Source organism: Streptomyces sp. NPDC028635 (assembly GCF_040637635.1).
GTDB lineage: Bacteria > Actinomycetota > Actinomycetes > Streptomycetales > Streptomycetaceae > Streptomyces.
The window spans coordinates 1-56,478 of the sequence record NZ_JBEZWX010000004.1 but is presented as its reverse complement, the minus strand read 5'-3'; the positions used below and the strand labels follow the sequence as shown (position 1 = coordinate 56,478).

Sequence of the window (56,478 nt, the reverse complement as noted above, 5' to 3'; positions counted from 1 at the left end):
TGATGTCCTTGTTCTACGAGGACTTGGCCGCCCGGCCCGGCTGGAACGCCGGGGTCGTCGCGGACGCACTGGCCCGTGCCCAGCGGCGGATGGCGGCCATGACGGCAGCCGACCTCGTCGACTGGGCCTGCTCCCGGCTGGAGACACCACGGCGCCCCGCCGCGGCCGACGAGCTGAGCGGTGAGATGCTGCGGCTGGCCCACCGGCTGGCGGGCACGCCCGACGCGGACGTCCCTCCGACCGACGCGGACGCCCCTCCGACCGACGCGGACGCCCCGCCCACCGCCGTGGACGCCGGGCCGCCCGACGCGGACGTCCCGCCCGTAGACGCGGACCTGATGCCCACCGCCGCATACCTCCCGCCCGCCCACGGGTCCGCCGTCCAGGCCGGGGCCCCGCCCCTCGACACCGACCGGCACCGCCGCCTCGCCGCCGCCGGAGGTGGCTACCGCTTTCCGGTGTTCGCCGACGCGGCCGGGTGGGGCGCGTTCGTGTTCTACGGCGCCTGATCCGCCGGCGTCGCGCGCCCCCGGCCGCTCAGAACGGGAACCACCGCACCGTCGCGTCGCCCTCCCGCAGTGACGCCACCCGGCGCCGGAACTCGGCGAGAGCCTTGGGGTTGCCCGGCGCGTGCTGGGCGACCCAGGCGCAGCTGGCCGTCTCCCGCGCGCCGCGCAGCACCGCGCAGCCCTCCCACTCCCGTACGTCCCAGCCGTACGCGGCGGTGAAGGCGTCGTAGGCGTCGGCGGGCAGGCCGTAGCGGTCGCGGGAGAGGGACATGACCACGAGGTCGTGCTCGCGCAGGTCGGCCGAGAAGGTCTCCAGGTCGACCAGGACCGGGCCGTCGGGGCCGATGTGGACGTTGCGGGGCAGGGCGTCGCCGTGGATCGGGCCGGGCGGCAGGTGCGGGGTGAGCGCGGCCGCCGCCGCGGCGAAGCCGTCGCGCCGCTCGCGCAGATAGGCCGCGTCGGCCGGGTCGATGGCGTCGCCCGCGAGCCGCAGCCAGCGCTCCACCCCGCCCAGCAGCTCCCGGCGCGGCAGCGCGAAGGGGGGCGCGGGCAGGGTGTGCACGATCCGCAGCAGTGCGGCCAGGTCGCGGGGTCCGGCGGGCCGTACCGCGTCCGGCAGCCGGTGCCACACGGTGACCGGGTGCCCCTCCACCAGCAGCGGCTCCCTCCCGGCCGCGCGCACGGCCGGGACGTCCGCGTCCGCCAGCCACAGCGCGACGTCCAGTTCGCGGCGCGCGCGGTCCAGCAGTTCGGCGTCGCGGCCCACCTTCACGACCAGGTCACCGGCGGCGAACACCGCGTTCTCGCCCAGGGCGAGCAGCCGCGCGTCGTCGGCCCCGGGCAGCACCTTCGCCGCGGCCAGTACCTCGCGCGCCCGCGCCTCGTCCATCGTCCGCCTCCATGTCCCGTTCCCGAACCGTGTGTCCGTCAGTCTCGCATTCGCGCAGATCGGGCCCGGTGCACGGTCCCTTGACGGCGGCCATCCGGTTTACGACCATGGTCATGCCAACCCAAGGGTGTCCAAAGGGGCTGATTCCGTGACGGCGGTGGCGGACGTGACGCGACCGGCCCCGCGCGCGCCGCGCTCCCGCCGCCCCGGCCGGCCCCTCGACCGCGGCGGCTGGTTCCTCGTCCTGCCCGCCCTGCTGCCCATCCTCGTGCTCAGCGTCGGCCCGCTGCTCCACGGCATCCTGCTGGCGTTCACCGACGCGCAGTCCGGCCGCGCCGCGCCCACCCGCTGGATCGGCGCCCTCAACTTCCGGGACCTGCTGCACGACACCCTCTTCTGGGAGTCCTTCCGGATCGGTCTGGTGTGGGCCGTCGGCGTGACCGTCCCGCAGTTCCTGCTCGCGCTCGGCCTCGCCCTGCTGCTGAACCAGGACGTGGCGCTGCGCCGGCTCGCCCGGGCGCTGGCGATCGTGCCGTGGGCCATGCCGGAGGTCGTGGTCGGCATCATGTGGCGGCTCGTCTACCACACCGACGCGGGCGTGCTCAACGAGACCCTGCGCGACCTCGGTCTCGGCGGCGGCCGCGACTGGCTCGGCTCCCTGTCCACCGCCCTGCCCGCCGTGATCGTCGTCGGCGTCTGGGCGGGCCTGCCGCAGACCACGGTCGCCCTGCTCGCGGGCCTGCAGAACACCCCGCGCGACCTGCACGAGGCCGCCGCCCTGGACGGCGCCGGCGCCTGGCGCCGCTTCCACGCGGTGACCTGGCCCGCACTGCGCCCGGTCGCCCTCGCCATCACCGCGCTCAACCTCATCTGGAACGTCAACGCCTTCGCCCTCGTCTACGTCCTCACCAACGGCGGCCCCGGCGGCCGCACCCGGCTGCCGATGCTCTTCGCCTACGAAGAGGCCTTCCGCTACGGGCAGTTCGGCTACGCCGCCGCCATGGGCTGTGTGCTGGTCGCCGTGGTCGCCGTCTGTCTCGCCGCGTTCCTGGCGGGCCGGCTCAGGGGAGGCGAGGAACGGTGAGAGCCCGCAAGGGCGTCCGCGCCGGGCAGTACGCCGCCCTGCTGGCGTATCTGGCCTTCCTCGCGTTCCCCTTCCTGTGGCTGCTGTCCACCGCCTTCAAGCCGCCGCGCGAGCTGGCGAGCCTGCACCCCACCTGGATCCCGAAGGACCCCACCCTCGCCAACTTCCGCCAGGCCTTCGACGAACAGCCCCTGCTGCGGTCCGCGGTGAACTCGCTGCTCATCGCTCTCGCCGCCGCGCTGATCGCCGTGTGCCTGGCCACGCCGATGGCGTACGTCCTGGCCCGGCACCGCACCCGGCTCGCCCGGGCGGCGAGCGCCTGGGTGGTCGTCAGCCAGGCGTTCCCGTTCGTCCTGCTGATCATCCCGCTGTTCCTGCTGCTGCGCGCCCTGCGGCTCGTCGACTCCCCGGCCGGGCTGGTGATGGTGTACGTCGTGTGGGCGCTGCCGTTCGCGCTGTGGCTGCTCACCGGGTACGTCCGGGCCGTCCCCGCGGAGCTGGAGGAGGCGGCGGCCGTCGACGGGGCCGGGCGGCTGCGGATCCTCGTGTCGGTGACGGCGCCGCTGCTCGCGCCGGGCATCGCGGCGACGGCACTCTTCGCGTTCGTCACCGCCTGGAACGAGTTCTTCTTCGCGCTGGTGCTGCTCAAGAGCCCCGGGAAACAGACCCTGCCGGTGGTGCTCACCCACTTCATCGGGGCCGAGGGCGTCGCCGACCTCGGGCCGCTGGCCGCCGCGTCGGTGCTCGCCACGCTGCCGTCGCTGGCCTTCTTCGCCCTGGTCCAGCGGTGGATCGCGGGCGGGCTGCTCGCCGGGGCGGTGAGGGGCTGATGCGCGCACGCCTGGTCGCCGTCGTCCTGCTCCTGCTGCTCGCCGGTTGCGCCGGCCCCGGCGGCGACGGGCGCGTCACCCTGCGCTTCCAGTCCCTGGCCTGGCAGGACGAGTCCGTGCGGGCCACGAAGGAGTTGGTGCGCGAGTGGAACGCCGCGCACCCCGGCGTGCGGGTGGAGTACGTCCAGGGCAGCTGGGACAGCGTCCACGACCAGCTGCTCACCTCCTTCGAGGGCGGCGAGGCCCCCGACGTCATCCACGACGCCGCCGACGACCTCGCCGACTTCGCGCACGGCGGCTACCTCGCCGACCTCTCCCGTCTGCTCCCGCGCGGGCTCAAGGACGACATCCCGCGCCACAGCTGGGCGACCACGACCTTCGGCGGCGGCCTGTACGGGGTGCCGTTCCTCCAGGAACCGCGCGTGCTCATCGCCAACGCGGCCTGGCTGCGGCGCTCCGGCGTCCGCGTCCCGACCCCCGGACACCCGTGGAGCTGGGCCGAGTTCCGGCAGGTGACCAGGCGACTGAGCGGCGGCGGCCGGTACGGGGTGGCCTGGCCGCTGAAGGAGCCGGTGTCCGCGACGCTGAACCTGTCCCTGTCGGCGGGCGGCAGCCTCTTCCACCGCGGCACCGACGGGAAGGTCACCGTCCGGTTCGAGGCCGCCGACGCCGAGGTGCCGCGCACCATTCACGACCAGGTGTCCGTCGACCACAGCGCCCCGCGCTCCACCCTCGGCAGCGGCGGCTCCGACACCCTGCCGGGCTTCTTCGGCGGCCGGTACGCGATGGTGCCGCTCGGGTTCTCCTACCGCCAGCAGATCGCGCGGCAGGCGCCGAAGGGCTTCGCCTGGCAGGTGCTGCCCGCTCCGGCCGGTGCCGACGGGCTCACCCAGGGCGTCAGCCCGCAGACCCTCTCGATCGCCGCGGACAGCCCGCACAAGAAGGAGGCCGCCGCCTTCCTCGACTTCCTGCTGCGGCCGAAGAACATGGTCCGTCTGGCGCTCGGCGACTGGATGCTGCCCACGGGTACGCGCGCGTTGCGGGATCCGGCCCTGCACACCGCCCAGGACGGCTGGGCGACCGGCACCGCCCTGGCCGGCCGGCTCGTCCCGGCGCCCGCGCAGTCGGTGCGCGGCTACCCCGAGTGGAAGGACAAGGTGGCCACGCCGGCCTTCCAGGAGTACTACAGCGGCGCGATCGGCCTCTCCGTACTGCGGCGCCGCCTGGAAGCCGACGGCAACCTCGTCCTGGCCCGCTACCAGCGCTGACCGCCGCGCGGACGGTCCCCGGTCCGGTCGAACGGATCACCCTCGCCAAAAAGCTTGGACGAGACGTCTCGTCTCGTATTAGGGTGCCGGTCATGACCAGTCGCGCCCACATCGCCATGTTCTCCATCGCCGCCCACGGCCATGTGAACCCCAGCCTCGAGGTGATCCGGGAGCTCGTCGCACGCGGGCACCGGGTCACGTACGCCATCCCGCCGGTCTTCGCGGACAAGGTCGCCGAGACCGGCGCCGAACCAAAACCGTGGACCTCCACCCTGCCCTCGCCCGACGACGACCCGTCGGCGTGGGGCGAGACCCTGCTGGACAACGTCGAACCGTTCCTGAACGACGCGATCCAGGCCCTGCCGCAGCTGATCGAGGCCTACCGGGGCGACGAACCGGACCTCGTGCTGCACGACATCGCCTCCTACCCGGGCCGCGTCCTCGCCCACCGCTGGGGCGTCCCCGCCGTCTCCCTGTCGCCGAGCCTCGTCGCCTGGGAGGGCTATGAGCAGGAGGTGGCCGAGCCGATGTGGGCGGAGCCGAAGAAGACGCCGCGCGGCCGGGCGTACTACGCCCGCTTCCACGCCTGGCTGGAGGAGAACGGCATCACACAGCACCCCGACGACTTCGCCGGCCGGCCCGCCCGCTCCCTGGTGCTCATCCCGAAGGCGCTGCAGCCGCACGCCGACCGGGTCGACGAGCGCGTGTACACCTTCGTCGGCGCGTGCCAGGGCGAACGCGCCGCACAGGGCACATGGCGGCGGCCCGCCGGCGCCGAGAAGGTGGCGCTGGTGTCGCTGGGCTCCGCCTTCACCAGGCAGCCCGCGTTCTACCGGGAGTGCGTGCGCGCCTTCGGCGACCTGCCCGGCTGGCACACGGTGCTGCAGATCGGCAAGCACGTCGACCCGGCCGAGCTGGGCGACGTACCCGGGAGCGTGGAAGTCCGGGACTGGGTGCCGCAGTTGGCGATCCTGAAGGAGGCCGACCTGTTCGTCACCCACGCCGGGGCGGGCGGCAGCCAGGAGGGGCTGGCCACGGGTACGCCGATGATCGCCGTACCGCAGGCGGCGGACCAGTTCGGCAACGCCGACATGCTTCAGCAGCTCGGCGTGGCACGGCGGCTGGCGACCGAGGAGGCGACCGCCGAGGCGCTGCGCGAGGCCGCGCTCGCGCTGGTCGGCGACGCGGAGGCGGCCCGGCGGCTGAAGGAGATCCAGGCCGGCATGGCCCGGGAGGGCGGCACCCGGCGGGCGGCCGACCTGATCGAGGCCGAGCTCGCCGCGCGCGGCCACTGAGCACGACGTGAAGGGTCACCGCCCGTGACGCCGGAGGCGGGTGAGGCCGGCCGGTGACGCCGTACGCGGATGAGAGCGCGCCCGTGCCGCCGTACGCGTGCGCGGGCCCGCGGGTCACGCCGTACGTGTACGCGGGCCCGCGGGTCACGCCGTACGCGTGCGCGGGCCCGCGGGTCACGCCGTACGCGCGCGAGGGCCCGCCGGTCACCCCCTGGTGGCCGGCGGGCCCGCGTGCTGCCGTGGCAGGCGGGTGTCACACCCGCAGCGGCTCGCCCTCACCCCGCGCCGGCTCGGCCGCGATGGCCTCCGGTGCCTCGTCGTGGGTCAGGTCCGGCAGCCGGTGCAGCCACTTCGGCAGGTACCAGTTGCGCTCGCCCAGCAGCGCCATCACCGCCGGCAGGAGCACGCCCCGGATGACGGTCGCGTCGATGAGGACCGCGGCCGCCAGGCCCACGCCCATCTGCTTCATCGACTGCATCGACAGCGTGCCGAAGATCGCGAAGACGGCGACCATGATGACCGCGGCGCTGGTGACCACGCCCGCCGTGGTGACCACGCCGTGGGCGATCGCGTCCTTCGTCGACCGGCCGCGCAGCCGCGCCTCGCGGATGCGGGAGACCACGAACACGTGGTAGTCCATCGACAGCCCGAAGAGGATCACGAACAGGAACAGCGGCAGCCAGGTGACGATCGCGCCGACGCCCTCCGCGCCGACCAGGGACGCGCCCCAGCCGTGCTGGAAGACCGCGACGAGGATGCCGTACGCGGCGCCCACCGACAGCAGGTTCAGCAGGATCGACGTGATCGCGACGGTCAGCGAGCGGAACGACAGCAGCATCAGCGCGAAGGCGAACACCACCACGAAGGCGAAGACCGGTACGACCGAACCGACGAGCTGGTCGTTGAAGTCGTGCGAGCCCGCGACCTGGCCGGTGATCGGCGCCTCGACGCCCGCCACCTTGCCCAGCGTCGCCGGGCGCACGTCGTCGCGCAGCTTCTCCAGGCTGGCGCCCGCCTTGTCCTGGTCGGAGCCGCCGACCAGCGGGACGAAGACGAAGGCGACGTTCTGCTTCTCGTGGACCCGGATGTCGACCGGGCCGCGCGAGGCGCCCGAGGAGATGGCCCGGTCACGGAAGTCGGCGAGTGCCGCCTTCACCTCGGGGGCGTCGATGTCCTCGGCCTTCACGACCACCTGGGCCGGCTCCGAGCCGCCCGGGAAGGCGTCGTTGACCCGGTTGTAGGTCTGCACGATGGGCAGCGAGTCGCCGAACTCCTGGTCCAGGGTGAGCTGTTGCGTCTTCATGCCGAGCGCGGGCGCCGCCACCGCGAGCAGCGCGCCGAGCGCGACCACCACGGACACCGCGGGCCGGGCCAGGACGCCCTTGAGGACGGCCGACCAGAACCGGCTCTCGCCGTTGCCCGTGCGCCGGCGACGGCCCAGGAACGGCAGCCGGCCCCTGTCGACGCGCTCACCCAGCAGCGACAGCAGCGCGGGCAGCACGGTCACCGAGCCGACCATGGCGACGGCCACCACCATCAGCGAGGCCAGGCCCATCCCCTCGAAGGTGGCGAGCCCGGTGAACAGCATGCCCGCCATCGCCACGCACACCGTGACGCCGGAGACCACGATCGCCCGGCCACTGGTCGCCGCGGCGATCCTGAGGGCCGTGCGCGCGTCCCGTCCGGCCGCCCGCTCCTCACGCTCGCGGCGCAGATAGAACAGGCAGTAGTCCACGCCGACGGCCATGCCGACCAGCAGCATCACGGAGTTGGCGGTGTCGCTCATCGGCTGCAGATGGCTGACGATGCCCATCAGGCCCATCGTCGCCATGATCGCGGTGATCGCCAGCGCCACCGGCAGCAGCGCCGCCACCAGCGCGCCGAAGGCGATGAGCAGGATGCCGAGCGCCACCGGCACCGCCGAGTACTCGGCCTTCTTGAAGTCGTCCCCGAACGCGTCGCTGAACGTCTTGCGCATGCTCGCGCCGCCGATCTCCTCGATCCGCAGCGTCCGGGCGTGCTCCTTCTGCACCCCCTCGACCGCCTTCAGCACCGGCTCCACCCGGTCGCCCGCACTCTCCGCGTCCCCGCGCATGTCGAACTGCACCAGCGCGCTGTGCCGGTCCTTGGAGATCGTGTGCGTGGGGTAGGGCGACGTCACGCCCGTGACCTGGCCGGTGCCGTCGACGGCCTTGACGACGGCGTCGACGGCGGACCTGAACTCCGCGTCGGTCGCCCGCAGCCGCCCGTCCTTCGCCTGGACGAGGACGGTCTCGCTCGCGGGCTCCTTGATGCCGGCGTCCTTGATGATCTGCGCCGCGTTGTGCGTCTCGCCCTTCAGCTGGTCGCTGTCGTCGACGTCGACCCGGCCCGCCGCGGACCCCACCCCCATCGCCAGGACGACGAACAGCACCCAGATGCCGACCGCCGCCCACCGGTGCCGGGCGCTCCAGCCGCCCGCCCGGGCGGCGAACCCCCGCACCCGCGATTCTCCTCTGTCCATGACGGACCTGCCCCCTTGTGCGTGGTGGCGGCCCCCTGCCGCCACCGTTCACTCCGACGGTAGGGGCCGGATAAAGCCGTCTCGTCGTGCTGCCCGGTGAACCGCGGCCGCCCCCCGCTCCTCCCATCGGACACCGCACCCTCCCCTCAGAGGCGGAGGGTGCCCCCTACACGCGTCGCCCGGGCTGAGGGCCGCGGATCAGGGTGGCGGCCGGAGGGGAAGCGGACGGTCGGACACCGGCGTGTCCGATCCGCCGACAGAACCCCGCTTTGTGATGACGAAAGGTTGTTGATCAAGTCACAGCTGCGTGGAGATGTTGATCTGCACCCGTCTCATCGGCCAGAGTTTCGCGCGATCCCTCCGGGGACCACGGCCGTCGTGCCCGCCCCCACGGGGCACGACGGCCGTTCTAAGGTGGCCGGATGACGACGTATGCGGCGCTGCTGCGCGGGATCAACGTGGGCGGCAGCAGGAAACTGCCGATGGCCGACCTGCGCACCCTGATGACCGGCCTCGGCCTGGACGACGTCCGCACCTATCTGCAGAGCGGGCAGGCCGTCTTCTCCTCGGCGCACGGCGACGAGGACTCCCTGGCCGCCGATCTCACCGCCGCGATCGAGCGGCAGAGCGGCTTCCGGGTCGACGTGATCGTGCGCGACCACGCCTATCTGAGCGCGGTCGCCGACGCCTGCCCGTTCCCGGCGGATCGGCTGGAGGCCAAGCAACTGCACGTCACGTACTTCTCCGAGCAGGTCGGCCTGGGGCGGTTCGCGGAGATCGACCCGGCCGCCTACGCCCCGGAGGAGTTCCGCCTCGGCGACCGCGCCCTGTATCTGTACGCCCCGGAGGGCCTCGGCCGCTCCAAGCTCGCCGAGGCCCTGTCCCGGCCGCGCGTCAACAAGGGCCTGATCGCCACGTCCCGCAACTGGAACACCGTCGTCAAGCTCGTGGAGATGACGGCGGGCTGAGCGCGTCCAGCCGGGCCATGTCCGCGTCCGTCAGCCGTACGGCCGCGGCGCCCAGGTTCTCCTCCAAATGTGCGGCGCTGCCCGTGCCGGGCGTCGGGCACAGCACGGGGGAGTGGTGCAGCAGCCAGGCCAGCGCGACCTGGCCCGGGGTGACGCCGTGCGCCGCCGCCACCGAGGCGCACACCGGGTCCCGGGTGAGCGTGCCGTTGCCGAGCGGGAACCAGGGCAGGAACGCGATGGTGTGCTCCTCGCACAGCGCCAGCACCGGAGCCGACGCGCGGTCGAAAAGGTTGAAGCGGTTCTGCACGGACGCGACCGGCGTCGAGGTGAGGGCCTCGGCGAGCTGGTCGGCGGTGACGGTGTCCAGGCCGATGTGCCGGATCTTTCCCTCGGCCCGCAACTCGCCGAGCGTGCCCAGCTGTTCGGCTGCCGGAACATCCGGGTCGAGGCGGTGCAGCTGGTACAGGTCGACGGTGTCCCGGCGCAGCCGCTTCAGGCTCGCCTCGCAGGCCGCGCGCAGATGCTCCGGGCGGCCGTCGATGTGCCAGGCGCCGGCACCGGTGCGGACGACGCCGCCCTTGGTGGCGATCACCAGGTGCTCGGGGTACGGGTGCAGCGCCTCGGCGACAAGCTCCTCGGCCAGGGACGGGCCGTAGTTGTCCGCGGTGTCGATCAGCGTCACGCCGCGTTCCACCGCCCGGCGCAGCACCGCCACCGCGTCCGCGCGGTCGCCGCGAGGTCCCCAGTAGCCGGGGCCGGTGAGCTGGGCGGTGCCGTAGCCCAGCCGCCGGACCGGCAGATCACCACCGAGGGTGAATATATGATCGATCATTTGCCCACCGTACTCCGGCGCCGCTCCGGAGGTGCCGCGTTCGTGCGAGAAGGCGGCGCGGCGCGGACTCTCGCGCACTGAATGGCCCATGGAATCGGCCGGGTGGCCATGGAGTCGGCCGGGTGGCCAAGGGATCGGCCAGGTGGCCCATGGAATCGGCCCGTGAATGGCCCGTTCCTCCGGGCCGCCCGGCCGGTAGCGTCGCCGTCATGACGAGCACCTCGCCCACCGGCACCTCCCCCACCCGCGTCGACTTCTACTTCGACCCCGCCTGCCCCTTCGCCTGGATCACCTCCCGCTGGCTGCTGGAGGTGGAACGGCAGCGCCCGCTCGACCTCCGCTTCCATGTGATGAGCCTGTACCTGCACAACATGGGCAACGAACTGCCCGACTGGTACCGGGCGTTGGTCGACAAGTCGATCCGCCCGGTCCGGGTGGCGGTGGCCGCCGCCGAGCAGCACGGTGACAAGGTCCTGCGCGACCTGTACACCGCCTTCGGCACCCGCATCCACGAGCAGAAACAGGAGGACTTCGACGCGGTGATCGCCGAGTCCCTCGCCGAACTCGGGCTGCCCGCCGACCTCGCCGCCGCCGCGCACGAGGAGTCCTGGGACGACGCGGTGCGCCGCAGCCACGAGGCCGGCACCGAACCCGATTCGGGGGCCTACGTGGGGACCCCGACGATCCACGTCGACGGAACCGTGTGGTTCGGCCCCGTACTGCGGGCGATCCCGCGCGGGCAGCGCGCGGCCGAACTCTTCGACAGCTTCCGGGTCCTGGCCGGCGACCCCGACGTCTTCGAACTCAAGCGGACCCGCACGGGCAAACTGTCCTTCACCTGACCCCGAGCACATCGAGCATCGCCCGGGTCGCCGGGCTGGGGTTGAAGCGGCTCCATGCCAGATACTCCACCCGGCGCGGTCCGTCCACCACGGGCACCAGCACCAGCGCGGGATCGCCCGCGGCCAGCGGCCCGATGTACGCCGACGGCAGCAGCGCCGGACCCAGGCCGCGCGCGATCAGAGCGGTGATCATCTCCACCACGCCGACCTCGTACGCCACGTCACGGACCAGCCCGGCGGCGGCGAACGCCCGGTCCGACTGCGCCCGGGCGGGCGTTCCCTCGACGAAGTCCACGAACGTCTCCTCGGCGATCTCCGCGAGGGTGACCCGCTTCGCGCCCGCGAGCCGGTGGCCGGCCGGCACCACCAGCACATGCTCGTCCCGGTCGAGGACGACCGTCTCCACACCGGTGGGCCGCTCGTCCTCCGGCATGCCGAGGAAGGCGATGTCCAGGTCACCGTCACGGATCGCCGCGGCCAGCTCGTCGCTGCGGCCGGAGCGCAGGCCGACCCGGACGTCCGGGTGCAGGGCCCGGTAGCGCTGGAGCAGCTCGGGCACGTCGACGGCCGCCGTGGTGACGATCACGCCCACGGCGAGCCGGCCCCGTACCACCCCGGTCGCGGCAGAGGCGTCGGCGACCGCGCGGTCCGCCGCGGCCAGGCACTCACGCGCGGACGCGACGAACGCGGCACCGGCACTGGTGAGTTCGACGCGGCGGCTGGAACGGGCGAAGAGCCTCACGCCCAACTCCCTTTCCAGGGCGGCCACGCGATGACTGAGCGAGGACTGCGCCACGAAGCAGCGCTCGGCGGCCCGGGTGAAGTGACGGGTGTCGGCCACGGCGACGACGTAACGCATCTGCTGGAGATCCACCGATCCATGGTCCTGGCGCATGGCTGCCATGACAACCATGTGTTGGACGCATGGCCGGTGGCCCACCAGACTTCCGGACATGCATTCCTCGCCCACGCGGCGGGCGGCGACCGTCGCCCTGACCGCGCTCGCCCCCGCGTCCTGGGGCACGACCTACGCGGTCACCACACAGCTGCTGCCGCCCGGGCACCCGCTGTTCGCCGGGCTGATGCGCGCCCTGCCCGCCGGGCTGGCCGGGCTGGCGCTCACCCGGACGCTGCCGCGCGGCCGGTGGTGGTGGAAGGCCGCCGTCCTCGGCGTGCTCAACATCGGCGCGCTGTTCCCGCTGCTGTTCGTGGCGGCCGAGCGGCTGCCCGGCGGGGTCGCCGCCACCCTCGGCGCCGCCCAGCCGCTCCTGGTCGCCGGGCTCGCCATCGCCGTGCTGCACGACAGGCCGACGGCCTGGCGCTGGACCTGGGGCGTCGTCGGTGTGCTCGGCGTCGCTCTCGTCGTCCTCGGCCCGCAGGCCCGGCTGGACGCCGTCGGGGTGCTGGCCGGCCTGGCCGGTACGGCCGGGATGGCCGGCGGTGTCGTCCTCACCAAGCGCTGGGGCCGCCCCGCCGGGATCGGCCCGCTCACCCTCGCCGGCTGGCAGCTCACGGCCGGCGGTCTGCTGCTGCTCCCGATCGCCTTCGCCGTGGAAGGGGTGCCGGAGCGGATCGACGCCGGTGCCGCCGGCGGCTATCTGTGGCTGGGCAGCATGGGCGGCCTGATCGCCTACACGCTGTGGTTCCGCGGGATCGAACGGCTGCCGGTCGGCGCGTCCGCCCCGCTGGTGCTGCTGTCGCCCCTGGTCGCGACCGTCGTGGGCATCGCGCTCGGCGAGTCGCTGACCTGGACGCAGAGCGCCGGCTTCGTCCTCGCCCTGGCCGCCATGCTCGCGGCCCAACTCGACGTCAGGAGAAGAGTTCCGATGAAGACCCCCATGACGATCGCCGTGCTCGGCGCCACCGGGATGGTCGGCAGCCGGGTGATCGAGGAGGCCCGCTCACGCGGACACCGGGTGCGCGCCCTGTCCCGCAGGCCCAAGAGCGACGACCCCGGCGTCACCCCGGTCCCGGTGGACGCGAGCGACCCGGCCGCCCTGCGCGAGGCGCTGGCCGGCTCCGACGCCGTCGTCCTGGCCGTACGGACCTTCCCGGCCGACGCCGCGTTCCTCACCGGCACGACCCGCACGGTGCTGGCCGCCGCCGCGGAGCGCGGGACACGCGTCCTGGTGGTCGGCGGCGCGGGCGCCCTGCGCAGCCCCGGGAACGCCGGCCGCCTGGTCGCCGACGACCCCGCCTACGTCCCCGCCGAGTACCGGGCCGTGGCGGCCGCCGGAATCGCCCAGCTGGAAACCTGCCGGGAGCACGGCAGTGGCGACTGGGTCTACCTGAGCCCGCCGGCGGAGCTGGCCCCCGGCCCCCGCACCGGCCGCTACCGCCGAGGCACCGACACCCTCCTCACCGCACCCGACGGCAGCTCGGGAATCAGCGCGGAGGACCTGGCCGTAGCCATACTCGACGAACTGGAAGCCCCGGGAGCAGACCGCCACATCACGGTGCAGGCCCACTGAAACGCGCCCCGAGGGGGGCGCGGGGAACTGCGCGGACCACCACAACGGCGCCGCAGCCGAAAGACATCCGGACCCGGCAGACGCGGCGGAGCGTCACGCCCCCAGCGCCGCGGGCACCCGCACAAGAGCGCCCTCGTACCGCTCGACCAGCACCCGCGCCACCTCCGGCGCGGGACCGAGCACGTCCGCGAGGACATCCGCACCCGCGGCGTCCGCGCCCCGCGCGATGCGGTCCGGCAGGAACCCGGGCGCCAGCACGTACGGCGCGACGGCCACCGTCTCGCAGCCGAGAGCCCGCAGCGAGCGGACCGCGTCCTCGGTCCGGGGAAGGGATGCGGAGGCGAACGCAGGCCGCACGGCGCACCAACCGGTGTGCCGCCACTCCCGCGCGATTGCTGCGATCACTGCGATCGCCTCCGGGTCGGTGGACCCCGCCGAGGCCAGCACGACCCCGGTCGAGGACTTGTCGGCGGGGGTCAGCCCCGCCTCGAACAGCCGCCGTTCCAGTGCCGACAGCAGCAGCGGCGACGGGCCGAGGACGTCCGCCTGCCGGATCCGCAGGCCGCGCGGGGCGTCCCGCAGCACCGCCGGGATGTCCGCCTTGGCGTGGAAGGCCCGCGTCAGCAGCAGCGGCAGGGCGACGACGTCGCGCACCCCCTCCGCCGCCAGGGACTCCAGCACCCCCTGCACCGAGGGGATGTTGAAGTCCAGGAACCCGGTCTCCACGCGCAGGCCCGGCCGCAGCGACCGGACGCGCTCCACGAGGGCGTGCACGGTCGCCGCGTGCCGCGGATCGCGGCTGCCGTGGGCGATGACGAGGAGGACGGGGGCGTGGGACATGGGACTCAGCTCTTCACCAGCAGGCCGCGGCTGCGCAGCACCCACCGCTCCAGCGGACTGAAGATCAGCAGGTCGATCGCGATGCCGACGAACAGGATCAGGATGATGGACTCGAACACCATGGACATGGAGCTGGCGTTGCGGCCGTTCTCCAGCAGCGCGCCCAGGCCGATGCCGAGGTCGGGGGAGGAGGCGATGATCTCCGCGGCCATCAGCGACCGCCAGGAGAACGCCCAGCCCTGCTTCAGACCGGCGAGATAGCCCGGCAGCGCGGCCGGCATCACGATGTGCCAGGCGCCCCTCAGACCGGTCGCGCCCATGGTGCGGCCCGCCCGCAGGAACAGCGGCGGCACCTGGTCGATGCCGGACACCAGGCCGTTGGCGATGGACGGGACCGCGCCGAGCAGGATGACGGCGTACATCATCGAATTGTTCAGGCCCAGCCAGATCACCGCCGGCGGCACCCACGCCACGCTCGGCAGGGACTGCAGACCGGACAGGATCGGGCCGATCGCCGCCCGCACGAACTTCACCCGGGCCACGATCAGCCCCAGCGGGGTGCCGATGGCGAGCGCGAAGAGGAAGCCGAGCAGACCGCGCGAGATGGACGTCCAGATGTAGCCGAGCAGCTCGCCCTTGAGCCAGGCGTCCTTGAACTCGGCGCCGACCTCGGAGGGCGTGGGCAGCTTCGTCGGGTCGTCGACGATCTTCAGCGAGACCAGGGCCTGCCAGACCACCAGGACCACCGCGACCGCGACGATCGGCGGCAGGATCTTCTTGACGAAGGTCTCCCGGAACGGCGGGCGGCCGGTCGCCGAGGACTCCAGGGCGTCCAGGCCCGCCTCCAGGCCGCCGAGACCACCGGCCCGCTCGGCGGAGTCCGCGGCGGCCCGGACGGGGCCGCCGGCCGTCGTGTCGGTCGTGTCAGTGCTGGCCATGACGGCGGATCTCCCCACGCAGTACTTCGGTGATCTCCAAGGACAGTTCGGCCACGGGCGCGTCCTCGATGCGCCGCGGCTGCGGGATGCCCACCCGCCACTCGCGCGCCACCCGGCCGGGCCGGGAGGACAGCAGCACGACACGCTCGGCGAGCCGGACCGCCTCACGCACGTTGTGCGTGACGAACAGCACCGACACCCCCGTCTCCTGCCAGATCCGGGTCAGCTCGTCGTGCAGCACGTCCCGGGTGATGGCGTCGAGCGCCGCGAACGGCTCGTCCATCAGCAGCAGCCGGCTGTCCTGCGCGAGCGCACGGGCCATCGCCACGCGCTGGCGCATGCCGCCGGACAGTTCGTGCACCCGCTTGCCGTACGAGCCGGTGAGCCGGACCAGTTCCAGCAGCTCCTCGGCGCGCTCGCGCCGCTCGCCCTTGGGCACGCCCCGCAGCTTCAGCGCGAGTTCGATGTTCTTGCCCGCGGTCAGCCACGGGAACAGGGCGTGCTCCTGGAACATCAGAGCCGGACGCCCGTCGGTGTCGATGCTGCCGGCGGTGGGCCGCTCCAGGCCCGCCACCAGGTTCAGCAGCGTCGACTTGCCGCAGCCCGAGGCCCCCAGGAGGGTGACGAACTCGCCCGGAGCGACATCGAGGCTGATGTCGTCCAGCACGAGCTGCTGCCCGCCGGGCCCGGCGAACGACTTCGACACGTGCTCGATGCGCGCGGCGTACTCGACTGCCTGGACGCCTTCGGCCTTCATGATCGCGGTGGCCATGGTCGTCACCTCCTGGGGACTGAACGGGTGGTCGGGCTTACTTGACGCCGAGTCCGGCGTCGGCGACTGCGGGCTTGCCCTCGGCCTTCAGCACCTGGTTCAGGAGGGTGAGGTCGTAGATGCCGTCCAGCTTGGGCTGCTTGAGCAGACCGGCCTTGACCGCGTGGTCGGCCTCGGTGTTCAGGGTCGAGGCCAGCGGGTCGTCGATGAACTGGATGGACGTCCAGGCCGGGTCGAGGACCTTGGCCGGCAGCGCCTTGCCCGAGTCGGCCTCCAGCTGCTGGTTGGCCGCGGCCTTCGCCCGCTCCGGGTTGGCGTTGATCCACTTGTTGGACTCGATGGACGCCTTCAGCACCGCCTCGACGGCCTTCGGGTGCTCCTTGAGGAACTTCTGCGAGACGATGACGTTCGTGATCACGAACTTCTTGTCCGGCCACAGGTCGGCCTCGTCCAGCAGGACCTTGGCGCCCTCGGCGACCAGCTTGGACGCGGTCGGCTCCGGCACCCACGCGCCGTCGATGGAGCCCGACTTGTAGGCGTCCGGAGTGACCTTGTTGTCGGTGCGGACCACCGAGACGTCGCCCTTGCCGCTCTGCGCGTCGACCTTCCAGCCCTGCTCGGCGATCCAGTTCAGGAACGCGACGTCCTGGGTGTTGCCGAGCTGCGGGGTGGCGATCTTCTTGCCCTTGACGTCCTTGACGGACGTGATCTTCTTCGGGTTGACGACGAGCTTCACACCGCCGGAGGCCGAACCGGCGACGATGCGCAGGTTCTTGCCCTTGGACTTGGTGTAGCCGTTGATCGCCGGGGACGGGCCGATCCAGCCGATGTCGATGGAGCCCGAGTTGAGCGCCTCGATCTCGGACGGTCCGGCGTTGAAGATCTGGTAGTCCGCCCTGGTGGCGCCCAGCGACTTCTGGAACAGGCCCTGCTGACGGGCGACCAGCGCGGTCGCGTGGGTCAGGTTGCCGAAGTAGCCGATCTTGACGGAGTCGAGGCCGTCGATCTTCTGGGCGCCCGCGGCGACCTTCTGCGCGGCGGAGTCGTCCTTGGCGTCGGAGCCGTAACCGCAGGCGGCGAGGGCGAGAAGGGGAAGGGCGGTCACGGCGGCCAAGCCGCGGCGAACGAGGGTGGAGCGGGTGGCAGGCACGGGAGGGTGTCCTCTCGGAGGCCCGGCGGTCACGGTCTTCTAGGTCGTGGCCGGGAAATCGGCAAGGGGTTTTCGTCTCTTCCGGGACTTCGGGTGGGGGGACGGAGCGGTCAGCACGCACATCGCGCGACTCCGCCCTGCCCGCTGCCGAGGGCGCCGCTGCCGACGCGGCCGCCCTCCTTCGCGAACGTCCCGTAGTAGTCGTAGGAGTTCATGTCTCAGAAGTCCCAACCGCCGTCGTCGGCCTGGTCCTTGACCGGCTCGGGCGCGGCGAACGACTCGCCGACCATGCCCGCGGTCAGCGTGGTGCCGTCGCTGGGGTCGATCAGGATGAACGAGCCGGTGCGGCGCGAGTCGGCGTAGGAGTCGACCGGCAGCGGCTCGGCGGTACGGATCTTCACGCGGCCGATGTCGTTGGCGACGAGCTGCCCCGGGTGCGGGTGCAGGGACAGGTCGTCCAGCGTCAGCCGGGACGGGATGTCCTTCACGATCGCCTTGACCGTGCGGGTGCCGTGCTTGAGCAGGACCCGGTGGCCGACGGTGAGCGGGGCGTCGGCGACGTGGCAGACGGTCGCCTCGATGTCCTGCGTGGTCGGCGGCGCGTCCTTGCTGGGCACGATCAGGTCGCCGCGGGAGATGTCGATGTCGTCCGCGAGGAGGAGGGTCACCGACTGCGGCGTCCAGGCCACGTCGACGGACTCGCCCAGCAGGTCGATTCCGACGATCTTCGTGGCCCGCCCGGAGGGCAGCACCGTGACGGACTCGCCGACCCGGAAGGTGCCGGCGGCGATCTGGCCCGCGTAGCCGCGGTAGTCGGGGTGCTCGGCGGTGCGCGGCCGGATCACGTACTGCACGGGCAGCCGTGCGTGGCAGTGCGTCAGGTCGTGGGCGACCGGGACGGTCTCCAGGTGCTCCAGCACCGTGGGGCCGCCGTACCAGTCCATGTTCGCGGACGGCTCCACGACGTTGTCGCCCTCGAGCGCCGAGATCGGGATCGCGGTCACCTCGGGCACACCCAGCTCGGTGGCGTACGCGGTGAACTCCTCGGCGATCGCCGCGAACACGTTCTCGGCGTACCCGACGAGGTCCATCTTGTTCACGGCGAGCACCACGTGGGGCACCCGCAGCAGCGCGGCGATCGCGGCGTGCCGGCGGGTCTGCTCGACGACGCCGTTGCGGGCGTCGACGAGGATCACCGTCAGCTCGGCGGTGGAGGCGCCGGTGACCATGTTCCGCGTGTACTGCACGTGTCCCGGGGTGTCGGCCAGGATGAACCGGCGCCGGGGCGTGGCGAAGTAGCGGTAGGCGACGTCGATGGTGATGCCCTGCTCGCGCTCGGCGCGCAGGCCGTCGGTGAGCAGCGCGAGGTCCGGGCCCTCCTGGCCGCGGCTCGCGGAGGCGCGCTCCACGGCCTCCAGCTGGTCGGTGAGGACCGACTTGGAGTCGTGCAGCAGCCGGCCCACCAGCGTGGACTTGCCGTCGTCGACGGAACCGGCGGTGGCGAACCGCAGCAGGGTGGTGGCCGAGAGTTCCTCGGTGGTGATCGTGCTCATCTCTAGAAGTACCCCTCGCGCTTGCGGTCTTCCATCGCCGCCTCGGACATCTTGTCGTCGGCCCGGGTGGCGCCCCGCTCGGTGAGCCGGGACGCGGCGATCTCCGTGATCACCTTCTCGATCGTGTCGGCGTCGGAGTCGACGGCGCCCGTGCAGGACATGTCGCCGACCGTGCGGTAGCGCACCTGGCGCGTGACCACGGTCTCGCCGTCCTTGGGGCCGCCCCACTCGCCGGCGGTCAGCCACATCCCGGCGCGCTGGAACACCTCGCGCTCGTGGGCGTAGTAGATCTCGGGCAGCTCGATGCCCTCGCGGGCGATGTACTGCCACACGTCCAGCTCGGTCCAGTTGGACAGCGGGAACACGCGGACGTGTTCGCCCGGCGCGTGCCGGCCGTTGTACAGGTTCCACAGCTCGGGGCGCTGGCGGCGCGGGTCCCACTGGGAGAACTCGTCGCGCAGCGAGAACACCCGCTCCTTGGCGCGGGCCTTCTCCTCGTCGCGGCGGCCGCCGCCGAAGACCGCGTCGAACTTCTCCGCCTGGATCTTCTCCGTCAGCGGCAGCGTCTGCAGCGGGTTGCGGGTGCCGTCCGGGCGTTCCTTGAGCACTCCGCGGTCGATGTAGTCCTGCACCGAGGCGACGTGCAGGCGCAGCCCGTGCTTCGCCACGGTGCGGTCGCGGTAGTCGAGGACCTCGGGGAAGTTGTGCCCGGTGTCCACGTGCAGCAGTGAGAACGGCACCGGCGACGGCGTGAACGCCTTCAGCGCCAGGTGCAGCATGACGATCGAGTCCTTGCCGCCGGAGAAGAGGATCACCGGGTTCTCGAACTCGCCCGCGACCTCGCGGAAGATGTGCACGGCCTCGGACTCGAGGGCGTCCAGGTGCGAGAGGGCGTACGGGGTGTCCGTACCCTCCTGGGCGGTGGTGGCGACGGTCGTCATGCCAGTCCCCTTTCGGTCAGCAGGGCGTGCACCGACGCCGCGGACTCCTGCACGGTCTGGTTCTGCGACTCGATCCGCAGATCGGGCGTCTCGGGCTCCTCGTACGGGTCGTCGACCCCGGTCAGGCCGCTCAGCTCGCCCGCGGCCTGCTTGGCGTACAGACCCTTGACGTCCCGTACGGAGCACACCTCGACCGGCGTGGCCACGTGGATCTCCAGGTACGTCGTGCCGCCCGCCTCGTGCCGCTTGCGCACCGCATCCCGGCTGTCCGCGTACGGCGCGATGACCGGGACGAGCACCTTCACGCCGTTACGGGCGAGCAGTTCGGCGACGAAGCCGATGCGCTGCACGTTGGTGTGCCGGTCCTCGCGGCTGAAACCGAGGCCCGCCGAGATGAACTCGCGGATCTCGTCGCCGTCGAGCACCTCCACACGGTGGCCCTCGGCCCGCAGCCGGCCCGCCAGCTCGTACGCGATGGTGGTCTTGCCGGCGCTCGGCAGACCCGTGAGCCAGACGGTGGCTCCGCTCGTCACGTCTCTCTCCTGAATCGTCGTCATCCGTGCAGCCCGCACTCGGTCTTGGCGCGGCCCGCCCAGCGGCCGGCGCGCGCGTCCTCGCCCTCGAGCACCCGCCGGGTGCAGGGGGCGCAGCCGACGGAGGCGTAGCCGTCCGTCAGCAGCGGGTTGGTCAGCACGCCGTGCTCGGTGACGTAGGCGTCCACGTCGTCCTGGGTCCAGCGCGCGATCGGGGAGATCTTGACCTTCTGCCGCTTCTCGTCCCAGCCGACCACCGGGGTGTTCGCCCGGGTCGGGGACTCGTCGCGGCGCAGGCCGGTCGCCCAGGCCTGATAAGCCTTCAGGCCCTCCTCCAGCGGCTGCACCTTGCGCAGCTTGCAGCACAGGTCGGGGTCGCGGTCGTGCAGCTTCGGACCGTACTCGGCGTCCTGCTCGGCGACCGTGCGGCGCGGGGTGAGCGTGATGACGTTGACGTCCATCACGGCCTCCACCGCGTCCCGGGTGCCGATGGTCTCCTCGAAGTGGTAGCCGGTGTCCAGGAACACCACGTCCACGCCCTTGAGCACGCGGGACGCGAGGTGCGCGACGACCGCGTCCTCCATGGAGGAGGTCACGCAGAAGCCCTTGCCGAAGGTGTCGACCGCCCACTGGAGGATCTCCAGCGCGGAGGCGTCCTCCAGATCGCGGCCCGCCTGCTCGGCGAGCGCCTTCAACTCGTCGGCCGTGCGCTCTTGCTGAGCCGTCGTCATGCCGGGTCCCCTCCGTTGTCGGCCTGCTTCAGCCCCCGGGCCAGCAGCCCGAGGAACTTCAGCCGGAATGCGCGGTTGCAGGCCGCGCATTCCCAGGCCCCGTGACCTTCCTCGCTGGGGCGCAGGTCCTCCTCGCCGCAGTACGGGCAGTAGAAGGGCGCCGCACGCTCGCTCATGACAGGGCCTCCTCGGAGGCACGGGCCGCCCAGGTCGCGAACCGCTCGCCCTCTTCGCGCTCGGCCTGGAACCGCTTCAGCACGCGCTCGATGTAGTCCGGGAGTTCGTCGGCGGTCACCTTCAGACCGCGCACCTTGCGGCCGAAGCCGGCCTCCAGACCGAGCGCGCCACCGAGGTGCACCTGGTAGCCCTCGACCTGCTCGCCCTCGTCGTTCAGGACCAGCTGGCCCTTGAGACCGATGTCCGCGACCTGGATCCGGGCGCAGGCGTTCGGGCAGCCGTTGAGGTTGATGGTGAGCGGCTCGTCGAACTCCGGCAGGCGGCGCTCCAGTTCGTCGATCAGCGTGGAGCCGCGCTGCTTGGTCTCGACGATGGCGAGCTTGCAGAACTCGATGCCGGTGCAGGCCATGGTGCCGCGCCGGAAGGAGGAGGGGCGGGCCGTGAGGTCCAGCGCCTCCAGCTCGTCCACCAGCGAGTCGACCTGGTCCTGCTCGACGTCGAGGACGATCATCTTCTGCTCGACGGTGGTGCGCACCCGGCCCGAGCCGTGCGCCTCGGCGAGGTCGGCGATCTTCGTCAGGGTGGAGCCGTCGACGCGGCCGACGCGCGGGGCGAAACCGACGTAGAAGCGGCCGTCCTTCTGGCGGTGGACGCCGATGTGGTCGCGCCACTGCTGCACCGGCTGCTCGGGAGCGGGCCCGTCGATCAGCTTGCGGCCGCCCAGGTACTCGTCCTCGAGCACCTGCCGGAACTTCTCCGGGCCCCAGTCGGCGACCAGGAACTTCAGCCGGGCGCGGTTGCGCAGGCGGCGGTAGCCGTAGTCGCGGAAGATCGACAGGACGCCCTCGTAGACGTCCGGCACCTCGTCGAGCGGCACCCAGGCGCCGAGCCGCACGCCCAGCTTGGGGTTGGTGGACAGGCCGCCGCCGACCCACACGTCGAAGCCGGGGCCGTGCTCGGGGTGACGGACACCGACGAACGCGACGTCGTTGATCTCGTGCACCACGTCCAGCACCGGCGAGCCGGAGATCGCGGTCTTGAACTTGCGCGGCAGGTTGGAGTACGCCGGGTTGTTCAGGACGCGGCGCTTCATCTCCTCCAGCGCCGGCGTGCCGTCGATGATCTCGTCCTCGGCGATGCCCGCGACGGGGGAGCCGATCATCACACGCGGGGTGTCACCGCAGGCGGTCACCGTGGACAGGCCCACGGCCTCCAGGCGGTTCCAGATCTCGGGCACGTCCTCGATCCGGATCCAGTGGTACTGCACGTTCTGCCGGTCGGTGATGTCGGCCGTGCCGCGCGCGAACTCCTGCGACAGCTCGCCGATCACCCGCAGCTGCTGCGTGGTCAGGGCGCCGCCGTCGACGCGCACGCGCAGCATGAAGTAGCGGTCGTCCAGCTCCTCCGGCTCCAGGATCGCGGTCTTGCCGCCGTCGATCCCGGGCTTGCGCTGGGTGTAGAGCCCCCACCAGCGCATACGTCCGCGCAGGTCACTGGGGTCGATCGAGTCGAATCCCGCCTTGGAGTAGATCGTCTCAATACGTGTCCGCACATTGAGACCGTCGTCGTCCTTCTTGACCTGCTCGTTGCCGTTGAGCGGGGTGAAGTGACCCGCGGCCCACTGACCCTCGCCGCGGTGACGGCTCACCTTGCGACGGGACGCGGAGGCGGCAGGGTTCTGCGGGGTGGCGGCCATGGTTGATACGTCCTTCGGGACAGGCGGAAAACGGTCTGACCTGCGCGTCGGAGCGCACGCGGGCATGCGGGCGCGTCGTTGCGCGAGGGGGCGACGGAAGACGGGGAACCGGGGGTGCTGTGTGCTCTCAGCGCATCGGACAGATGGCGCTGGACATGCGGCCGAGGTCGACGTGCCGCCGACTCACCAAGGCGATTCCAGTTCCGGACATGACGGAAGCGTGTCACGGCGATCTGGACACAGTCCAGCTTCGTCCATTATGCGGACACCCTTGTCCCGTAGAGCGAGACAAGGGTGTCGTCGGTCACAAGATGCGCGAAGGGGCTTGTCCGCGCAGGTCAGGCAGGGTAGGCGCCCGGCCAGGGGCCCGGAGTGGGCAGGTCCGGTTCCTCCTCGACCTTGGTGTCGAACAGCGTGAAGCCCCGGCGCTGGTAGTTGGCCATCGCGAACTCGCCGTCCTTGCTGCACGTGTGCAGCCACACTCGCTTGGTCGGCCCGAGCTCCGGCCGGCGCTCCGCCATGTCCCACGCGCGCGCGGTGCCGTACGCCAGCAGATGTCCGCCGATGCGCCGCCCGCGGAAGGCGGGGATCAGGCCGAAGTAGACGATCTCCACGACGCCGTCGCCCTGGGCCTCCAGCTCCACGTACCCCGCCGGCGTCCCCCGGTCGTACGCCACCCATGTCTCGACCTCGGGACGGTCCAGGTGCTCCAGCCACCGCGCGTGGCTCCAGCCGAGCCGGTCCGTCCAGAGGATGTCGCCACCGACCGAGGCGTACAGAAAACGGCTGAACTCGGGCGAGGGCACCTCGGCGCGCACGATCCGCACGTCACCCTCCGGCGCGGCGGCCGGCAGAAGGTCGGACGGGGACGTCTGCTCGAGGGACCAGGTGGTCACGGGGATGTTGGCCATGGGGGACAGGGAACCATCCCGTCCGCCACCGTGTCGACGGCGGACGGGAGGGGACGGGCGGGGTGGGGCGGGGCGGGCAGCGTGGTGCAGCGCGCGGATCGTCGCCGGGCAGGTGCCGCAGGTCCCTGGGTGGCCGGCGCCGCGGCCGGGACGGGCTCGCGGCCGTCGGGGCGGGACCCGCGGTGGCCGTGGGCGGGCGCCGCCGCCCCGGCCGGCGGCAAGGCGCCGTGGTGTCAGCGCAGGGCGGAGTCCAGTGCGGTCAGCCGGACGGCGAAGAGCGTGGTGCCGGACTGGGACCACAGCTCGCCCGTGGCCGGGGCGTAGGACAGGGACCGGGGCGGGTCGCTCCAGCACAGGTGGGTGTCGTCGGAGCCGCACGCCGTGGAGCGGGCCCCGTCCGCGTCCTGGCGCCACAGCATGCCCCGCCCGTCGTCCGCGCTGCCGCCCGCGCGGGCCACGTACCAGTGGGAGCCGTAGGGCAGGACACCCCGCACCCCGGTCGCCTTCGTCGTGTACACCGCGTCCGGCACCGCCCGGCCGGCGGAGTCCGTGAGCGGCAGCCCGTCGTCCCCGAGCCGGTAGCGCCACAGCCGGGTCGGCCGGTGCTCGCCGGCCGGTACCCCCTCGGACACGGCCAGCGCGTCCCGCGCCCCGCTGCGGTCCAGGCCCAGCCCGGAAGTCCGCGCAGCGCCGCCCACCCGTACATAGGAGGCGACGGCCGGCAGCACGAACCGGGTCCCGGCCGCCGACCAGCCACCGGGCAGCCGGCCGACGGCCGCGCTCTCGACGTCCGCCCGCAGCGCGCGGCGCACGTCGAAGGCGTACAGCGCCGACCGGTCCCGCGGGCCGGCGGTGACGAGCAGCGTGTCGTGGTCCCAGACCATGCCGGAGATCTCCGAGGCCAGGGCGCGGTAGTCGCGGCCGCCGTCCACCGGCAGGGCGAGCAGGGCCCAGGTGTAGGCGAGGTGGCCCGGGTCGCTCGCGTCGACGAACGCCACCTTGGCGAGCGCGCCGCGCGACCAGGCCGAGGCCAGGACCCGGCCGGTGCCGTCCCCGGAGACGGCCACGGCGCCGGGACGCCAGGCCGCGGTGTCGGCGCCGGGGAAGCAGTAGGCGCGTGTGGCGGCGGGCGCGACCGGCAGCGCCCGCTTCTCCTCGGTGGAGCAGCCGTCGGCGGAGCGCAGGGTGTGGTCGGCGCCGCGCAGGACCGCGTCGATCCCGACCGGCCGTCCCATCGCCGTGGACAGGCGGTCCAGGGCGCCCCGCGGTACCCGCTCGGCGGCCAGCGCCTGGGCGTCGGCACCGGTGGGGGAGGTGAGCCGCTGCAAAGCGCCCGGGTCGTCGGCGACCGTGGCCTGCGAGGCGCTGATCATGGTGGCCGCGGCGGTCAGCGCCAGAGCGGTCCCGGCCAGGACCGCGCGCAGTACCGCACCCCGCCTGCGCCGGCGGTGCCGTCCGCGATGCTTCATGCCGTCCTCCCGAGGCGGGCCAACTGCTCCGTGTGATCCTCGCGTTGGGCAAGGAGCAGATGGGGTGACCCGAAGGGATGCTACGGCAGCGGGGGCCGCCCCCGGGCGCAGACCACCCAGTTGCCCGAAAAGCCCCCTACGGCACGGTGGCCGTGCCGCGTCCGTGCACCACGCCCGGCGCCGTCGAGTGGGGCAGCAGGTCCCGCGGGTCGTCGGGGAGCAGCAGGTCGACCTCGGCGTCCTCGATGAAACGATACGGTCGGTGGGCGAGGAACCCCCCGAGGTACCGCCGTACCCGGGACATCTCGGCCCGCACCGTCACCGTGCGCGCCGGGTCGCCGAACATGTCCCGCGCCAGCTGCGCCGCGCTGCGCCCGGTCCGCCGCACCGCCAGCAGGTACAGCAACTCCGCGTGGCGGGGACTCAGTTCGTGGCTCCAGCTGCCCGCGGACGAGGACACGGTCACCGACCAGCGGCGCGGCTGCGCGAGGTCCAGCACGATCCGGGTCGCGCCCGGCGGCAGCGGCTCGTCGACGGCCCGCACCAACCAGCCGCCCGCCAGCGGCTCCAGCGCACACATACCGAGCGCCGGCAGCCACCGCCGCCCCGGCCGCACGCCGCGCGGCAGGGCCACCCGCCCGGTGTACGCCATCCCCGTCACGGCGGCCGTCCAGCCGTCGCGGTCCACCACCAGTGCCCGGCCGCCCACCCGCGCCAGCACCGGCGCCGCGACCGCCCGCAGCCGCTCCAGTGCGTCCAGGTGCACCTCGCGCAGCCGCGCCTCGGCCAGCTTGGCCACCGAGTCCACCCAGGCCAGCGTGGCCGGATGCATCGTCTCCAGCGGCCCGCTGACGTCGACCACGCCGAGCAGCTTCCCGTCGCGGGGGTCGGTGATCGGCGCCCCCGTACACGTCCAGGAGGTCTGGCTGCGCACGAAGTGCTCGCCGGCGAAGACCTGCACGGGCCGCCGTACCACCGCCGGGGTGCCGACCCCGTTGGTGCCGACGACGTCCTCGCGCCAGTCGGCGCCGAGCTGGAAGCCGAGGCCGTCGGCCTTGCGCAGCACCGGCGCGCACCCCTCCCGCCACAGCACCCGGCCCTCGGCGTCGGCGACCACCATGATGTGCCGGGCGACGTCCGCCACCGACAGCAGCCCCTGGCGCAGCACCGGCAGCACCTGCTTGAGCGGGGACGCGTCGCGGCGCCGGCGCAGCTCCTCCTCGCTCAGCAGATCGGACCGGAAGTCGTGCTCCGGATCGACCCCGCTGCGCAGCATGCGCCCCCAGGACTCCCCGATCACCGGACGGGGCGCGACCCGCGTCCGCTGCCCCGCGAGCGCGGCCGCGCGCACCTCGCTGAGCACCCGCGCCGCACGCGCCGCGTCGACGGCGGCGAGGTGCGTCACGTTGATCGGCGAGTTCGCCACTGGGTCCTCCCGGAAAAGGGTCGTGCACACCGGATGTCAACCCCGGAAGGGGATCGCTTTCCGGTCTGTTCCGCTGGTCGTGCCACGTCGGATTCATACTGCCGACTTGTCCGGACGGAGGGACCCAGTCCGGACAAGTTGCAACCCCTTGCAACCCTGGTGGACCGTCACCCGGTTCGTTGAAAATTGAGCCACGCCGTCCCCGAGCGGCGTACCTGGCCTTGCATGGGCCATTGCGCGGGGGTGGTGCCGTGTCGGCGCAGCACCACCCCCCGTACGGACCGCTCAGGAAACGGGCCGGGCCCGCTCCACGACCGACGCCAGGTCCAGCGTGTGCGGCAGCGTCCCGAAGGCCGCGCCGGCGTCGTGGCCCAGCCGCCCGGCGCAGAACGCGTCCGCGACCTCCGGCGGCGCGAACCGCACCAGCAGCGACCCCTGCAGCACCAACGCCAGCCGCTCGGTGACCCGCCGGGCCCGCGCCTCCACACCCTCCAGGTCGGCCAGTTCCGTCAGCAGGTCCTTGATCGCCGCGTCCAGCCGGTGGTCCGCTCCGCGCGCCTGCCCGACCTCCCGCAGATACGCGTCCAGCGCGGCCGGTTCGCGGCGCAGCGCCCGCAGCACGTCCAGCGCCTGCACATTGCCGGCGCCCTCCCAGACCGAGTTCAGCGGCGACTCGCGCACCAGCCGCGGCAGCCCCGACTCCTCCACGTACCCGTTGCCGCCCAGGCACTCGGCGGCCTCCACGACCAATGGGGCGCACCGCTTCGTCACCCAGTACTTCGCCGCCGGCACCGCGATCCGCAGCAGCGCCCGCGCCTGCTCGGAGTCCTCGTCGCAGGCCGCGGCGAGGCGCAGCGCCAAGGTCGTCGCCGCCTCCGACTCCAGCGCCAGATCGGCCAGCACATTGCGCATCAGCGGCTTGTCGATCAGCTTCCCGCCGAACGCCTCCCGCTGGGCGCAGTGGTGGACCGCCTGGGCGACGGCCTGCCGCATCAGCCCCGCGGAACCGAGCGCGCAGTCCAGCCGGGTCGCCGCGACCATCCCGATGATGGTCCGCACCCCGCGCCCCTCCTCGCCGACCCGGCGCGCCCAGGTCCCGGCGAACTCCACCTCCGCGGAGGCGTTCGACCGGTTGCCGAGCTTGTCCTTCAGCCGCTGGACCAGGAAGACGTTGCGCGAGCCGTCCGCCAGCACCCGCGGCACCAGGAAGCAGGTCAGGCCCCCGGGCGCCTGCGCCAGCACCAGGAAGGCGTCCGACATGGGCGCGGAGCAGAACCACTTGTGCCCGGTCAGCTCGTACGTGCCGTCCTCGGCGAGCGGCCGCGCGGCCGTCGTGTTCGCCCGGACGTCGCTGCCGCCCTGCTTCTCGGTCATGCCCATCCCGAACAGCACGCCCGCCTTGTCCGCCGCCGGCTTGAGCCCCCGGTCGTAGACGGTGGAGGTCAGCCGCGGCTCCCACTCGGCGGCCAGGTCCGGGTCGGTGCGCAGCGCGGGCACGGCCGCGTGGGTCATCGACAGCGGGCAGGTGTTGCCGGCCTCGACCTGCGTCCACACGACGAACGCGGCCGCCCGCCGCACGTGGCCGCCCGGCCGGTTCCACGCCGCCGTCAGCCCCGCCCCGACGCCCTTGCCGAGCAGCCGGTGCCAGGCCGGGTGGAACTCGACCTCGTCGATCCGGTTGCCGTAGCGGTCGTGGGTGCGCAGCCGGGGCGGGGCGTCGTTGGCCTGCGCGCCCCACTCCTGCACCTGTGCCGACCCCGCCGAGCGGCCCAGCCCGGACAGGTCGCCCAGCGCCTCGTCGTGCAGGCCGGGATCAAGGTGCCGCCGCACCGCGGCCACCAGCGCGCGGTCGGCGGAGAAGACGTCGTACCCGGCCAGCGGCTCCGGCTGGTTGGTCACGGTGTGCGTGCTGCCTGCCATGTACGGCAACCTACCCGCCGGTCGCACGGTCATGACCCGCCCGACACGGGGCCGTGCGCCCCGGGCCCCCGGCCGTCCGGCGCCGGGGCGACCTGCGATGTGAGCGCAGCCTGTCGCGACGGATACCTTTAGGGCGTGCAGCCAGCAAGTCAGTCACCCGAGCCCCCGCCGAGCCCCTCCGGTCGCCTGCACCGGGCGCGTGCCCTCTACCGGAACGTCTCCAAGCGCCGGACCGCCTGGCTGCTGCTGAAGGACACCGTCAGCTCCTGCATCGAGTACCGCATCCTGGGTCTGGCCGCCGAGGCGGCGTTCTTCTCGCTGCTGTCGGTGCCGCCGCTGCTGCTGAGCCTCATCGGCCTGCTCGGCTACGTCGACGCCTGGACCGGCACGGACACCATCACCAGCCTGCGGAACAACCTGCTGGAGGCCTCGCGCACCGTCCTGTCCGACCGGGGCGTGCGGGAGATCGCCCAGCCGATCCTCGACGACGTCCTCAAGGGCGGCCGGCCCGACGTCATCTCCGTCGGCTTCGTCTTCGCCCTGTGGTCGGGCTCGCGCGCGGTGAACGTCTTCATCGACACCATCACCGTCATGTACGGCCTCGACGGCGTGCGCGGCATCGTCAAGACCCGGCTCATGGCGTTCCTGCTGTTCGTCGTGGCGCTGCTGATCGGCTCGATCGCGCTGCCGCTGATGGTCGCGGGCCCGGACGCGGTGGTGGGGATCCTGCCGTGGTCGACGACGGTGGTCCAAGTCCTGTACTGGCCGGTGGTGATCGTGCTGTCGATCGCCTTCCTGACCACGCTGTACCACGTGTCCGTGCCGGTGCGCTCGCCGTGGATCGAGGACGTGCCCGGCGCGCTCGTCGCCCTCGCGATGTGGGTGCTCGGCAGCTTCCTGCTGCGGATCTACCTCCAGCACACCATCGAGGGCGCGACGATCTACGGCTCGCTGGCGGCCGCGGTCGCCGTGCTGCTGTGGATCGGCGTGTCCGCGTTCGCCGTGCTCGTCGGGGCCGCGGTCAACGCCGCGATCGACCGGGTGTGGCCGGCCGCCGCCACGGCCGCGGCGCGCGCCGCGCAGGAGCGGGTGCGCGAGGCGCAGGTCGCCGACTACGTCGCCCGGGCCACGGCGACGCGCGAGCTCGACCCCGACGACCCCGACATGCCGTCGGAGTTCCCCGAACGCTGGTCTCGCTTCCTTCCCCCGGAGGACGTGACGGGCCGCCTGCGGACCCACGCGAAGAGCACGCACAAGCCGCACGGGCCTCATGGGCCGCACGGGCCTCTCGGCGAGGAGGACGGCCCGGCGCAGAAGTGAGACCGGCGGCAGCCGGGCCGGTCGTCGGGTGCCGGGCCGGTCCTCCGCGCTCCCGGGTCCGCCACCGCGCTGTGCGCCTCGGCGCGGTGAGCGGCAGGGGAGACGGGGCGGGGGCCGAAGAGTGCCCTCGGTGAATCGAAGGGCCGATTCCGCGGGCGGCCGTCTACGCTTCCCTCCATGGACGCCCTCGCATCCCTCCTGGAGGGGCCCCGCGCCCGAGGCGCGTTCATGATCCGCGCGTGCTTCGACCCGCCCTGGAGCGTCAGGGTCGAGGACCGCGCACCGCTGACGGTGATGCTGGCGGTGCACGGCGACACCTGGATCGTGCCGGACACGGGGGAGCGGGTCCGGCTGCGGGCCGGTGACCTCGCCATCGCCCGCGGCCCCGACGCCTACGTCTGCGCCGACGACCCGGCGACCGAACCGCAGGCCGTCGTCCTGCCCGGCGGCCACTGCACCTATCCCGACGGCCGCGCCCTGAACGGCTCCATGGACCTCGGCGTACGCAGCTGGGGCACCCGGCCCGACGGCACGACCGTGCTGCTGATCGGCACGTACCCGCTGCAGGGCGAGGTCTCCGGCCGTCTGCTGGACGCCCTGCCGCCGCTGCTGACGCTGACCGCCGACGAGTGGCCGTGCCCGCTCACGCCGATCCTGACCGACGAGATCGCCCGCGACGAACCCGGCCAGGAGGTCGTGCTCGACCGCCTCCTGGACCTGCTGGTCATCGCGGCGCTGCGGGCCTGGTTCGCCCGCCCGGCGGCCGAGGCACCCGCCTGGTACCGGGCGCTCGCCGACCCCGTCGTCGGCCGCGCGCTGCGGCTGCTCCAGGACGACCCGGCACACCCCTGGACGGTGGCCGCGTTCGCCGCCAGGACCGGGGTCTCCCGTGCGGCCCTGGCCCGCCGCTTCACGGCACTCGTCGGCGAGTCCCCGATGGCCCACCTCACGGCCTGGCGCCTGGCCCTCGCCGCCGACCGCCTCCGCGACACGGACGACACCCTCGCCGCCATCGCCCGCCAGGTCGGCTACGGCAGCCCCTTCGCCCTCTCCACGGCCTTCAAACGCGCGTACGGCACGAGCCCCCAGCAGTACCGCACGGGAGAGCCGTAGCGAAGGCGCGCCACAGTCCCCCCGGCGCCGTACGACGTCACCTCCGCCCCTGCCCGGGGCGCGCGTAGCCTGGCGGTGTGTACGCGGAGTGGGTGTCACGGGTGCCCGGGGCCGTCGTGTGGACGAACCGTCCGTTGCCGTCGGGCGGCGGGGTGCAGCCCGTGCTGCCCGACGGGTGCATGGACCTGATGTGGAGCGAAGGGCGGCTGATCGTCGCCGGACCCGACACCCGCGCCCACGTCCCGGCGGGACCACCCGTGCCGTACGTCGGCGTGCGCTTCTTCCCCGGCACCGCCCCGGCCCTGCTCGGCGTCCCCGCGCACGCGTTGCGCGACCGCCGTGTGGACCTGGCCGACCTGTGGCCCGCCGCCACGGTACGGCGGCTGACCGCCCGCGTCGCCGCCGCGGCCGACCCCGCGCGGGCCCTGGAGGAGACCGCGCTGCTACGCGCGGCCGACAGCGAGCCCCCCGATCCGCTCCTGCGGCGCCTGGCCGACGCGCTGGGCGCGGGCCGGCCCGTCGGCGCCACGGCCGACGAACTCGGCCTCAGCGCGCGCCAGTTGCACCGCCGCTCGCTGGCCGCCTTCGGCTACGGCCCGAAGACCCTCGCCCGCGTCCTGCGCCTCCAGCGCGCCCTCGCTCTCGCCCGCTCCGGCTTCCCCTACGCCGAGACCGCGATCCGCGCCGGATACGCCGACCAGGCGCACCTCGCGCGTGACGTACGGGAGTTGGCCGGTATGCCGCTCGGTGCGCTGCTGCGCGGCTCAGCCCCGGGCTAGCGGCGCGAACAGGTCGACGCCGGTGCCGTCCGGATCGTGCAGCACCGCGTAGCGCTGCCCCCAGAACGCGTCCCACGGCTTCAGCTCGCCGTGGTACCCGGTGCCCACCATCTCCTCGTACACCGTGTCGACGTCCTCCGGGCCCGCGCAGCGCAGGGCGAGGCCCGCCCGGTGGCCGCCCGCCGGCGGCCGCCACCCGGGGTGGAAGGAGCGCACGGTGTCCTCGGTGTCCAGCAGCAGCCGCAGCCCGCCGGGCAACTCGGCCTCGGTGTGCGGCTCGCGCTCTGCCCCCTCGGGGAACGCGAACCCGAGCCGCCGGTAGAAGGTGACGGAGGCGGCCATGTCGGAGACCACCAGCCCGATGGCATCGAATCGTGGAGTCATACGGCCACCGTAGGGACGGGGGCGGTCGTCGGTCTTGAAGGAATCGGACGCGTCTCAGCCGAAGGCCACCGGGCCGTCCGGGGTCGCCACCGTGAACGACGTCCCCGGCGGGCCCGCGGCGAGACCGAGGCGGGTGTCCCGCGGCGAGACCGAGGTCGGTGTCCAGCACGGCCGGCGGGGCGGCAGGCGCTCCGCGCCGGGCGCCGTCGCCGACAGCCGCGGCAGGGGGTGACCGGAAGACCCGCGCTGCCGCGGCCGGGGGGCGTCGTGCACAGTCGACGAGGAACGGCACCGCCCGGAGGGATGCGCGTCGGGGCCGCCGGTCGGGCGCCGGCTCAGCAGCGTGCCGGCCGGCGCCGGCTCATCGGCTGCGGCAGCCAGGGGCCGTAGCCGCGGGTCCACGCGTTCGCCACCGCCGGCGCCCAGGCCGGGCGGTGGTCGCCCAGGTGACCGTGCCCGGTGCGGTGAGCCGGTCGACGCCGAAGGGCGCGGGCCGGTGTGCCCGGCCGCTCCGGGTCGCGGCCCGATGCTCCCGACGCACACGCGGCCACCGAGCCCCGGCAGGCAGGTCCGCGTGCCGAGCCCGACGTGCGCCCCGCCCGGCGCTCGCGCGACTCCGGTACGCCGGGTGCGCACCGGCCGGCGCTCGCATCGCGTGGGGCGAGCCCCGGCACCCTTCGGCGGTGCGGTGGCGGGGGGCCGGCCCCGCCACCCGGGGGCCTCGCGGTGCGGGGCGTGCCTCGACACCCGGGGGCCTCGCGGTGCGCGGGGCGGCGGGCCCGAGGCCGCTCGGTCCTCGCGTTGCGGGGTCGCCGCGCTGTTGTTCCACTGGAGTGCGGCCGCCCCGGCCCGGCCCGTGTGCGCGGTGCGCCGACGGGCCTCGCCCCGCCGCGGCTCCTGCCCGCCTTTTCCCTGCCCCCTCCACGTTCCGGACGGCGATCATGACGATGTCCCCCTTCGGCGGCTCTCTCGGCGGCCAGGACCCCTTCTCGGAGATCCTGAACCGGTTCTTCGGGATGTCCCCGGGGGCCTCCCCGCCCCAGGTGCAGCGGGTGCCGATCGGGCGGCTGCTGACCGAGTCCGCGCAGGACCTGATCAGCCGCGCGACGCGCAAGGCCGCCGAGGACGGCGGCGCCGACCTGGACACCGAGCACCTGCTGTGGGCCTGCACCCAGGTCGAACCGGCCCGCGGCCTGCTCACCCAGGCCGGTCTCGACCCGGACGCCCTGGCCGAGAAGATCGCCGCCGTGCTGCCCGGCGAGAGCGGCACCCCCTCGGCGCAGCCCGGACTCACCCCGGCCGCCAAACGGGTGCTGCTGCGCGCCCACGCCCGCTCCCAGGCGACCGGCGTGTCGTACATCGGTCCGGAGCACATCCTCGGTGCGCTGCTGGACTCACCGGACTCGGCGGCGGCCAAGCTGCTCACCGGCTCCGGCATGGAACTCGACGGGCTGCGCCGGGCCGCCGAGACCGCCGCACGCCCGGAGCGGCCCGAGGCCCGCCCGGCGAGCGCGACGCCCACCCTCGACGAATACGGCCGCGACCTGACCGAGGAGGCCAAGGCCGGCAAGCTCGACCCGGTCGTGGGCCGCGCCGAGGAGATCGAGCAGACCGTGGAGATCCTCTCCCGCCGCTCGAAGAACAACCCGGTCCTCATCGGCGAGCCCGGCGTCGGCAAGACCGCGATCGTGGAGGGCCTCGCGCAGCGCATCGTCGCCGGTGACGTGCCGCAGACGCTCAAGGACAAGCGGGTCGTCGGACTCGACCTGACCGGGCTGATCGCGGGCGCCCAGTACCGGGGGCAGTTCGAGGAACGGCTGAAGAACGTCATCGACGAGGTCAAGGGCGCCGCCGAGTCGACCATCCTGTTCATCGACGAGCTGCACACCGTCGTCGGCGCCGGCGCCACCGGCGAGGGCTCGATGGACGCCGGGAACATCCTCAAGCCCGCCCTCGCCCGCGGCGAGCTGCACGTCGTCGGCGCGACCACGCTGGACGAGTACCGGCGCTACGTGGAGAAGGACGCCGCGCTGGAGCGCCGCTTCCAGCCGGTGATGGTGCCCGAGCCCAGTGTCGAGGAGACCGTGCAGATCCTGGAGGGCCTGCGCGACTCCTACGAGGCCCACCACCAGGTCCGTTACACCGACGACGCGCTCGTCGCCGCGGCCGAGCTGTCCGACCGGTACGTCACCGACCGCTTCCTGCCCGACAAGGCGATCGACCTGCTCGACCAGGCCGGGGCGCGGGTGCGGCTGCGTTCGCTGGGCAAGTCCACCGAGGTCGTCGAGCGCGAGGACCGGCTGGCCAAGCTCAACCGGGAGAAGGACCAGGCCGTCGCCGCCGAGGACTTCGAGAAGGCCGCCGAACTCAAGGACCGCATCGCCGAGGTGGAGGGCGAGATCGCCGGCGTGGTGGAACGCCGCGAGGGCGTCATGGAGGTCACCGCCGCCGACATCGCCGAGGTCCTCTCCCGGCGCACCGGCATCCCGGTGGCCCAGCTGACGGAGACCGAGAAGGAGCGCCTGCTGAAACTGGAGGACGCCCTGCACTCCCGGGTCGTCGGCCAGGACGAGGCGGTCACCGCGATCGCCCAGGCGGTGCGCCGCAACCGGGCCGGCATGGGCGACCCGAACCGGCCCGTCGGCTCCTTCCTCTTCCTCGGCCCGACCGGTGTCGGCAAGACCGAACTGGCCAAGGCGCTCGCCGAGTTGCTGTTCGGCGACGAGAACCGGCTGGTGCGCTTCGACATGAGCGAGTTCCAGGAGAAGCACACCGTCTCCCGGCTCGTGGGCGCCCCGCCCGGATACGTCGGCCACGAGGAGGCCGGCCAGCTCACCGAGAAGGTGCGCCGCCAGCCGTACAGCGTGCTGCTGTTCGACGAGGTGGAGAAGGCCCACCCGGACGTGTTCAACACCCTGCTGCAGGTCCTCGACGACGGGCGGCTCACCGACGCCCAGGGCCGCACGGTCGACTTCCGCAACACCGTCGTCGTGATGACGTCCAACATCGGCGCCCAGCGCATCCTCGCCCACCACGGCGACGTCGGCGCCATCAAGGACGAGCTGATGGAGGACCTGCGCGGCCGGTTCCTGCCGGAGTTCCTCAACCGGATCGACGACATCGTCGTCTTCCACGCCCTCACCGAGGCCGACCTGGACCGGATCGTGGAGCTGCTGCTGGACGCCAGCCGGCGCCGGGTGCGCGCCCAGGGCCTGGACCTGGAGGTCACCGACGCGGCGAAGAAGCTGCTCGTCGCGCACGGGCACCAGCCGGAGTTCGGCGCCCGCCCGCTGCGCCGCACCATCCAGGCCGAACTCGACAACCGCATCGCCTCGCTGCTGCTGGCCGACGAGGCCGACCCCGGCGACAGAATCGTCGCCGACGTCGTGAACGACGCCCTCGTGTGCCGGGTCGAGCGTCCCGCGCAGGCGGCGCCGGGGGCCGGGGGCGCCGCGGTCGCGGCCCCCTGACCGGCCGGCGGGCGGCCCCTCCAGTGACGTTTCTCCGGTGAACCGGTTCCGCCATTGGGGTGAGTAAAGCGCTTCCAACAAGACGGTCGGCGCTCGGTATAGAGATCCTTTTGTCTTGGTAAAGGGCGTCCGTGGTCCCCGCGGCCGCCTTTCGGGCGCAATGAGTTCAACCCCATCCAAGGAGCTGAACGTTGACTTACGGGAACAAGCTGCGCGAGCAGATCGCCGCACCCGGGACGACCCCGCTGATCGGCGTGTACGACATGTACTCCGCCTCGATCGCCGCCCGGCACTACGACGGGATGTTCGTCTCCGGGTTCGGCTTCGCCGCGTCCTACTACGGCCTGCCGGACATCGGCTTCATCGCGTGGCCCGACATGGTGGCGTTCGTGCAGCGGCTGCGGGGCGCCTTCCCGCACCACCACCTGCTCGTCGACATCGACGACGGTTACGTCGACCCCGAGGTCGCCTGTCACGTCGTCGAGGGCCTCGAGCGCATCGGTGCCTCCGGGGTCATCCTGGAGGACCAGAAGCGGCCCCGCCGCTGCGGTCACGCCGACGGCAAGCAGGTGCTGCCGCTGGACGAGTACCTCGACAAGCTGGAACAGGTGCTCAAGACGCGCCGCGACCTGGTCGTGGTGGCCCGCACCGACGCCACCGACGAGGACGACATCCTGCACCGCGCCGAGCGGCTCGCCGCCACCGACGCCGACGTGGTCCTCGTCGACGGGGTGCGCAGCGTGGAGTGGATCCGCCGCATCCGCGAGGTGGTCGGCGGCAAGCCGCTGCTGTTCAACCAGATCGCCGGCGGCAAGTCGCCCCGGCTGTCCCTGAGCGAGCTGTCCGGCCTGGGTGTCGACGTCGCCATCTACAGCACGCCGTGTCTGTTCGCCGCGCACGAGGCGATCAACTCCGCGCTCGCCGGGCTCAAGGAGGCCGACGGCCGGCTGCCCGAAGTCGACGCCGCGAGCGGTGTCGGCGTCAAGGCGGCCACCCGGCTGCTGGAGCGCAACATCGCCCGGCTGCGTACGGCGCCCACGGCCGAACAGGAGGCCGTCGCCGAGGCGGAGGCGGCCATCGCGCAGGCCGAGTCCGAGGGCGTCCCGGCGTGACCGGCGTCCGTCCGGTCCCGGTGCGGCTGCGTACGGCCGCGGCCCTGGCGGTGGCGCTGCTCGGCGCCTCGGCGGTCCCCGCGGCGGCGCACGGCAGCCTCGTCACCGTGATCGACAACTCCCAGGCGGACTCCGTCCTGGAAGTGGACCGCACTGCCAACCTCCAGACCGGCAGCGGCACCGCGGGCAGTGACCACGACGGCAGCGCCGTGGACCTGATGCAGGCCCTCGTCGCGGCGACCGGCAGGCACTGAACATCGGGAACGCCCCCGGGCCGGCGCCGGAACCCACCGGCGCCGGCCCGGCCCGCGATCCGGCCGCGCCCACGGCACACCCGGCGCGCCACACAAAGCCGCGCGACTCGGCCGACGGTCGCGTACTTCACGCCGCGCCACTTGGACGAGGTCGTACACGCGACGCCGCGCGCCCCGCGGTCCGTCGACGCTCACGCGACCTTGGGCCGCCCCCCGCCCCCGGCCGCCCCCCCGCCCCCGGCCGCCCCCCGCCCCCGGCCGGGCCCAACACCGGCGCCGGGCCGTTCAGCTGTCCTTCGGGGGCGCCGTGCTCGCGCGCCGTATCAGCCGCGTCGACAGTTCCGTGCGGGTGCAGTCCGGGCGGTCGCCGTCCATCATCCGTACCAGCAGGCCGAGCGCCGTCGCCGCCATCTCCGCCAGCGGCTGCCGCACCGTCGTCAGCGCCGGGGCGCTCCAGCGGGCCTCGGGGGCGTCGTCGAAGCCGACGACGCTGACGTCGTCCGGCACGCTCAACCCCCGCTCGGTGAGCGCCTCGCAGACCCCGAGCGCCATCCGGTCGGAGCACACGAACACAGCCGTGGGCGGCTCGGGCAACGCCAGCAGTTCCCGCACCCGGCGCCGAACCGCCGCCTCCTCGGCACCGGCATGGCGCACGCACGCCTCCTCGGCACCGGCATGGCGCACGCACGCCTCCTCGGCACCGGCATGGCGCACGCACGCCTCCTCGGCACCGGCATGGCGCACGTACTCGGGGCGGTGGCGCACCCCCGCCGCCGACAGCGCCGAGCGGTAACCGGCCACCCGCGCACCGCTCGCCGTCGTCTGCCGCTGCCCGGCGATCACGGCGATGCGCCGATGGCCGAGCCCCAGCAGATGCTCGGTCGCCGTCACCCCGCCCTGCCAGTTCGCCGCGCCCACCGACACCACGCCCGGCCGTGGCTCCACCGCCGGGTCGACCATCACGAACGGGACACGGCGCCGCTCCAGCCACGCCTGCTGCGGTTCCGTCAACTCCGCCAGGTGGAACAGCACTCCGGCCGTACCGCGCGCACCGAGCCGGTCGGGCCAGCCGCGCCGCGGACGGCCCGCGTTCCCGCCGGCCTGCTCGGCGGAGACGACGACGTCCAGGCCGGCGTCGTGAGCCGCCCGCTCCACACCGTGCAGGACGGCGCCGGACCGGGACCCGTCCAGCGAGTGCACCACCAGATCGACCAGGCGCGGCGGCCGTACGGCGTCGAAGCGGGGTCTGCGGACGTAACCGAGCCGGTCCAGTGCCTCGGTGACCCGGAGACGGGTCTCCGGCGCCACGTCCTGCCGGCCGTTGACCACCTTGGACACCGTCGGAACCGACACGCCCGTCTCCCGGGCGACGACGGCCAGGGTCGGCCCGCCCGCCCCGCTCGCACTCCCCGTACGGACCATCGGGAACCACCTCTCCGGCCCGCCCGAGGGCCATCGGAAGTCCGTTCTGCGCGACCCGGTGCCGTATCGAAAGGCTTCGGCACGGCACCCCTGCACAGAAAGCGCTTGCTATCCTAGGGGGACGGCCCCGCGACGGTGAAGACGCCGACAGCCGCCGACCCGCGCGGGCCGCCCCTTTCGAAAGGCGGCGTACGCCGAACAGCCCAATGCCACCCCCCAGCACCGGAATACCGCGCGCGGCTGTGGTGCTCTGGTGAGACCGGAGCACGAACGCGGCGAAGGGCTGGTGGGCGTATGACGGCAGACCGGACGGACCCGGTGGTCGCGACTCCCCACGGGCGGATACGCGGCCGGTACGAGCACGGCATCGCCGTCTTCCGCGGCATCCCGTACGCGGCACCCCCCTTCGGATCGCGCCGCTTCCGGCCGCCCGCCCCGCCCGAGCCGTGGGACGGGGTGCGGGACGCCGGCGCCTTCGGGCCGACGCCGCCGAAACCGCCGTACTCGGAGGCTTTCGAGAAGTACCTGTCCGACCCCGTCGTGCCGGGTGAGGACTGCCTCAACCTCAACGTCTGGACCCCCGATCCGGACCCCGCGGCCCGGCTGCCGGTGCTGGTGTGGTTCCACGGCGGCGCACTGACCCGCGGCTCCTCGGGCGTGCCCGTCTACGACGGCCGCCCCTTCGCCCGCGACGGCGTGGTGCTCGTGTCCGTGAACTACCGGCTGGGCGTGGAGGGCTACGGCCTGTTCCCGGACGCCCCCGCCAACCCCGGCCTGCGCGACCAGCTCGCCGCCCTGCACTGGGTGCGCGCGGCGATCGCGGCGTTCGGCGGCGACCCGGACCGCGTCACCCTGGCCGGCCAGTCCGCCGGGGCCATCAGCATGGGCGCGCTGATCGCCGCCCCGCAGGCCCAGGGCCTGTTCCGGCGGGCGGTGCTGCAGAGCGGACCACCGGAGTCCGCCGACCGGGACAAGGTGCGGCGCATGGTGCGCCGGATGGCGGCCCGGCTCAAAGTGCCCGCCACCGCCGAGGCGTTCGCCGCCGTCGACCCCGAACTGCTGCTGCGCACCCAGGCCGAGGTCGGGCGGCTGAGCAGCCCGGTGCTGGGCGGCCCGTCGTTCGGCATCGTCGTCGACGGCGACCTGGTGCCCCGCGACCCGCTGCGGGCCCTGATCGACGGTGACGCCGCGTCCGGCGCCGAGCTGCTCATGGGCTGGACCCGCGACGAGTACCGGCTGTGGCTGGTCCCCGGCGGTCTCGTCGAACGCGTCGACCGGCTCGGCCCGGTCGCCCTCGCCGGGGCCATGGCCCGCTGCCACTGCGGCCACGAGGTCGTGCGCGGCTACCGCGCCCTGCACCCCGAGGCCGGTCCGGCGGAGATCGTCGGCCAGCTCGTCACCGACCACCTGCTGCGCATCCCGCTGCACCGCCTGGCCGACGCCCGCCCCGGCTCGTCGTACGTCTACGAGTTCGCCTGGCCGTCGCTGCTGCCCGGCCTCGGCGCCTGCCACGCCCTGGAACTGGGCTTCGTCTTCAGCACCGGCGACGTCCCGGAGTCGGTGAAACTGGCCGGTGAGGGCGGGCCGCAGGAGCTGGCCGACCAGATGCACCGCGCCTGGGTGCGCTTCGTCGCCGACGGTGACCCCGGCTGGGAGCCGTGGGACCTCTCGCATCCGGTGCGGATCTTCGGCGACCTGGCGCAGGCGCGCGAGGAGGGCCGTCCGGACGTCCTGCGCGACCCGTACACCGCCCGCGGGCCGCGCGACCGGGAACTCGGGCTGTGGCGCCTGGACGCCGCCGCGCAGGCGGCCGCGGCCGTCGCCGGGACACCCCCTGCGGCCGGCCCGGCGGCCACCCGGACCGTGGAACTCCGCTCCGCCGTCCGCCGTCTGCGCCGCGCGTCGGCCCTGCGGCGCCGCTGAGACGGCCCTCGCGCGGGCGGGCGAGCCTCCCGGCCGCCGCCCGTCACCGCGCGAGCGTGCCGGCGATCGCCCCGATCGCCTCCGGACCCACCCGGCAGCAGCCGCCGATCAGGCGGGCCCCCGCCTCCTGCCAGCCCCGCACCAGCTCGGGCGCGAAGGTGGAGCGGCCGTCCCAGGCGCGCGCCTCGGCGTCCCACCGCTCCCCGCTGTTGGGGTAGACCACGACCGGCTTGCCGGTGACCCGCGCCGCGGTGGCGACGGCGGCGGCCACGTCCTGCGGCGCACAGCAGTTGACGCCGACCGCGATCACCTCCTCCGCCCCGGCGGCGAGCGCGAAGGCGTCCTCCAGCGGCTGCCCGGCCCGGGTGCGGTCCCCGTCGACCGTGTACGACAGCCACGCCGGCACCCCGAGCCCCCGCACCGCCCGCAGCAGCGCCGCCGCCTCGTCGGTGTCGGGGACCGTCTCCAGCGCGAACACGTCGGGCCCGGCCGCGGCCAGCGCCTCCAGCCGGGGGCGGTGGAAACGCTCCAGCTCCGCCACCGTCAGCCCGTAACGCCCCCGGTACTCGGAGCCGTCGGCGAGCATCGCCCCGTACGGGCCGACGGACGCGGCCACCCACAGCGGCCGCGTCACCCCCGTGCCACGGGCCCGCGCCCGCGCCCGGCGGGCCAGTTCCACGCTCAGTCCGATCAGGCGGGCCGCCTCCGCCCGGCCGATCCCGCGCCCCGCGAAGCCCTCGAACGTGGCCTGGTAGCTCGCCGTGATCGACACGTCGGCACCCGCCTCGAAGTAGGCGAGGTGTGCCTCGGTGATCGCCTCCGGCCGCTCCGCGAGCAGCCGCGCCGACCACAGCTCGTCGCTCAGATCGTGCCCGGCGGCCTCCAGCTGGTTGGACATCCCGCCGTCGAGGACCACCGCCCCGGCGGCGAGGGCATCGGCGAGAGGCGGAGGGGTGTCGGCGAGAAGATGAGGGGCGTCGCTGCTCATGCCCCGACGCTAACCCGCCGCCCTCCTCGCGCGACACCGCGCGCGGCCCTCGGGTCGGCGGACCGATCCCGTCGACCGGAACGCCCGCGCCGAGGAACCGCGTCGTCCCCGAACCGCCGACGACGCCGGTCCGCAGCGCGTCGCACCGGCCGGGTCCGTGCGCCGGGCGCTCGCCGGGGCGGCCGCGGGCGAGGGAGTGGTTGTCGCCCCGGTCGGACCCCGGTCGGAACCCGCCCCGCGGCACGGGTATTTCCGTTGTCGGAGCGCCTCGCCCTCCCCGACAATCGCGCCGTGACCTCTGCCATCCACCACACCACGATCGATTCCACCGACGCCTACCGGCTCGCCCTCTTCTGGTCCGAGGTGCTGGGTCTGCCCGTGCACGAGGACGACGAGCCGGGGGACCCGGAGGTGCTCATCGAGGGCGCCGGCCTGCTGTTCGTCACCGTGCCGGAAGCGAAGACGCTCAAGAACCGGCTGCACTTCGACCTCCAGCCGCAGGACCGCACACGCGACGAGGAGGTCGAGCGGCTGCTCGCCCTCGGCGCCACCCCCGTCGCCGACCGCCGCAACCCGGACGGCACCGGCTGGGCCGTCCTCGCCGACCCAGAGGGCAACGAGTTCTGCGTGGAGCGCAGTGCCGCGGAGCGCGCGGCGGGCGGCTGAGCGGCCCGCCCACGCGGGTGCGCGGGGACGCTTCGGCCGGTGCCGAAGCGTTGCGCGCCTAGCGTGCCGGTATGGACCGACGCACCGACCACACCCCCAGCGCCCCCGCCCAGGCCGTCACCGGCATGGTCGACCACGTGCTCGCGCTCGCCGCCGGCTGGACCGCCTGGGACGGCACGCCCGCGCGGGCCGACGGCCGGGTGTACACCCCGCACAAGGCGATCCGCCGGGTCGCCGACCATCTGATCGACCACCTCGCCGAGTTGGAGGCCAGGTCGGCCGGTGAGCAGCCGCTGCCCGACCACTGGCACGCCTCCGCCGTCACCACGCCGGCCGACCTCGCCCCGTTCACCCGCGAGGACCTGGACGAGGCCCGCAGCCGGCTCACCCGGCTCGCCCGCCTGTGGGCCGTGCGGCTGGACGCGCTCACCGACGACCGGCTCGACCACTCGCCCGGCGACGGCTGGAGCTTCCGCGAACTCGCCCTGCACGTGGCCGAGTCGGCGTACTACGCGGACGCGGTGGGTGATCTCGGGTGACCGCCTTCGCCGCGCTGCACCGCACGGGCGAGCCGTTGCTGCTGCCCTGCGCCTGGGACCACGCCAGTGCCCACGCCCTCGCCGGGGAGGGGTTCCGGGCGATCGGCACGACCAGTCTGGGAGTCGCCGCGGCCGCGGGCAGGCCCGACGCGGCGGCGGCGATCCGCGAGGAGACCCTGCGGCTGGCGCTCGTCCTCGGCCCGGGCCCCTTCCTGCTGACCGTGGACGCCGAGGGCGGCTTCAGCGACGACCCCGGCGGCGTCGCGGAACTGGCCCGCCGCCTGTGGGCGTCGGGAGCCGTCGGGGTCAACCTGGAGGACGGGCCGGGGCCCGCCGCCCTGCACGCCGAGAAGATCGCCGCGGTCAAGGCCGCCGTGCCCGGCCTCTTCGTCAACGCCCGCACCGACACGTACTGGCTCGGCGACGGCGACCTCGCCGAGACCCTGCGCCGCTGCGACCTCTACCGGCGGGCGGGCGCCGACGGGGTCTTCGTGCCCGGGCTGAGCGAGCCCGGGGCGATCTCCGCGCTGGTGCGCCACCTGCCGGTGCCCCTGAACATCCTCTACACGCCGGGCGGCCCCGGCGTCGCCCACCTGGCCGACCTGGGCGTACGCCGCATCAGCCTCGGCTCGCTGCTGTACCGGCAGGCGCTGGGCGCGGCCGTGGGGACGGCGGTCCGGGTGCGGTCCGGGCGGCCGCCCGATGGCACGGCACCGTCGTACGACGCGGTCCGCGCCCTGGCGACGCCTCAGTGAGCGGTGCCGAGCGCTTCCACGACGCCGTCCGCGAACGCCTCCGGGTGCTCGGCCGCTCCGAGGTGGCCGCCCGGCAGTTCCAGGAGCCGGCTGCCGTGGCGCTCGGCGAGGAAGGCGGCCGTCCGGTGCGGCAGTTGGCCCCGGGAGGCGGTGCCGGCGGCGAGGGTGAGGCGTCCGGCGGGGAGGTGCCCGGGAGGTACGTACCCGGAGAAGGGGACGAGGACGCGGGCGAGGAAGACACCCATCGGACTCTCCCACTCCGCGCCCGGAGCCGGCGGCGGGCCCGGTGCCCGCTCCGGTGCCGGGCGTCCGTCCAGCTCCGCGGCCAGCCGGGCACCGGCGGCGGTGAGCCCCGCGCGGCGGTAGGTGTCGTACACCGCCCGGAAGCCTTCGTGCCGCAGGCGCCCGTCGGGCAGCGCGGCCACGCACGGCGGCTCGTGCGCGACGACGTGCCGCAGCCGTCTCGGATGCCGGGCGAGCAGGTCGAGGGCGGCGACGGCGCCGGAGCTGAACCCGAGGACGCACGCCGACCCGTCCGCCGGCAGCACGGAGTCCAGGACGCGGTGCGCCGCCTCGCTCCAGTCCGCCACCCGCTGCTCGGCGACGGGCTGCCCCAGGCGGCCGTGGGCGAGGCCCAGCGGGTCGAGGACGACGACGGTGAAACGCTCGGCGAGGCGCCCGGTCAGCGCGTCCAGCCCCATGGGATGCCCGGCGCCGCCCGGCAGGACCAGCAGCACCGGGCCGCTGCCGTGCACGTCGTGGAACGGCTCAGTCATGGGTGCCCTCCTCGCGGGGCCAGTTCTCCAGGGCCACGTGCAGCGCCTCGATCGCCCGCTCCCAGGACCGCTGGACGTCCCTGGGGGCGCCGAAGCCACCGCCCGCCTCCAGGGCGCAGTAACCGTGGAAGGTGCTGCGCAGCAGGCGCACGGCGTCCGTCAGGTCGGGCTCCTTCAGGCCGTAGGCGCGCAGCATGCCGTAGGTGATCTCCGCGGTGCGGCGCAGGGCGGGGGAGTCGGTGACCAGGGCCTGGTCGAGGCGGATCTGGGTGGCGGCGTAGCGTCCCGGGTGGGCCAGGGCGTACGCGCGGTAGGCGCCGGCGAAGGCGGCCAGCGCGTCCTTGCCGGCCCGGCCCGCCACCGCGGCGGCGATCTCGTCGATCATCTCGCCGCCGGCCAGCAGGGCGAGGCGGGTGCGCAGGTCCTGAAGGTTGCGGACGTGCGAGTACAGGCTCGCGTCCTTCACCCCGAAGCGCCGCGCCAGCGCGGACAGCGTGACGTTGTCGAACCCCGCCTCGTCGGCGAGTTCCGCCGCCGCCGCGACGAGACGGTCGGCCGTGAGACCGGCACGCGCCATGGGGCACCTTCCATTTCCTAGGGGCTCTAGGTAGCAGCCTAGTCCAAGAAGGTCGTGGGCGGGAAGGACACGGGCCGGTCAGGCCCCGAGGGCCGGTTCGCGCATGGCCGGGACCGCGGGAACCCTTCAGCGAGGTCGCGTCAGGCGGCCGGGGAGAAGACGAACGCGAACTCGGCCGGCCCGGCGTGCAGGACGTACTGCGGGAGCGGGCCCGGGCCGCAGGACTGGGAACCGATGCCGTGCTGGCCGTGGTCGAGGTTCACCCAGACCCTGTCGCCCGGCGTGAGGCCGGTGCGGTGGGTCGCCGCGTCCAGCTGCTCCGTCGTCCAGCGCCGCGCGGTCAGCCAGAACTCCGGGTCGCCCTCGACGCGCAGCCCGCCCAGCTCCGCCCACCGCACGTCGGCGCGGGCGCCGTTCTCCTGCGGCCGCACGTACGGCGTCTGCAGCGCGTCCACCGTCGACCGCCACCGCCCGATCAGGGACGCCTCCCGGGTGTCCGGGTACGCCTCACCCGGTCCGCCGCCGAACCAGCGCACCTCGTCGGCCGCCGCCAGGGCGAAGCGGATCCCGAGCCGAGGCAGCGGCACCGTCCAGTCGCCCTCCGGGCCCACGGACACCGTCAGCTTCAGCCGGTCCCCGTCCGACGTCCACCGGTACACCGTGCGCAGTCCCAGGTCCCGCCCGGCCGGCGCCACCCGGGTGCGCACGGTCAGCGCGTCGTCCGCCGCCTCCACCGCGTCGAGGCGGTGCCGCATGCGGTGCAGGCCGAGCGTGCGCCACAGCGGGCCGTGGCGGACCCGGTCCTGCCAGGAGGCGCCGTTGTCGTTGTCGGTCGGCGCCCGCCACACGTCCAGCCGCAGCCCCTCCACGGCCACCTCGCCGACCGTCAGCAGTGCGCCCGTGCGGGCGTCGAAGACGCCGGGCCCGAGCCTGATCCGGCCGCCGCCCGGCACCGGGCGGGACGACGCGGCGACGTGCGGCACCGGGCGCCGTGACACCGTCCACTGCCCCCAGGCCACCTCGTGCCCCCGCGGCGCCCACGCCATGTCCGCCGCCAGCCGTGCGCGCACCGTCCACTGCGTCTCGGCGCCGGGGCGCCGCGTCCCGGGCGGCTCGGGCAGCCTCACGTCGGCGAACTCGCCGGGCGCCAGGGCCGGGACGGTGAGCGGGCCCCGCGCGACGCTCTCCCCGTCCACCTCGTACGACCAGGTGAAGGCCAGCGCGGACAGGTCGGCGAAGTCCTGCTTGTTCGTCACCCGCACGCCGGCACCGTCCGGGCCGCCCTCGACGGCGACCGGCTCGACGACCTTCTTGAACTCCGCCAGGCCGGGTGAGGGCCGCCGGTCGGGGAACAGCAGCCCGTCACAGACGAAGTTGCCGTCGTGCAGCTCCTCGCCGAAGTCACCGCCGTAGGCGTAACCCAGCCCGGGATGGGCGATGCCGTGGTCGATCCACTCCCAGACGAAACCGCCCTGCAGCCGCTCGTACCGCTCGAACAGCCGCTGGTAGTCGGCCAGTCCACCCGGCCCGTTGCCCATGGCGTGGGCGTACTCGCACTGGATGAAGGGCAGCGAGCGCCGCTTGCCGGGACCGCCGTCCAGGCCGCGGCCGATCCGCTCGACCTCCTCGTGGGAGGCGTACATCCGCGAGTGGACGTCCGTGTCGCGGCAGCTGCGGTCGCCCTCGTAGTGCAGCAGACGGGAGGCGTCACGGCCCCGGATCCACTCGGCCATCGCGGTCAGGCCGCGTCCGGTCCCGGCCTCGTTGCCCAGCGACCACAGCACGACGGACGGATGGTTCTTGTCCCGTTCGACCATGCGGGCCGCGCGGTCCAGCAGGGCCGGCGTCCAGCGGTCGTCGTCGACGGGGTTGCCCCGCCAGTTCTGGTGGGTGAAGCCGTGCGTCTCCAGGTCGCACTCGTCGATCACCCACAGCCCCAGCTCGTCGCACAGGTCCAGGAAGGCCGGGTGGGGCGGATAGTGGGAGGTGCGCACCGCGTTGACGTTGTGCCGCTTCATCAGCAGCACGTCCTCCCGCATCGTGGCCACGTCGAGCGCGCGGCCCTTGACCGGGTGCCACTCGTGCCGGTTGACGCCCTTGAAGAGCACCGGTCGCCCGTTGACGCGGATCAGGCCGTCGCGCAGCTCCACCGTGCGGAAGCCGATGCGCAGCGCGACCCGCTCGCCCGCAGTCGCCAGCACCCCGTCGTAGAGGCGCGGTGTCTCCGCCGACCACGGCTGGACCGGGACGGTCACCGACTCGCCGGTGGCGATGTCGACGCCCAGTTCCGGCACCGTGACCCGGCCGTCGGTGTCGGAGTCGACGCGCAGCGTGCCCCGGCCGCCGGCATGGTCGTAGGAGGCGTGGACGAAGAAGTCCGCGGCGCAGCCCGGCGGGCGGTGCAGCAGGGTCACGTCCCGGAAGATGCCCGGCAGCCACCACTGGTCCTGGTCCTCCAGGTAGGAGCCCGCCGACCACTGGTGCACGCGGACGGCGAGCACGTTGCCGCTCGGCCGCAGCAGCTGCCCGACCGCGAACTCGTGCGGCAGCCGTGAGCCCTTAAAGGTTCCGAGGTCCGTGCCGTTGAGCCACACCCGGGCGCAGGACTCCACCCCGTCGAAGCGCAGCACGGCGCCGCCGCCGGCCGGCCAGTCGGCGGGCAGGTCGAAGACGCGCAGATGGTCGCCGGTCGGGTTCTCGGAGGGAACGCGGGGCGGGTCGACCGGGAACGGGTAGACGTGGTTGGTGTAGGCGGGCGCGCCGTGGCCCTGAAGCACCCAGTGCCCGGGGACCGTGACGTCCGTCCAGTCACCGGCGTCGTAGCCGGGCTCCGCGAACGCGTCGTCCTCGGCGTCGGCCGTTTCCGACAGCCGGAACCGCCACGTGCCGTTCAGCGACAGCCGCGCCGCGTCCGAGGCGGCGTACCAGGTGCGCGGCGGCAGCAAGCCGTCGCCGGGGGAGACGTTCTCGAGGTACTCGGCAGTGGTCGTGCGCAAGGTGATCGGTCTCCGGACGGGGCGAGGTCGGAAAGCGGTCGCGAGAGTCCCGGGGGCCGGGGGAAGAGCCCGGGCCTCACGCTCACTCCGCGAGGAGTTCCCTCACGAACGCGTTGGTGAACGTGCCCGCCGGGTCCAGCTCCCGCGCGAGCGCGCGGAAGTCGGCGAGCCGGGGGTAGCTCTCGCGCAGCGCCGGGACCGGGGTGGTGAACACCTTCCCCCAGTGCGGCCGGGGCGCGAAGGGCTCCAGGACCTCCTCCAGCCGGCCGAGCACCGCGAGGACCGCCGGCGTGTCCGCCACCCAGGTGAAGTGCACCGCCACACTGTCCCGCCCGCTGGACGGGCTGAGCCACTGCGCGTCCGCCGCGACCGTGCGCACCTCGCAGATCTGCAGGACGGCCGCAACCGTGTCCCGGATGCCGTCGATCGCTTGCAGTGCGCCGAGAGCGTGCTCGCGCGGCAGCAGGTACTCGCTCTGCAGTTCCGCCCCGCTGCTCGGGGTGAACTCCGCCCGGAAGTGCGGCAGTCGCTCGTGCCAGGGCCCGGGCACGCCGAACTGAGCGGTGCAGTTGCGCGCCGGCATCCCCGGCACCGGGTGCAGCGCCACCTTGGCGGGCACGGCCCACGGGAAGTCCGGCAGCGGCTGGTCGGTGCGCCGCTTGCGCCAGACCTGGGTGAAGCCCGGCGCCCGCCAGTCGGTGAACAGACTGACGCTGTAGGCCGAGGCCGCCACCGTCTCGAAGTCCAGTCCTTCCAGCGGCAGTTCCGTGTACAGATGCTGCTCGACCTCGAAGGCCGGATCCAGGTCGAGGGTGAGCGCGGTGACGACACCGAGCGCGCCCAGCGAGGTGACCGCGCCGCCGAACCGCTCGTCGCCCCGGGCGATGACGACGGTGGAGCCGTCCGCCGTGACGATCTCCACCTCCCGTACGGCGTCGGCGAGCGGCCCGTTGCCGACGCCGGAGCCGTGGGTGCCGGTCGCCACCGATCCGGCCACCGAGATGTGCGGCAGGGAGGCCATGTTCGCCAGGGCCAGCCCGTGGGCGTGCACCCGGCGGGCCAGCTCGGCGTAGCGCACGCCGCCGCCCACCCGCACGGTGCGCGCCGCCGTGTCGACGTCGACCTCGGCCGGCAGTGCGTCGAGCGAGAGCAGGACGCCCTCGGCGCCGGGGTCGGCGAGGGCGTTGAAGGAGTGCCCGCTGCCCAGCACCCGCACCCGCTCGCCGCCCGCCACGACCGCGCGCAGCGCGTCGAGCGAGCGCGGCCGGTGCAGCTCCTTGGCGGTGTACGTGATGTTGCCCGCCCAGTTCGTCACGCTCTCGGCCATCGAGGCGCCCCTCCGCATCTACTGATTCCGTTGTGTATGGACTAGAAGACTGCTGATTTCATCGTGCGCATCGCTTCGGCAGTGCGTATTCGGTAGGTTTTCCCGTATGACGCCACAGCCACTCCCCGCCGCCCTGCCGCTGACCGATCGCACCCGTCACCGCCGCCTGCGGGAGCAGGGCAGTCTGGCCCGGGCGGATCTCGACGCGATCCTGGACGCCGGGTTCGTCTGCCACCTGGGCGTGGTGACCGGCGAACGGCCCCTCGTCGTGCCGACCGTCTACGGTCGCGACGAGCGGTGGCTGTACGTCCACGGCTCCGTCGCCAGCCGCAGCCTCGCCGGCTCCACGCCCGTGTGCGTCACCGTCACCCACGTGGACGGTCTGGTCCTCGCCCGGTCCGTCTTCGAGCATGGCGTCAACTATCGCAGCGCCGTGATCCACGGCGAGGCCCGCACCGTCACCGACCCCGAGGAGAAGCTGGAGGGCCTGCGCCGGCTCACCGAGCACGCGACGCCGGGCCAGTGGTCCTACGCGCGCCGCCCCAGCCGCAAGGAGCTGGCCGCCACCACCCTGCTCGCCGTCTCCCTGGAGGAGGCCTCCGTCAAGATCCGCACCGGCGCGCCCGACGACGGCGGCGGCCCCGACGCCGAGCTCGGCCTGTGGGCCGGAACCCTGCCCCTCACCCAGGTCTGGGGCGCCCCCGTCCCCGACCCGCTGCTGCCCCCGGACACCCCCGTGCCGGCACACATCGCGCGGCGTGAGGGGACCCGCCACGGCTGATGCCGGAGGCAGGGCATACCGTGAGGAGTCGTACGCCTGAACCGGGAGGAGAGTCGCATGGGCAGCCGTACCGGGCTGGTCGAGGATCTGATGGAGCGGTTTCCGCAGGTGCCGCGGGAAGCCGTTTTCAAGGAGGACCTGCTGCGCGGCGGTGTCGCCTTCGACCCGTCGGCGCTGAGCGACAACGAGAGCGGTGAGGTGAAGCCGAAGTCGTACTTCATCTTCTCCTTCGACCACGGCACGCTGCCGGAGCTGGGTGAGGCCGCGCTGCGCCGGCCGCCGGAGGAGATCATCCTCACCGGCGGACCCTACGACCTGCGCCGCACGGTCGTCTCCGTCCGGGTCAACCCCGCCTCGCCCTACCGGGTCGCCGCCGCCGAGGACGGGATGCTCGGCCTCTACCTCGACGGCAAGCGCATCGCCGACGTCGGTGTGCCGCCGATGCCGGAGTACTACCGGCACAAGCTGTCCAACGGGAAGTCGGTCATGGAGGTGGCCCCCACCATCCAGTGGGGCTACCTGATCTACCTCACCGTCTTCCGGGTCTGCCAGTACTTCGGCGCCAAGGAGGAGTGCCAGTACTGCGACATCAACCACAACTGGCGTCAGCACAAGGCCGCCGGCCGGCCCTACACCGGCGTGAAGGACGTCGAGGAGGTCCTCGAGGCCCTGGAGATCATCGACCGCTACGACACGCAGAAGGCGTCCACCGCCTACACGCTGACCGGCGGCGCGATCACCAAGACCGTCTCGGGACGCGACGAGGCCGACTTCTACGGCCACTACGCCAAGGCCATCGAGGAGCGCTTCCCCGGCCGCTGGATCGGCAAGGTCGTCGCCCAGGCGCTGCCCAAGGCGGACGTGCAGCGGTTCAAGGACTACGGCGTGCAGATCTACCACCCCAACTACGAGGTGTGGGACGAGTACCTGTTCAAGATGTACTGCCCCGGCAAGGAGCGGTACGTCGGCCGTGACGAGTGGCACAAGCGGATCCTCGACTCCGCCGAGATCTTCGGCGCGCGCAACGTCATCCCGAACTTCGTCGCGGGCGTGGAGATGGCCGAGCCCTTCGGCTTCAAGACGGTCGACGAGGCCATCGCCTCCACCACCGAGGGCCTGCGCTTCTTCATGTCGCACGGCATCACGCCCCGCTTCACCACCTGGTGCCCCGAGCCCACCACACCGCTCGGCAAGGCCAACCCGCAGGGCGCGCCGCTGGAGTACCACATCCGGCTGCTCCAGGCCTACCGGCAGACCATGGAGGACTTCGGCCTCTCCTCGCCCCCCGGTTACGGCCCGCCCGGCCCCGGCCGCGCCGTCTTCTCCGTCTCCTCCTTCATGGACAGCCTCCCGGCGCAGGACGCGGCCCCGGTGAGCTGACGGACCCGGCCGCCGCCGGCCGCGCTCACGCGCCGTACACCGCGGTGGTGTCGGGGCGCGGCGGCGGCCTGCGGCGGGCGGCCGGCCCCTCGGCGAACGCGCGCAGCAGGTTCTCGGTGGTGCGCGTGACGAAGGCGCGGGTACGGCCGTCCATGCCGTGGTCGTGCCCGAGTTCGCCGGTGCCCGCCACCAGGCCCTCCACCCAGCGCATCGTGCCGGTCGCGAACACCCCCGCCCCGCTCGCCACCGTGTAGTACGCCGAGTCGCTGTGGCTCGCCCGGCCGTGGCACACCAGCGGCGAATGAGCGATGATCTCCAGAGGACCCGGAGTCGGGGAGTCCTCGGGCACCCGGTCGTACTCCACGCCGACGAGATGCGGGAAACCCTCCCCGGGGCGCACCCCCGTGCCGTCGTACAGCCAGTGGTCGGCCGCGTGGACGACGTAGGGCGCGTCGGCCGGGAAGCCCTCGTAGAGCACCCCGGTCAGCGACGACTCGGGGTCGGGCGCGGGCGGCAGCCGGAAGTCGGTGGTGACCTGGGCGGGGCGGGAGCCGTAGCAGGGGTCGGCGCGGAAGGCGCTCTTGTAGCAGACCACCGTGCGTGCGTCCGCCGCCGCGCCGGGCTCCAGGCGGACCCGGCGGAAGCAGGTGTTGGCGCCGAGGAACGCGACGTTGGTGCCCGCGTCCCGGGCGGCGGTGACGTGGTCGCGCTGCTCCGGCGTCCAGTACTCGTCGTGCCCCAAGCACACCACGGCGTGCGCACCGCGCAGCACCGAGGGGTCGCGGTGCACGTCGATGCCGGTGGTGTACGCCAGGGGAATGCCGAGCCGCTCGGCCAGCACCACCAGCGCCCGCTCGTACACCAGGAACTTCTCCGCGCCGCTGCCGTCGTACGGGCGGTCGAAGGTCACCGCGAGGGAGCGGGACGCGTAGTCCCCGAGCGGCCCGGCGTACAGGCTGCTGCCGCCCCACTGGTTGTACGCCTGCCAGGTGGCCGGGGCGTGCAGCAGGACCGTGCGGCCCGCGCCCTCGGCGGAGCGCACGACCAGCGGGACGTAACGCCGGTATCCGCTCTCCGACTCCAGCCGCAGCAGATACGCCCCCTCCGGCCAGCCCCCGGTGTGCACGGTGAGGGTGGCCGGCCAGTCGGCGTGCACGGTACGGGTCTTCGGCAGCAGCCGCGGCGCGGGCCGGGCACGACCGGGTATGCGGTCCGACGCCCAGATCAGCCGGGCCTGCCGTCCGCCGTACCAGCCGACCCGGAACGCGGCGACCCGGAACGACGGGGCGGTCGTCGACACGTGCAGCGCGAACTCCTCGCCGGGTGTCACGCTCACCCGGTCGGTGTAGCCGGCCACGGCGTCCTGCGGTCCCGTCGCGCCCAGCCGCCAGTCGGCGGTGCCCGGAGCGTCCTGTTCCGCCTCGGGCCGGTGCCGGCCGGTGTGCGGGGCGGCGGAGTGGGGCCCGCCCGGCCACGCCGTGCACGCGGCGGCGCCGAGGCCCGCACCGGCGCACAGGCCGAGGAAGCGGCGGCGACCCGGCCCGCCCGGCGCGCCCGTTCCGTCTGCCACGGTCACGTCACCTCCCGCACGTGCGCCCGGCTCAGCGTCGCCACGCACGGCGCCACGCGCAACCGGAGGAGCCGCGCGCGGCCGGCGGTGAGGAGCCCGCACGCGACCGGAGGAAAAAAACAGTGGCGCCCCGTGTCCCGCCTTCCCTAAGGTGAGAGCCATCCGAGCGGTGGCCTCCCGGTCACCGCCACCGCAGGTGTGAGGACGAGGAGGTGTCGACCGATGGCTGTCGTTGCGACGGGCGCTGCCCGCATCCAGGAATCCATCACGTCCACCTCCGTGGCCACCGGCTGACCGAACCCGCCGCGCCGATCGCGCGCGCCTGCCGGGGCCGCCCCTTGCGAAGGGTCACCCCTTGAGCGCCAGCTCCGCTTCCTTCTCCACCTTCACCGCTTTCTCCGCTCTCGCTCCCTACGGCTGGGACGAGGACTGGGCCGACGCGTTCGCGCCGTACACCGCCGAAGGGCTGCTGCCCGGCCGGGTCGTCCGCGTCGACCGCGGCCAGTGCGACGTCGTCACCGCCGACGGCACCGTCCGCGCCGACACCGCCTTCGTCACCCCGCACGACCCGATGCGGGTCCTGTGCACCGGCGACTGGGCCGTCGTCGAACCCGGCGGCACCCCCCGTTACGTACGCGCGTACCTGCCGCGCCGCACCGCCTTCGTGCGGTCCACCTCCTCCAAGCGATCCGAGGGGCAGATCCTCGCCGCCAACGTCGACCACGCCGTCGTCGCCGTCTCCGCCGGCGTGGAACTCGACCTCGGCCGCATCGAACGCTTCCTCGCCCTCGCCTGGGAGTCCGGGGCGCAGCCCGTGGTGGTGCTCACCAAGGCCGACCTCGTGCCGGAACCGGCGACGCTCGGACACCTCGTCCAGGACGTCGAGACCGCGGCGCCCGGCGTACCCGTGCTGACCGTCAGCGCCGAGCGGGGCGACGGGCTCGACGTGCTCGCGGCCGTCCTCGGCACCGGGACCTCCGTCCTGCTCGGGCAGTCCGGCGCCGGCAAGTCCACCCTCGCCAACGCGCTGCTCGGCGCGGACGTGATGGACGTCCAGGCCGTCCGGGACATCGACGGCAAGGGCCGGCACACCACCACCACGCGCAACCTGCTCGCCCTGCCCGGCGGCGGGGTCCTCATCGACACCCCCGGCCTGCGCGGCGTCGGCCTCTGGGACGCCGGGACCGGGGTCGGCCAGGTCTTCGCCGAGATCGAGGAGCTGGCCGAGGAGTGCCGGTTCCACGACTGCGGCCACGAGAGCGAGCCGGGATGCGCCGTACGGGCCGCCCTCGAGGCGGGCGAGCTGCCGGAGCGGCGGCTGGAGAGCTACCGCAAGCTCCAGCGTGAGAACCAGTACATCGTCGCCAAGACCGACGCCCGGCTGCGCCAGGAGCTCCGCAAGGAGTGGAAGCGGCGGGGGGCGGCCGGGAAGGCGGCGATGGAGGCCAAGCGGGGACGCTACAGCTGAGGTCACCTCCGGGGGCCGGGGAGCCGGCTCACCTCCACGTCCGATTTCCGCCAGTCGGGGGGTCCCGGATGGCGGAGACTGGGTCTCGTGATGGACGAGGACAGCAGGTACGAGGCCGTGCGCAGCAGGGACGCCCGGTTCGACGGCGAGTTCTTCTTCGCCGTCGAGACCACCGGGATCTACTGCCGTCCCAGCTGCCCGGCCGTGACACCGAAGCGTCGCAACGTGCGGTTCTTCGCGACGGCCGCCGCCGCGCAGGGCTCCGGGTTCCGGGCCTGCCGGCGGTGCCGTCCGGACGCCGTGCCCGGCTCGGCCGACCACGACGTCCGCGCCGACGTCGTCGGCCGTGCCATGCGGCTGATCGGCGACGGCGTGGTCGACCGCGAAGGCGTCGCCGGGCTCGCCGTACGCCTCGGCTACAGCGCCCGGCAGGTGCAGCGGCAGCTCACCGCCGAACTCGGGGCCGGGCCGGTCGCGCTGGCCCGGGCGCAGCGGGCGCACACCGCGCGCGTGCTGCTGCAGACCACCGAGCTGCCGATCACCGAGATCGCGTTCGCGTCCGGGTTCGCCAGCGTGCGGCAGTTCAACGACACGATCAAGGCGATCTACGCCTCCACCCCGAGCGAACTGCGGGCCGCCGCGCCCGGCGCCCGACGGGACGACATGCCCGGCGCCGGCATCCCGCTGCGGCTCGCCCACCGGGGGCCGTACCGGGCGGGCCCCGTCTTCGACCTGCTGGCCCGCGAGGCCGTGCCCGGCGTCGAGGAGGTCGGCGGCCGGCCCGGCGCCCGCACCTACCGGCGCACGCTGCGGCTGCCGTACGGCACCGGGATCGCCGCCGTCGCGGAGCGCACCGGCACCGAGACCAGGGCCTCGGCCGCCCACCCCGGCGGCTGGCTCGACGCCCGGCTCCACCTCACCGACCCGCGCGACCTCACCACGGCCGTCCAGCGGCTGCGCCGCCTGTTCGACCTGGACGCCGACCCGTACGCCGTCGACGAGCGGCTCGGCGCCGACCCGCGGCTCGCCCCGCTCGTCGCCGCCCGACCCGGGCTGCGCGCACCGGGCGCCGCCGACCCGGAGGAGGTGGCGGTGCGCGCCCTGGCCGGACCGGCCGAGACCCGGCGCCTCGTCCTCGCCTACGGCAAGCGGCTCGACGCGCCCTGCGGCAGCCTCACCCGCCTCTTCCCCGAGCCGGCCGTCCTCGCGCAGGCCGAGCCCGGCGGCCCGCTCGGCTCGCTGGCCGCCGCGCTGGCCGACGGCCGTCTGCGGCTCGATCCCGGCGCCGACCGGGACGACGCCGAACAGGCCCTGCGCGCACTGCCCGGCATCGACGCCGCCGCCGTCGCCGTGATCCGCGCCCGCGCGCTCGGCGACCCCGACGTCGCCCCGCCCGGCCGGGCCCTGCCCGACACCTGGCGCCCCTGGCGCACCTACGCCGTACAGCACCTGCTCGTCGCAGGGGAGTTGGAGAACCGATGACCACCCAGACCTACTTCACCCGCCTCGACAGCGAGATCGGGCCGCTGCTGCTCACCGCCGACCCGGACGGCGCGCTGACCTCGCTGTCCGTGCCGGAACAGAAGGGCGGCCGGACCGTCCAGGACGGCTGGCGGCACGACGACGGCCCCTTCCGCGCGGCGGCCGAGCAGCTCGCCGCGTACTTCGCCGGCGAGCTGAAGGAGTTCGACCTGCCGCTGCGGGCGCACGGCACCGCGTTCCGGGAGCGGGTGTGGGACGCCCTGGACTCCCTGCCGTACGGGGCGACCACGACGTACGGCGAGATCGCCGCGCGGATCGGTGCGCCGCGGGCCGCCGTGCGCGCCGTCGGTGGCGCGATCGGGGCGAATCCGTTGCTGGTGCTGCGGCCCTGCCACCGGGTGATCGGGGCGGACGGATCGCTCACGGGGTATGCGGGTGGGCTCGAGCGGAAGACGCGGCTGCTGGCCTTGGAGGGGGTGCTGTAGGGAGGGGGTGCTGTAGGGGGCGTGTGCCTGCGGCGCCTGTGCGGGTTCGTTGTGGCTGGTCGCCGTTGCCTGCGGCTCCTGTGCGGGTTCGTTGTGGCTGGTCGCCGTTGCCTGCGGCTCCTGTGCGGGTGCGTTGTGGCTGGTCGCGCCGTTCCCCGCGCCCCTTTTGTGCCTGCGGCGGCCCGTTGCGGTGCGTGGTGGGCTGGTGTCGCGCCTGCGGCCGGTTCGCACGGCGGGGCCGGGGTGGGGGGTGTCCGTCCTCGGTCCGGCCGGCCGTTTCCGACGAGCGCTCAGTGTCTCGGTGCCGGACGCTGCGGGCGGACACCCCGCACCCGCGTACGGCGGCAAGGGGCCGGGGTGGGG

49 protein-coding genes and 2 pseudogenes (1 of these 51 only partly in view) are annotated in these 56,478 nt (G+C 73.8%); 24 read left to right on the top strand and 27 right to left on the bottom strand.

The annotated features are described in order from the left end of the window. A protein-coding gene (locus tag AB0E88_RS06045; protein WP_361624524.1) for a CHAT domain-containing protein crosses the window boundary here: on the top strand, positions 1-509 show its final stretch. It extends 3,115 nt beyond the left edge of the window; the window shows 509 of its 3,624 coding nt (coding positions 3,116-3,624); its start codon lies off the left edge, out of view; its stop codon occupies positions 507-509. Positions 510-537: 28 nt separating this feature from the next. Here the strand turns inward: AB0E88_RS06045 and AB0E88_RS06040 are convergent, their stop codons facing one another. Further along, positions 538-1,398 (bottom strand): aminoglycoside phosphotransferase family protein, encoded by an 861-nt coding sequence (locus tag AB0E88_RS06040; RefSeq protein WP_361624521.1) that lies wholly within the window; start codon positions 1,396-1,398, stop codon positions 538-540. Between the two features lie 148 nt (positions 1,399-1,546). On the opposite strand from AB0E88_RS06040, the gene AB0E88_RS06035 reads away from it, so the two are divergent. From AB0E88_RS06035 to mgt, 4 genes and pseudogenes are all read left to right on the top strand, one after another. After that, on the top strand, positions 1,547-2,482 hold the full coding sequence (locus AB0E88_RS06035; protein WP_361624518.1) for a sugar ABC transporter permease: 936 nt from the start codon (positions 1,547-1,549) through the stop codon (positions 2,480-2,482). Then, the gene (locus AB0E88_RS06030; RefSeq protein ID WP_361624515.1) at positions 2,479-3,312 is read left to right on the top strand and encodes a carbohydrate ABC transporter permease; all 834 of its coding nucleotides are present in this window, start codon (positions 2,479-2,481) and stop codon (positions 3,310-3,312) included. The genes AB0E88_RS06035 and AB0E88_RS06030 overlap by 4 nt, the downstream gene beginning before the upstream one ends. Continuing rightward, positions 3,312-4,580, top strand: coding sequence for an extracellular solute-binding protein (locus AB0E88_RS06025; RefSeq protein ID WP_361624512.1), 1,269 nt, complete (start codon positions 3,312-3,314; stop codon positions 4,578-4,580). The genes AB0E88_RS06030 and AB0E88_RS06025 overlap by 1 nt, the downstream gene beginning before the upstream one ends. Positions 4,581-4,634: 54 nt before the next feature. Then, a pseudogene (gene mgt, locus AB0E88_RS06020) lies at positions 4,635-5,875 on the top strand (macrolide-inactivating glycosyltransferase). A gap of 253 nt (positions 5,876-6,128) precedes the next feature. Here mgt and AB0E88_RS06015 read toward each other — a convergent pair. After that, positions 6,129-8,378 carry an MMPL family transporter gene (locus AB0E88_RS06015; RefSeq protein ID WP_361624509.1) on the bottom strand — a complete coding sequence of 750 codons (2,250 nt, stop codon included), beginning with the start codon at positions 8,376-8,378 and terminating at the stop codon, positions 6,129-6,131. Positions 8,379-8,800: 422 nt separating this feature from the next. Between AB0E88_RS06015 and AB0E88_RS06010 the strand changes: the two genes are divergently transcribed. Then, positions 8,801-9,346 carry a DUF1697 domain-containing protein gene (locus AB0E88_RS06010; protein WP_361624507.1) on the top strand — a complete coding sequence of 182 codons (546 nt, stop codon included), beginning with the start codon at positions 8,801-8,803 and terminating at the stop codon, positions 9,344-9,346. Here AB0E88_RS06010 and AB0E88_RS06005 read toward each other — a convergent pair. After that, the gene (locus AB0E88_RS06005) at positions 9,318-10,178 is read right to left on the bottom strand and encodes an aldo/keto reductase (RefSeq protein ID WP_361624505.1); all 861 of its coding nucleotides are present in this window, start codon (positions 10,176-10,178) and stop codon (positions 9,318-9,320) included. The genes AB0E88_RS06010 and AB0E88_RS06005 overlap by 29 nt on opposite strands. Positions 10,179-10,387: 209 nt before the next feature. On the opposite strand from AB0E88_RS06005, the gene AB0E88_RS06000 reads away from it, so the two are divergent. Beyond that, on the top strand, positions 10,388-11,020 hold the full coding sequence (locus AB0E88_RS06000; protein WP_361624502.1) for a DsbA family protein: 633 nt from the start codon (positions 10,388-10,390) through the stop codon (positions 11,018-11,020). Here AB0E88_RS06000 and AB0E88_RS05995 read toward each other — a convergent pair. Next, positions 11,013-11,933, bottom strand: a complete 921-nt coding sequence (locus tag AB0E88_RS05995; RefSeq protein WP_361624499.1) for a LysR family transcriptional regulator — start codon at positions 11,931-11,933, stop codon at positions 11,013-11,015. The genes AB0E88_RS06000 and AB0E88_RS05995 overlap by 8 nt on opposite strands. A gap of 40 nt (positions 11,934-11,973) precedes the next feature. Here AB0E88_RS05995 and AB0E88_RS05990 point away from each other — a divergent pair. Beyond that, positions 11,974-12,825, top strand: a pseudogene (locus AB0E88_RS05990) (EamA family transporter); the annotation flags it as partial. Beyond that, the gene (locus tag AB0E88_RS05985; RefSeq protein ID WP_361625145.1) at positions 12,808-13,491 is read left to right on the top strand and encodes an NAD(P)H-binding protein; all 684 of its coding nucleotides are present in this window, start codon (positions 12,808-12,810) and stop codon (positions 13,489-13,491) included. The pseudogene AB0E88_RS05990 and the gene AB0E88_RS05985, both read left to right, overlap by 18 nt. Before the next feature lie 93 nt (positions 13,492-13,584). Here AB0E88_RS05985 and AB0E88_RS05980 read toward each other — a convergent pair whose 3' ends face one another. The 15 genes from AB0E88_RS05980 to AB0E88_RS05910 form a co-directional block, all read right to left on the bottom strand. Then, on the bottom strand, positions 13,585-14,331 hold the full coding sequence (locus AB0E88_RS05980) for a sirohydrochlorin chelatase (RefSeq protein WP_361624497.1): 747 nt from the start codon (positions 14,329-14,331) through the stop codon (positions 13,585-13,587). 5 nt (positions 14,332-14,336) lie between these two features. Then, positions 14,337-15,269: an ABC transporter permease gene (locus AB0E88_RS05975; RefSeq protein ID WP_361624494.1), complete on the bottom strand. Its 933-nt coding sequence runs from the start codon at positions 15,267-15,269 to the stop codon at positions 14,337-14,339. After that, on the bottom strand, positions 15,256-16,041 hold the full coding sequence (locus AB0E88_RS05970) for an ABC transporter ATP-binding protein (RefSeq protein ID WP_361624491.1): 786 nt from the start codon (positions 16,039-16,041) through the stop codon (positions 15,256-15,258). Before AB0E88_RS05970 ends, AB0E88_RS05975 begins: the two co-directional genes overlap by 14 nt. A gap of 37 nt (positions 16,042-16,078) precedes the next feature. Continuing rightward, on the bottom strand, positions 16,079-17,191 hold the full coding sequence (locus AB0E88_RS05965) for an aliphatic sulfonate ABC transporter substrate-binding protein (RefSeq protein ID WP_361624488.1): 1,113 nt from the start codon (positions 17,189-17,191) through the stop codon (positions 16,079-16,081). 218 nt (positions 17,192-17,409) lie between these two features. Then, positions 17,410-18,744, bottom strand: coding sequence for a GTP-binding protein (locus tag AB0E88_RS05960; RefSeq protein WP_361624485.1), 1,335 nt, complete (start codon positions 18,742-18,744; stop codon positions 17,410-17,412). 2 nt (positions 18,745-18,746) lie between these two features. Continuing rightward, the gene (gene cysD / locus AB0E88_RS05955; protein ID WP_361624482.1) at positions 18,747-19,685 is read right to left on the bottom strand and encodes a sulfate adenylyltransferase subunit CysD; all 939 of its coding nucleotides are present in this window, start codon (positions 19,683-19,685) and stop codon (positions 18,747-18,749) included. Further along, positions 19,682-20,242 carry an adenylyl-sulfate kinase gene (gene cysC / locus AB0E88_RS05950; RefSeq protein WP_361624479.1) on the bottom strand — a complete coding sequence of 187 codons (561 nt, stop codon included), beginning with the start codon at positions 20,240-20,242 and terminating at the stop codon, positions 19,682-19,684. The genes cysD and cysC overlap by 4 nt, the downstream gene beginning before the upstream one ends. Continuing rightward, positions 20,239-20,949, bottom strand: coding sequence for a phosphoadenylyl-sulfate reductase (locus tag AB0E88_RS05945; RefSeq protein ID WP_361624476.1), 711 nt, complete (start codon positions 20,947-20,949; stop codon positions 20,239-20,241). Before AB0E88_RS05945 ends, cysC begins: the two co-directional genes overlap by 4 nt. Continuing rightward, a complete protein-coding gene (locus AB0E88_RS05940; protein WP_361624473.1) occupies positions 20,946-21,125 on the bottom strand; it encodes a hypothetical protein in 180 nt (59 codons plus the stop codon). Before AB0E88_RS05940 ends, AB0E88_RS05945 begins: the two co-directional genes overlap by 4 nt. Continuing rightward, complete coding sequence (locus AB0E88_RS05935) at positions 21,122-22,822, bottom strand: nitrite/sulfite reductase (RefSeq protein ID WP_361624470.1); 1,701 nt, start codon at positions 22,820-22,822, stop codon at positions 21,122-21,124. The genes AB0E88_RS05940 and AB0E88_RS05935 overlap by 4 nt, the downstream gene beginning before the upstream one ends. A gap of 127 nt (positions 22,823-22,949) precedes the next feature. Then, positions 22,950-23,033, bottom strand: a complete 84-nt coding sequence (locus AB0E88_RS05930) for a putative leader peptide (protein WP_343234115.1) — start codon at positions 23,031-23,033, stop codon at positions 22,950-22,952. Between the two features lie 127 nt (positions 23,034-23,160). Further along, positions 23,161-23,733, bottom strand: coding sequence for a GNAT family N-acetyltransferase (locus tag AB0E88_RS05925; RefSeq protein ID WP_361624467.1), 573 nt, complete (start codon positions 23,731-23,733; stop codon positions 23,161-23,163). 233 nt (positions 23,734-23,966) lie between these two features. Next, a complete protein-coding gene (locus tag AB0E88_RS05920; RefSeq protein ID WP_361624464.1) occupies positions 23,967-25,202 on the bottom strand; it encodes a hypothetical protein in 1,236 nt (411 codons plus the stop codon). Positions 25,203-25,338: 136 nt separating this feature from the next. Then, a complete protein-coding gene (locus AB0E88_RS05915; RefSeq protein WP_361624461.1) occupies positions 25,339-26,628 on the bottom strand; it encodes a GAF domain-containing protein in 1,290 nt (429 codons plus the stop codon). A 285-nt stretch (positions 26,629-26,913) separates the two neighbouring features. Next, positions 26,914-28,548 carry an acyl-CoA dehydrogenase family protein gene (locus AB0E88_RS05910; protein ID WP_361624458.1) on the bottom strand — a complete coding sequence of 545 codons (1,635 nt, stop codon included), beginning with the start codon at positions 28,546-28,548 and terminating at the stop codon, positions 26,914-26,916. Positions 28,549-28,683: 135 nt separating this feature from the next. Here AB0E88_RS05910 and AB0E88_RS05905 point away from each other — a divergent pair, with 135 nt between their 5' ends. The 3 genes from AB0E88_RS05905 to AB0E88_RS05895 all read left to right on the top strand — a co-directional run bounded on the left by AB0E88_RS05905 (position 28,684) and on the right by AB0E88_RS05895 (position 31,760). Further along, positions 28,684-29,868, top strand: a complete 1,185-nt coding sequence (locus AB0E88_RS05905; protein WP_361624455.1) for a YihY/virulence factor BrkB family protein — start codon at positions 28,684-28,686, stop codon at positions 29,866-29,868. Between the two features lie 177 nt (positions 29,869-30,045). Continuing rightward, entirely contained in the window at positions 30,046-30,981 is a 936-nt protein-coding gene (locus AB0E88_RS05900; RefSeq protein WP_361624452.1) for an AraC family transcriptional regulator, read from the top strand. A gap of 77 nt (positions 30,982-31,058) precedes the next feature. Then, entirely contained in the window at positions 31,059-31,760 is a 702-nt protein-coding gene (locus tag AB0E88_RS05895) for a helix-turn-helix transcriptional regulator (protein WP_361624449.1), read from the top strand. On the opposite strand, the gene AB0E88_RS05890 is transcribed toward AB0E88_RS05895, so the two are convergent. Further along, positions 31,746-32,144: a VOC family protein gene (locus tag AB0E88_RS05890; protein WP_361624446.1), complete on the bottom strand. Its 399-nt coding sequence runs from the start codon at positions 32,142-32,144 to the stop codon at positions 31,746-31,748. The two genes, AB0E88_RS05895 and AB0E88_RS05890, sit on opposite strands and share 15 nt — an antisense overlap. A 941-nt stretch (positions 32,145-33,085) precedes the next feature. Here AB0E88_RS05890 and AB0E88_RS05885 point away from each other — a divergent pair. The 3 genes from AB0E88_RS05885 (at position 33,086) to AB0E88_RS05875 (ending at position 36,980) form a co-directional block, all read left to right on the top strand. Further along, positions 33,086-35,614, top strand: coding sequence for an AAA family ATPase (locus tag AB0E88_RS05885; RefSeq protein ID WP_361624443.1), 2,529 nt, complete (start codon positions 33,086-33,088; stop codon positions 35,612-35,614). A gap of 191 nt (positions 35,615-35,805) precedes the next feature. Further along, positions 35,806-36,726, top strand: coding sequence for an isocitrate lyase/PEP mutase family protein (locus tag AB0E88_RS05880; protein WP_361624440.1), 921 nt, complete (start codon positions 35,806-35,808; stop codon positions 36,724-36,726). Continuing rightward, positions 36,723-36,980, top strand: coding sequence for a hypothetical protein (locus AB0E88_RS05875; RefSeq protein WP_361624437.1), 258 nt, complete (start codon positions 36,723-36,725; stop codon positions 36,978-36,980). The genes AB0E88_RS05880 and AB0E88_RS05875 overlap by 4 nt, the downstream gene beginning before the upstream one ends. A gap of 285 nt (positions 36,981-37,265) precedes the next feature. Here the strand turns inward: AB0E88_RS05875 and AB0E88_RS05870 are convergent, their stop codons facing one another. Beyond that, complete coding sequence (locus tag AB0E88_RS05870) at positions 37,266-38,402, bottom strand: substrate-binding domain-containing protein (protein ID WP_361624434.1); 1,137 nt, start codon at positions 38,400-38,402, stop codon at positions 37,266-37,268. 294 nt (positions 38,403-38,696) lie between these two features. Between AB0E88_RS05870 and AB0E88_RS05865 the strand changes: the two genes are divergently transcribed. Further along, entirely contained in the window at positions 38,697-40,325 is a 1,629-nt protein-coding gene (locus tag AB0E88_RS05865) for a carboxylesterase family protein (RefSeq protein WP_361624431.1), read from the top strand. Positions 40,326-40,368: 43 nt separating this feature from the next. Here the strand turns inward: AB0E88_RS05865 and mmuM are convergent, their stop codons facing one another. Continuing rightward, positions 40,369-41,313 (bottom strand): homocysteine S-methyltransferase, encoded by a 945-nt coding sequence (mmuM, locus tag AB0E88_RS05860; protein ID WP_361624428.1) that lies wholly within the window; start codon positions 41,311-41,313, stop codon positions 40,369-40,371. A gap of 291 nt (positions 41,314-41,604) precedes the next feature. On the opposite strand from mmuM, the gene AB0E88_RS05855 reads away from it, so the two are divergent. From AB0E88_RS05855 to AB0E88_RS05845, 3 genes are all read left to right on the top strand, one after another. Then, positions 41,605-41,979 carry a VOC family protein gene (locus tag AB0E88_RS05855; protein ID WP_361624425.1) on the top strand — a complete coding sequence of 125 codons (375 nt, stop codon included), beginning with the start codon at positions 41,605-41,607 and terminating at the stop codon, positions 41,977-41,979. A 71-nt stretch (positions 41,980-42,050) separates the two neighbouring features. Further along, complete coding sequence (locus AB0E88_RS05850) at positions 42,051-42,518, top strand: hypothetical protein (RefSeq protein ID WP_361624422.1); 468 nt, start codon at positions 42,051-42,053, stop codon at positions 42,516-42,518. Continuing rightward, on the top strand, positions 42,515-43,273 hold the full coding sequence (locus AB0E88_RS05845; RefSeq protein ID WP_361624419.1) for an isocitrate lyase/phosphoenolpyruvate mutase family protein: 759 nt from the start codon (positions 42,515-42,517) through the stop codon (positions 43,271-43,273). Before AB0E88_RS05850 ends, AB0E88_RS05845 begins: the two co-directional genes overlap by 4 nt. On the opposite strand, the gene AB0E88_RS05840 is transcribed toward AB0E88_RS05845, so the two are convergent. The 4 genes from AB0E88_RS05840 to AB0E88_RS05825 all read right to left on the bottom strand — a co-directional run bounded on the left by AB0E88_RS05840 (position 43,267) and on the right by AB0E88_RS05825 (position 48,949). Continuing rightward, a complete protein-coding gene (locus tag AB0E88_RS05840) occupies positions 43,267-44,049 on the bottom strand; it encodes an alpha/beta hydrolase (RefSeq protein ID WP_361624416.1) in 783 nt (260 codons plus the stop codon). The two genes, AB0E88_RS05845 and AB0E88_RS05840, sit on opposite strands and share 7 nt — an antisense overlap. Beyond that, positions 44,042-44,626, bottom strand: coding sequence for a TetR-like C-terminal domain-containing protein (locus tag AB0E88_RS05835; protein ID WP_361624413.1), 585 nt, complete (start codon positions 44,624-44,626; stop codon positions 44,042-44,044). Before AB0E88_RS05835 ends, AB0E88_RS05840 begins: the two co-directional genes overlap by 8 nt. Before the next feature lie 140 nt (positions 44,627-44,766). Further along, the gene (locus AB0E88_RS05830; protein ID WP_361625142.1) at positions 44,767-47,628 is read right to left on the bottom strand and encodes a glycoside hydrolase family 2 TIM barrel-domain containing protein; all 2,862 of its coding nucleotides are present in this window, start codon (positions 47,626-47,628) and stop codon (positions 44,767-44,769) included. A 76-nt stretch (positions 47,629-47,704) separates the two neighbouring features. After that, a complete protein-coding gene (locus tag AB0E88_RS05825; protein ID WP_361624410.1) occupies positions 47,705-48,949 on the bottom strand; it encodes an FAD-binding protein in 1,245 nt (414 codons plus the stop codon). A 106-nt stretch (positions 48,950-49,055) separates the two neighbouring features. On the opposite strand from AB0E88_RS05825, the gene AB0E88_RS05820 reads away from it, so the two are divergent. Further along, positions 49,056-49,730: a pyridoxamine 5'-phosphate oxidase family protein gene (locus AB0E88_RS05820; RefSeq protein ID WP_361624407.1), complete on the top strand. Its 675-nt coding sequence runs from the start codon at positions 49,056-49,058 to the stop codon at positions 49,728-49,730. 57 nt (positions 49,731-49,787) lie between these two features. Next, complete coding sequence (locus AB0E88_RS05815; protein ID WP_361624404.1) at positions 49,788-51,110, top strand: radical SAM protein; 1,323 nt, start codon at positions 49,788-49,790, stop codon at positions 51,108-51,110. 25 nt (positions 51,111-51,135) lie between these two features. On the opposite strand, the gene AB0E88_RS05810 is transcribed toward AB0E88_RS05815, so the two are convergent. Then, a complete protein-coding gene (locus tag AB0E88_RS05810; RefSeq protein ID WP_361624401.1) occupies positions 51,136-52,680 on the bottom strand; it encodes a N,N-dimethylformamidase beta subunit family domain-containing protein in 1,545 nt (514 codons plus the stop codon). Between the two features lie 355 nt (positions 52,681-53,035). Here AB0E88_RS05810 and rsgA point away from each other — a divergent pair, with 355 nt between their 5' ends. From rsgA to AB0E88_RS05795, 3 genes are all read left to right on the top strand, one after another. After that, positions 53,036-54,148 carry a ribosome small subunit-dependent GTPase A gene (rsgA, locus tag AB0E88_RS05805; protein WP_361624398.1) on the top strand — a complete coding sequence of 371 codons (1,113 nt, stop codon included), beginning with the start codon at positions 53,036-53,038 and terminating at the stop codon, positions 54,146-54,148. Positions 54,149-54,238: 90 nt separating this feature from the next. Continuing rightward, complete coding sequence (locus AB0E88_RS05800) at positions 54,239-55,630, top strand: AlkA N-terminal domain-containing protein (protein WP_361625139.1); 1,392 nt, start codon at positions 54,239-54,241, stop codon at positions 55,628-55,630. Further along, positions 55,627-56,115: a methylated-DNA--[protein]-cysteine S-methyltransferase gene (locus AB0E88_RS05795; RefSeq protein WP_361624395.1), complete on the top strand. Its 489-nt coding sequence runs from the start codon at positions 55,627-55,629 to the stop codon at positions 56,113-56,115. The genes AB0E88_RS05800 and AB0E88_RS05795 overlap by 4 nt, the downstream gene beginning before the upstream one ends. Positions 56,116-56,478: the final 363 nt, after the last annotated feature.

Excerpts from the sequence above, each read along its gene's own strand:
- cysD (WP_361624482.1), bottom strand. The coding sequence starts at position 19,685 with ATGACGACCGTCGCCACCACCGCCCAGGAGGGTACGGACACCCCGTAC.
- AB0E88_RS06010 (WP_361624507.1), top strand. The coding sequence starts at position 8,801 with ATGACGACGTATGCGGCGCTGCTGCGCGGGATCAACGTGGGCGGCAGC.
- AB0E88_RS05865 (WP_361624431.1), top strand. The coding sequence starts at position 38,697 with ATGACGGCAGACCGGACGGACCCGGTGGTCGCGACTCCCCACGGGCGG.
- cysC (WP_361624479.1), bottom strand. The coding sequence starts at position 20,242 with ATGACGACGATTCAGGAGAGAGACGTGACGAGCGGAGCCACCGTCTGG.
- mmuM (WP_361624428.1), bottom strand. The coding sequence starts at position 41,313 with ATGAGCAGCGACGCCCCTCATCTTCTCGCCGACACCCCTCCGCCTCTC.
- AB0E88_RS05800 (WP_361625139.1), top strand. The coding sequence starts at position 54,239 with ATGGACGAGGACAGCAGGTACGAGGCCGTGCGCAGCAGGGACGCCCGG.
- AB0E88_RS05910 (WP_361624458.1), bottom strand. The coding sequence starts at position 28,548 with ATGGCAGGCAGCACGCACACCGTGACCAACCAGCCGGAGCCGCTGGCC.
- AB0E88_RS05795 (WP_361624395.1), top strand. The coding sequence starts at position 55,627 with ATGACCACCCAGACCTACTTCACCCGCCTCGACAGCGAGATCGGGCCG.
- AB0E88_RS05940 (WP_361624473.1), bottom strand. The coding sequence starts at position 21,125 with ATGAGCGAGCGTGCGGCGCCCTTCTACTGCCCGTACTGCGGCGAGGAG.
- AB0E88_RS05925 (WP_361624467.1), bottom strand. The coding sequence starts at position 23,733 with ATGGCCAACATCCCCGTGACCACCTGGTCCCTCGAGCAGACGTCCCCG.
- AB0E88_RS05870 (WP_361624434.1), bottom strand. The coding sequence starts at position 38,402 with ATGGTCCGTACGGGGAGTGCGAGCGGGGCGGGCGGGCCGACCCTGGCC.
- AB0E88_RS05980 (WP_361624497.1), bottom strand. The coding sequence starts at position 14,331 with ATGTCCCACGCCCCCGTCCTCCTCGTCATCGCCCACGGCAGCCGCGAT.
- AB0E88_RS05935 (WP_361624470.1), bottom strand. The coding sequence starts at position 22,822 with ATGGCCGCCACCCCGCAGAACCCTGCCGCCTCCGCGTCCCGTCGCAAG.
- AB0E88_RS05885 (WP_361624443.1), top strand. The coding sequence starts at position 33,086 with ATGACGATGTCCCCCTTCGGCGGCTCTCTCGGCGGCCAGGACCCCTTC.
- AB0E88_RS05815 (WP_361624404.1), top strand. The coding sequence starts at position 49,788 with ATGGGCAGCCGTACCGGGCTGGTCGAGGATCTGATGGAGCGGTTTCCG.
- AB0E88_RS05930 (WP_343234115.1), bottom strand. The coding sequence starts at position 23,033 with ATGTCCGGAACTGGAATCGCCTTGGTGAGTCGGCGGCACGTCGACCTC.
- AB0E88_RS05975 (WP_361624494.1), bottom strand. The coding sequence starts at position 15,269 with ATGGCCAGCACTGACACGACCGACACGACGGCCGGCGGCCCCGTCCGG.
- AB0E88_RS05850 (WP_361624422.1), top strand. The coding sequence starts at position 42,051 with ATGGACCGACGCACCGACCACACCCCCAGCGCCCCCGCCCAGGCCGTC.
- AB0E88_RS05840 (WP_361624416.1), bottom strand. The coding sequence starts at position 44,049 with ATGACTGAGCCGTTCCACGACGTGCACGGCAGCGGCCCGGTGCTGCTG.
- AB0E88_RS05825 (WP_361624410.1), bottom strand. The coding sequence starts at position 48,949 with ATGGCCGAGAGCGTGACGAACTGGGCGGGCAACATCACGTACACCGCC.
- AB0E88_RS05970 (WP_361624491.1), bottom strand. The coding sequence starts at position 16,041 with ATGGCCACCGCGATCATGAAGGCCGAAGGCGTCCAGGCAGTCGAGTAC.
- AB0E88_RS06040 (WP_361624521.1), bottom strand. The coding sequence starts at position 1,398 with ATGGACGAGGCGCGGGCGCGCGAGGTACTGGCCGCGGCGAAGGTGCTG.
- AB0E88_RS05835 (WP_361624413.1), bottom strand. The coding sequence starts at position 44,626 with ATGGCGCGTGCCGGTCTCACGGCCGACCGTCTCGTCGCGGCGGCGGCG.
- AB0E88_RS05890 (WP_361624446.1), bottom strand. The coding sequence starts at position 32,144 with ATGACTCCACGATTCGATGCCATCGGGCTGGTGGTCTCCGACATGGCC.
- AB0E88_RS05820 (WP_361624407.1), top strand. The coding sequence starts at position 49,056 with ATGACGCCACAGCCACTCCCCGCCGCCCTGCCGCTGACCGATCGCACC.
- AB0E88_RS05995 (WP_361624499.1), bottom strand. The coding sequence starts at position 11,933 with ATGGTTGTCATGGCAGCCATGCGCCAGGACCATGGATCGGTGGATCTC.
- AB0E88_RS05920 (WP_361624464.1), bottom strand. The coding sequence starts at position 25,202 with ATGAAGCATCGCGGACGGCACCGCCGGCGCAGGCGGGGTGCGGTACTG.
- AB0E88_RS05960 (WP_361624485.1), bottom strand. The coding sequence starts at position 18,744 with ATGAGCACGATCACCACCGAGGAACTCTCGGCCACCACCCTGCTGCGG.
- AB0E88_RS05945 (WP_361624476.1), bottom strand. The coding sequence starts at position 20,949 with ATGACGACGGCTCAGCAAGAGCGCACGGCCGACGAGTTGAAGGCGCTC.
- AB0E88_RS05900 (WP_361624452.1), top strand. The coding sequence starts at position 30,046 with ATGGACGCCCTCGCATCCCTCCTGGAGGGGCCCCGCGCCCGAGGCGCG.
- AB0E88_RS06005 (WP_361624505.1), bottom strand. The coding sequence starts at position 10,178 with ATGATCGATCATATATTCACCCTCGGTGGTGATCTGCCGGTCCGGCGG.
- AB0E88_RS06000 (WP_361624502.1), top strand. The coding sequence starts at position 10,388 with ATGACGAGCACCTCGCCCACCGGCACCTCCCCCACCCGCGTCGACTTC.
- AB0E88_RS06025 (WP_361624512.1), top strand. The coding sequence starts at position 3,312 with ATGCGCGCACGCCTGGTCGCCGTCGTCCTGCTCCTGCTGCTCGCCGGT.
- AB0E88_RS05985 (WP_361625145.1), top strand. The coding sequence starts at position 12,808 with ATGCTCGCGGCCCAACTCGACGTCAGGAGAAGAGTTCCGATGAAGACC.
- AB0E88_RS06015 (WP_361624509.1), bottom strand. The coding sequence starts at position 8,378 with ATGGACAGAGGAGAATCGCGGGTGCGGGGGTTCGCCGCCCGGGCGGGC.